This window comes from uncultured Thiodictyon sp. (assembly GCA_903837595.1).
Lineage (GTDB): Bacteria > Pseudomonadota > Gammaproteobacteria > Chromatiales > Chromatiaceae > Thiodictyon.
Genome location: CAILVI010000533.1, coordinates 1 through 56,820 on the forward strand (window position 1 = coordinate 1; position 56,820 = coordinate 56,820).

Annotated in this window: 56 protein-coding genes (1 of these 56 only partly in view); 22 read left to right on the plus strand and 34 right to left on the minus strand. The window is 64.6% G+C overall.

The annotated features are described in order from the left end of the window. Positions 1–105 precede the first annotated feature (105 nt). Positions 106–1,488 carry a diguanylate cyclase gene (locus QZY44_RS32260; protein WP_295457301.1) on the plus strand — a complete coding sequence of 461 codons (1,383 nt, stop codon included), beginning with the start codon at positions 106–108 and terminating at the stop codon, positions 1,486–1,488. A gap of 52 nt (positions 1,489–1,540) precedes the next feature. On the opposite strand, the gene bioD is transcribed toward QZY44_RS32260, so the two are convergent. From bioD to bioB, 5 genes are read right to left on the minus strand one after another with little or no spacing between them, the layout of a single operon-like run. Continuing rightward, positions 1,541–2,209: a dethiobiotin synthase gene (bioD, locus tag QZY44_RS32265; RefSeq protein WP_295457304.1), complete on the minus strand. Its 669-nt coding sequence runs from the start codon at positions 2,207–2,209 to the stop codon at positions 1,541–1,543. Next, positions 2,206–3,084, minus strand: a complete 879-nt coding sequence (gene bioC, locus QZY44_RS32270; protein WP_295457307.1) for a malonyl-ACP O-methyltransferase BioC — start codon at positions 3,082–3,084, stop codon at positions 2,206–2,208. The genes bioD and bioC overlap by 4 nt, the downstream gene beginning before the upstream one ends. Further along, a complete protein-coding gene (gene bioH / locus QZY44_RS32275) occupies positions 3,081–4,001 on the minus strand; it encodes a pimeloyl-ACP methyl ester esterase BioH (RefSeq protein ID WP_295457310.1) in 921 nt (306 codons plus the stop codon). Before bioH ends, bioC begins: the two co-directional genes overlap by 4 nt. Beyond that, the gene (locus tag QZY44_RS32280) at positions 3,998–5,263 is read right to left on the minus strand and encodes an 8-amino-7-oxononanoate synthase (RefSeq protein ID WP_295457313.1); all 1,266 of its coding nucleotides are present in this window, start codon (positions 5,261–5,263) and stop codon (positions 3,998–4,000) included. The genes bioH and QZY44_RS32280 overlap by 4 nt, the downstream gene beginning before the upstream one ends. After that, positions 5,263–6,291, minus strand: coding sequence for a biotin synthase BioB (gene bioB, locus QZY44_RS32285; protein WP_295457316.1), 1,029 nt, complete (start codon positions 6,289–6,291; stop codon positions 5,263–5,265). The genes QZY44_RS32280 and bioB overlap by 1 nt, the downstream gene beginning before the upstream one ends. 194 nt (positions 6,292–6,485) lie before the next feature. Between bioB and QZY44_RS32290 the strand changes: the two genes are divergently transcribed. Further along, on the plus strand, positions 6,486–6,965 hold the full coding sequence (locus QZY44_RS32290) for an SRPBCC family protein (RefSeq protein WP_295457319.1): 480 nt from the start codon (positions 6,486–6,488) through the stop codon (positions 6,963–6,965). Positions 6,966–7,034: 69 nt separating this feature from the next. Here the strand turns inward: QZY44_RS32290 and QZY44_RS32295 are convergent, their stop codons facing one another. Together QZY44_RS32295 and QZY44_RS32300 are read right to left on the minus strand one after the other, a co-directional pair. Next, the gene (locus QZY44_RS32295) at positions 7,035–7,472 is read right to left on the minus strand and encodes a hypothetical protein (protein WP_295457323.1); all 438 of its coding nucleotides are present in this window, start codon (positions 7,470–7,472) and stop codon (positions 7,035–7,037) included. A gap of 39 nt (positions 7,473–7,511) precedes the next feature. Beyond that, positions 7,512–9,326, minus strand: coding sequence for a GGDEF domain-containing phosphodiesterase (locus tag QZY44_RS32300; protein ID WP_295457325.1), 1,815 nt, complete (start codon positions 9,324–9,326; stop codon positions 7,512–7,514). A 511-nt stretch (positions 9,327–9,837) separates the two neighbouring features. On the opposite strand from QZY44_RS32300, the gene QZY44_RS32305 reads away from it, so the two are divergent. The 4 genes from QZY44_RS32305 (at position 9,838) to QZY44_RS32320 (ending at position 14,787) form a co-directional block, all read left to right on the plus strand. Continuing rightward, complete coding sequence (locus QZY44_RS32305; RefSeq protein WP_295457328.1) at positions 9,838–11,424, plus strand: glucan biosynthesis protein G; 1,587 nt, start codon at positions 9,838–9,840, stop codon at positions 11,422–11,424. Beyond that, positions 11,409–11,951 carry a hypothetical protein gene (locus QZY44_RS32310; RefSeq protein ID WP_295457332.1) on the plus strand — a complete coding sequence of 181 codons (543 nt, stop codon included), beginning with the start codon at positions 11,409–11,411 and terminating at the stop codon, positions 11,949–11,951. Before QZY44_RS32305 ends, QZY44_RS32310 begins: the two co-directional genes overlap by 16 nt. Then, the gene (mdoH, locus tag QZY44_RS32315) at positions 11,948–14,053 is read left to right on the plus strand and encodes a glucans biosynthesis glucosyltransferase MdoH (RefSeq protein WP_295457335.1); all 2,106 of its coding nucleotides are present in this window, start codon (positions 11,948–11,950) and stop codon (positions 14,051–14,053) included. The genes QZY44_RS32310 and mdoH overlap by 4 nt, the downstream gene beginning before the upstream one ends. Before the next feature lie 119 nt (positions 14,054–14,172). Then, positions 14,173–14,787: a DUF4337 domain-containing protein gene (locus tag QZY44_RS32320; protein ID WP_295457338.1), complete on the plus strand. Its 615-nt coding sequence runs from the start codon at positions 14,173–14,175 to the stop codon at positions 14,785–14,787. Between the two features lie 319 nt (positions 14,788–15,106). Here QZY44_RS32320 and QZY44_RS32325 read toward each other — a convergent pair whose 3' ends face one another. From QZY44_RS32325 to QZY44_RS32370, 10 genes are all read right to left on the minus strand, one after another. Beyond that, a complete protein-coding gene (locus tag QZY44_RS32325) occupies positions 15,107–15,313 on the minus strand; it encodes a hypothetical protein (protein ID WP_295457341.1) in 207 nt (68 codons plus the stop codon). After that, complete coding sequence (locus tag QZY44_RS32330) at positions 15,294–15,674, minus strand: type II toxin-antitoxin system VapC family toxin (protein WP_295457343.1); 381 nt, start codon at positions 15,672–15,674, stop codon at positions 15,294–15,296. The genes QZY44_RS32325 and QZY44_RS32330 overlap by 20 nt, the downstream gene beginning before the upstream one ends. A 402-nt stretch (positions 15,675–16,076) precedes the next feature. Further along, positions 16,077–17,891 (minus strand): V-type ATP synthase subunit A, encoded by a 1,815-nt coding sequence (locus QZY44_RS32335; protein ID WP_295457346.1) that lies wholly within the window; start codon positions 17,889–17,891, stop codon positions 16,077–16,079. A gap of 5 nt (positions 17,892–17,896) precedes the next feature. Next, positions 17,897–18,538, minus strand: coding sequence for a V-type ATP synthase subunit E family protein (locus tag QZY44_RS32340; RefSeq protein WP_295457349.1), 642 nt, complete (start codon positions 18,536–18,538; stop codon positions 17,897–17,899). Then, positions 18,538–18,912 (minus strand): V-type ATP synthase subunit F, encoded by a 375-nt coding sequence (locus QZY44_RS32345; protein ID WP_295457353.1) that lies wholly within the window; start codon positions 18,910–18,912, stop codon positions 18,538–18,540. Before QZY44_RS32345 ends, QZY44_RS32340 begins: the two co-directional genes overlap by 1 nt. Positions 18,913–18,925: 13 nt before the next feature. After that, a complete protein-coding gene (locus tag QZY44_RS32350; protein WP_295457356.1) occupies positions 18,926–19,378 on the minus strand; it encodes an ATP synthase subunit C in 453 nt (150 codons plus the stop codon). A gap of 33 nt (positions 19,379–19,411) precedes the next feature. Further along, positions 19,412–21,310 carry a V-type ATPase 116kDa subunit family protein gene (locus QZY44_RS32355; RefSeq protein WP_295457359.1) on the minus strand — a complete coding sequence of 633 codons (1,899 nt, stop codon included), beginning with the start codon at positions 21,308–21,310 and terminating at the stop codon, positions 19,412–19,414. Between the two features lie 123 nt (positions 21,311–21,433). Beyond that, the gene (locus QZY44_RS32360) at positions 21,434–22,633 is read right to left on the minus strand and encodes an iron-containing alcohol dehydrogenase (protein WP_295457362.1); all 1,200 of its coding nucleotides are present in this window, start codon (positions 22,631–22,633) and stop codon (positions 21,434–21,436) included. 1 nt (position 22,634) lies between these two features. Then, entirely contained in the window at positions 22,635–22,931 is a 297-nt protein-coding gene (locus QZY44_RS32365) for an antibiotic biosynthesis monooxygenase (protein WP_295457365.1), read from the minus strand. A gap of 4 nt (positions 22,932–22,935) precedes the next feature. Beyond that, positions 22,936–24,003, minus strand: coding sequence for a class I SAM-dependent methyltransferase (locus QZY44_RS32370; protein WP_295457368.1), 1,068 nt, complete (start codon positions 24,001–24,003; stop codon positions 22,936–22,938). 230 nt (positions 24,004–24,233) lie between these two features. On the opposite strand from QZY44_RS32370, the gene QZY44_RS32375 reads away from it, so the two are divergent. The 3 genes from QZY44_RS32375 to QZY44_RS32385 all read left to right on the plus strand — a co-directional run bounded on the left by QZY44_RS32375 (position 24,234) and on the right by QZY44_RS32385 (position 26,694). Further along, positions 24,234–24,422 carry a hypothetical protein gene (locus tag QZY44_RS32375; RefSeq protein WP_295457371.1) on the plus strand — a complete coding sequence of 63 codons (189 nt, stop codon included), beginning with the start codon at positions 24,234–24,236 and terminating at the stop codon, positions 24,420–24,422. A 181-nt stretch (positions 24,423–24,603) separates the two neighbouring features. Beyond that, positions 24,604–25,467, plus strand: a complete 864-nt coding sequence (locus QZY44_RS32380) for a PPK2 family polyphosphate kinase (RefSeq protein ID WP_295457374.1) — start codon at positions 24,604–24,606, stop codon at positions 25,465–25,467. Positions 25,468–25,470: 3 nt separating this feature from the next. Beyond that, entirely contained in the window at positions 25,471–26,694 is a 1,224-nt protein-coding gene (locus QZY44_RS32385; RefSeq protein WP_295457379.1) for an SLC13 family permease, read from the plus strand. 150 nt (positions 26,695–26,844) lie between these two features. Here the strand turns inward: QZY44_RS32385 and QZY44_RS32390 are convergent, their stop codons facing one another. Then, positions 26,845–27,441, minus strand: coding sequence for an HdeD family acid-resistance protein (locus QZY44_RS32390; RefSeq protein WP_295457384.1), 597 nt, complete (start codon positions 27,439–27,441; stop codon positions 26,845–26,847). A gap of 427 nt (positions 27,442–27,868) precedes the next feature. Between QZY44_RS32390 and QZY44_RS32395 the strand changes: the two genes are divergently transcribed. The 7 genes from QZY44_RS32395 (at position 27,869) to QZY44_RS32425 (ending at position 35,816) form a co-directional block, all read left to right on the plus strand. Then, entirely contained in the window at positions 27,869–30,160 is a 2,292-nt protein-coding gene (locus QZY44_RS32395; protein WP_295457387.1) for a Mur ligase family protein, read from the plus strand. 165 nt (positions 30,161–30,325) lie between these two features. Next, positions 30,326–32,470, plus strand: coding sequence for a cyanophycin synthetase (gene cphA, locus QZY44_RS32400; protein WP_295457390.1), 2,145 nt, complete (start codon positions 30,326–30,328; stop codon positions 32,468–32,470). 12 nt (positions 32,471–32,482) lie between these two features. Then, complete coding sequence (locus tag QZY44_RS32405; protein WP_365305749.1) at positions 32,483–33,370, plus strand: cation diffusion facilitator family transporter; 888 nt, start codon at positions 32,483–32,485, stop codon at positions 33,368–33,370. A gap of 183 nt (positions 33,371–33,553) precedes the next feature. Continuing rightward, positions 33,554–33,811 carry a hypothetical protein gene (locus QZY44_RS32410; RefSeq protein WP_295457393.1) on the plus strand — a complete coding sequence of 86 codons (258 nt, stop codon included), beginning with the start codon at positions 33,554–33,556 and terminating at the stop codon, positions 33,809–33,811. Then, entirely contained in the window at positions 33,777–34,031 is a 255-nt protein-coding gene (locus tag QZY44_RS32415) for a hypothetical protein (protein WP_295457396.1), read from the plus strand. Before QZY44_RS32410 ends, QZY44_RS32415 begins: the two co-directional genes overlap by 35 nt. A 208-nt stretch (positions 34,032–34,239) precedes the next feature. Beyond that, entirely contained in the window at positions 34,240–34,974 is a 735-nt protein-coding gene (locus tag QZY44_RS32420; RefSeq protein WP_295457400.1) for a hypothetical protein, read from the plus strand. Continuing rightward, on the plus strand, positions 34,902–35,816 hold the full coding sequence (locus QZY44_RS32425; protein ID WP_295457488.1) for a tetratricopeptide repeat protein: 915 nt from the start codon (positions 34,902–34,904) through the stop codon (positions 35,814–35,816). The genes QZY44_RS32420 and QZY44_RS32425 overlap by 73 nt, the downstream gene beginning before the upstream one ends. A gap of 7 nt (positions 35,817–35,823) precedes the next feature. Here the strand turns inward: QZY44_RS32425 and QZY44_RS32430 are convergent, their stop codons facing one another. From QZY44_RS32430 to acnB, 15 genes are all read right to left on the minus strand, one after another. Continuing rightward, positions 35,824–36,489, minus strand: a complete 666-nt coding sequence (locus QZY44_RS32430) for an ABC transporter ATP-binding protein (RefSeq protein WP_295457403.1) — start codon at positions 36,487–36,489, stop codon at positions 35,824–35,826. After that, positions 36,486–37,646: an ABC transporter permease gene (locus QZY44_RS32435; protein ID WP_295457407.1), complete on the minus strand. Its 1,161-nt coding sequence runs from the start codon at positions 37,644–37,646 to the stop codon at positions 36,486–36,488. Before QZY44_RS32435 ends, QZY44_RS32430 begins: the two co-directional genes overlap by 4 nt. After that, a complete protein-coding gene (locus tag QZY44_RS32440) occupies positions 37,643–38,662 on the minus strand; it encodes an efflux RND transporter periplasmic adaptor subunit (protein ID WP_295457410.1) in 1,020 nt (339 codons plus the stop codon). Before QZY44_RS32440 ends, QZY44_RS32435 begins: the two co-directional genes overlap by 4 nt. Then, entirely contained in the window at positions 38,659–40,206 is a 1,548-nt protein-coding gene (locus QZY44_RS32445; protein WP_295457413.1) for an ATP-binding protein, read from the minus strand. The genes QZY44_RS32440 and QZY44_RS32445 overlap by 4 nt, the downstream gene beginning before the upstream one ends. 3 nt (positions 40,207–40,209) lie before the next feature. Beyond that, positions 40,210–40,749, minus strand: coding sequence for a hypothetical protein (locus QZY44_RS32450; protein ID WP_295457417.1), 540 nt, complete (start codon positions 40,747–40,749; stop codon positions 40,210–40,212). A 4-nt stretch (positions 40,750–40,753) separates the two neighbouring features. Then, a complete protein-coding gene (locus tag QZY44_RS32455; RefSeq protein ID WP_295457420.1) occupies positions 40,754–41,155 on the minus strand; it encodes a GNAT family N-acetyltransferase in 402 nt (133 codons plus the stop codon). A gap of 36 nt (positions 41,156–41,191) precedes the next feature. Further along, positions 41,192–41,719, minus strand: a complete 528-nt coding sequence (locus QZY44_RS32460) for a YccF domain-containing protein (RefSeq protein ID WP_295457423.1) — start codon at positions 41,717–41,719, stop codon at positions 41,192–41,194. Further along, entirely contained in the window at positions 41,692–42,579 is an 888-nt protein-coding gene (locus QZY44_RS32465; protein ID WP_295457426.1) for a phosphate-starvation-inducible PsiE family protein, read from the minus strand. The genes QZY44_RS32460 and QZY44_RS32465 overlap by 28 nt, the downstream gene beginning before the upstream one ends. A 76-nt stretch (positions 42,580–42,655) precedes the next feature. Then, positions 42,656–43,117 (minus strand): TerB family tellurite resistance protein, encoded by a 462-nt coding sequence (locus tag QZY44_RS32470; RefSeq protein WP_295457428.1) that lies wholly within the window; start codon positions 43,115–43,117, stop codon positions 42,656–42,658. A gap of 91 nt (positions 43,118–43,208) precedes the next feature. Next, positions 43,209–43,493 carry a DUF2442 domain-containing protein gene (locus tag QZY44_RS36055; protein ID WP_365305754.1) on the minus strand — a complete coding sequence of 95 codons (285 nt, stop codon included), beginning with the start codon at positions 43,491–43,493 and terminating at the stop codon, positions 43,209–43,211. A gap of 66 nt (positions 43,494–43,559) precedes the next feature. Further along, positions 43,560–44,153, minus strand: coding sequence for a hypothetical protein (locus QZY44_RS32475; RefSeq protein ID WP_295457430.1), 594 nt, complete (start codon positions 44,151–44,153; stop codon positions 43,560–43,562). Between the two features lie 224 nt (positions 44,154–44,377). Then, positions 44,378–44,821, minus strand: coding sequence for a hypothetical protein (locus QZY44_RS32480; protein WP_295457433.1), 444 nt, complete (start codon positions 44,819–44,821; stop codon positions 44,378–44,380). Positions 44,822–45,095: 274 nt separating this feature from the next. Next, positions 45,096–45,332 (minus strand): YgiT-type zinc finger protein, encoded by a 237-nt coding sequence (locus QZY44_RS32485; RefSeq protein WP_295457436.1) that lies wholly within the window; start codon positions 45,330–45,332, stop codon positions 45,096–45,098. Between the two features lie 194 nt (positions 45,333–45,526). Continuing rightward, entirely contained in the window at positions 45,527–46,534 is a 1,008-nt protein-coding gene (locus QZY44_RS32490) for a toll/interleukin-1 receptor domain-containing protein (RefSeq protein WP_295457439.1), read from the minus strand. Between the two features lie 562 nt (positions 46,535–47,096). Further along, a complete protein-coding gene (acnB, locus tag QZY44_RS32495) occupies positions 47,097–49,685 on the minus strand; it encodes a bifunctional aconitate hydratase 2/2-methylisocitrate dehydratase (RefSeq protein ID WP_295457442.1) in 2,589 nt (862 codons plus the stop codon). 252 nt (positions 49,686–49,937) lie between these two features. Here acnB and QZY44_RS32500 point away from each other — a divergent pair, with 252 nt between their 5' ends. The 6 genes from QZY44_RS32500 to QZY44_RS32525 all read left to right on the plus strand — a co-directional run bounded on the left by QZY44_RS32500 (position 49,938) and on the right by QZY44_RS32525 (position 56,262). Beyond that, on the plus strand, positions 49,938–50,987 hold the full coding sequence (locus QZY44_RS32500) for a DUF4325 domain-containing protein (RefSeq protein WP_295457444.1): 1,050 nt from the start codon (positions 49,938–49,940) through the stop codon (positions 50,985–50,987). 34 nt (positions 50,988–51,021) lie between these two features. After that, a complete protein-coding gene (locus QZY44_RS32505) occupies positions 51,022–52,695 on the plus strand; it encodes a diguanylate cyclase (RefSeq protein WP_295457448.1) in 1,674 nt (557 codons plus the stop codon). Positions 52,696–52,700: 5 nt separating this feature from the next. After that, positions 52,701–53,090 carry a hypothetical protein gene (locus QZY44_RS32510; protein ID WP_295457451.1) on the plus strand — a complete coding sequence of 130 codons (390 nt, stop codon included), beginning with the start codon at positions 52,701–52,703 and terminating at the stop codon, positions 53,088–53,090. A gap of 102 nt (positions 53,091–53,192) precedes the next feature. Continuing rightward, on the plus strand, positions 53,193–54,158 hold the full coding sequence (locus tag QZY44_RS32515; protein WP_295457454.1) for a lipid A biosynthesis acyltransferase: 966 nt from the start codon (positions 53,193–53,195) through the stop codon (positions 54,156–54,158). An 85-nt stretch (positions 54,159–54,243) separates the two neighbouring features. Further along, positions 54,244–54,990 (plus strand): ABC transporter substrate-binding protein, encoded by a 747-nt coding sequence (locus QZY44_RS32520; protein WP_295457457.1) that lies wholly within the window; start codon positions 54,244–54,246, stop codon positions 54,988–54,990. A gap of 24 nt (positions 54,991–55,014) precedes the next feature. Further along, the gene (locus QZY44_RS32525) at positions 55,015–56,262 is read left to right on the plus strand and encodes a sensor domain-containing diguanylate cyclase (RefSeq protein WP_295457460.1); all 1,248 of its coding nucleotides are present in this window, start codon (positions 55,015–55,017) and stop codon (positions 56,260–56,262) included. Between the two features lie 19 nt (positions 56,263–56,281). Here QZY44_RS32525 and QZY44_RS32530 read toward each other — a convergent pair whose 3' ends face one another. Then, positions 56,282–56,820: the end of a discoidin domain-containing protein gene (locus QZY44_RS32530; protein WP_295457463.1), read on the minus strand. Its footprint extends 1,597 nt past the window's final position; 539 of the gene's 2,136 nt are visible here — the last part of the coding sequence; its start codon lies beyond the right edge, outside the window; it ends in the stop codon at positions 56,282–56,284.

The window sequence follows — 56,820 nt, forward strand, 5'->3', positions numbered from 1 at the left end:
AATACGAGTCGCTCTCACTTGGCAGACGCGTTTGGTATTAATTGCAGATACGCGCGTCGTCCGGGACGGCTCGACCAAGGATTTCCCGGCCGTCACGAATAGACGGTGCTGGAAAATGCGAGTTTCCTGTCAGGCACTAACTCGCTTGACATCATCTGGACCATGGGGCTCGGCGGCAACTTGACCTACCTCAGCCCTTCGGTGGAGCGGTTCCTGGGTTACCCGCCGGAGGAGTTCATGCGGTTGTCCTTCGAGGAAATGTTTACCCCGGCCTCCTATCCCATTGTCGCGGAGGGACTCACCCGTGCGCAGGCCAGCGTGCAAGCCGGACTCCCAATCGATTTCACCGCCGTGGAGCTCGAACACCGACGCAAGGATGGCTCCCTCATCTGGATCGAAATGACCGCGACCGGCATGTACGACCAGCAGGGCACCTTCCTGGAGATTCTCGGCATTACGCGTGACATCAGTGCACGCAAGCAAAATGAACACGAGTTGGAGCAGGCCCGTGTCGCTACCGCCGCGGCAAACCAGGCGTTGCAGGCCGCCAATGAGGAACTCCAGACGCTCGCGTCGACGGATGCCCTCACCGGGGTGTGGAACCGCCGCCATTTCGAGCAAGCGGCGAACGCCGCGATTGCCCAGGCACGGCGTTACGGGGAGCCGCTATCGTTGATCTTGTTTGACATCGACCACTTCAAGGCGATCAATGATCGGTACGGCCACCAGACGGGGGACTTGGTCCTGATCGAGGTCACCCGGCGGGTTGGTCGGAGCCTGAGGGCCGCGGATGTCCTGGCGCGCTGGGGTGGTGAGGAGTTTATGGTGCTGATGCCGCACTGCGGCGAGCGGGAGGCCGCCGAGCTGGCGGAAAAGCTGCGCGGCTTGCTCGCCAGTGCCGCCTTTCCGGGAGCTGGCAGGGTAACCTCCAGCTTCGGGGTGGCCGAATGGGCATGCGCAGAGACAGTGGATGCCTGGACCAAACGGGTGGACGATGCCCTTTACCAAGCGAAGGAAGGGGGACGTAACCGCGTGGTGGCTGGTGCGGCCAAGGAGCCCGCTCAGTCCACCGTCAGCCTGAATCTGATCTGGCGGGAAATCTACGCCTGTGGTGAGCCAGCGATTGATGACGAGCATCGTGAACTGTTCCAACTGGCCAATAGGCTCCTGCGAGTCGCCATCGCAGAACCTTCCCCAGAATCCCTGAGCGGAGCCTGGGGCATACTGCTGGCCCACACGGTGGAGCACTTCGCCCATGAAGAGGAGATCCTGCGGAACCGGGGCTACCCGGAACTGGAGCGCCATACCGGGTTACACCGAAACCTGGTTGCGCGCGCCCTGGAGCTCCGGGGGCAGGTCGAGCAAGGGGGCTGCGACTTCGGTTTGCTGGTGGACTTCCTGGTCCGGGAAGTGGTCGCTCGGCATCTGCTGGAGGAGGACCGCGCCTTTTTTCCCCTGTTCGCTGGCAAGCACGACGGGGCTGATTGATCTGTCCTGGAGTGGCCGCCCGCCGCGGTGTCATGGGCCCCTGCGCGCGCTGCTAAACGAACGGATTCAGCAATCCAGTCAGCCTCTCCGGCGTGGGATGCTCAAGCCACGGTATGACGCCCAGGCAGGGCGCCTCGATCAGTTCGCCCAGGGTCGCGAGGTTCTCCTCTCCCGCCTGCATCCGCGGGTCGACGCCGTTACCGACCCAGCCGGCGAGGGTGCAGCCGCGGGCGCGGATGGACTCGGCGGTGAGCAGTGCGTGATTGATGCACCCGAGCTTGAGACCGACCACCAGGATGACCGGGAGGTCGAGTATGCCCGGGAGGTCGCTGACTGAGAGCCGCGGGCTCAGGGGCACGCGCCAGCCCCCGACACCCTCCACCACCACCCGGTCGCACTCGGCGGCCAGGGCGCGGTAGGCGCGGGCGATGGGCCCGGCCGCGATCTCGATGCCCGCCTGGCGCGCGGCGATGTGCGGGGCGATGGGCGGCGCGAAGGCGTAGGGATTGATCAACTCATAGGGCGCCGCGTGGCTGCCCTTGGCCAGGAGGCGCAGTGCGTCGGCATTGCATAGGCCGCTGGGGCTCAAGTCGCACCCGGAGGCGACCGGCTTCATGCCCAGCACCCGCTCACCGCGCGCCTGCCAGGCGGCCATCAGTCCCAGGCTGACCAGGGTCTTGCCGCAGTCCGTATCGGTGCCGGTGATGAAAACACCGCTCATGCCGTGACTCCCGGTCGCCTGACATGACCGATGGCGCTGATCGGCACCCCGATTCCCCCGGCTACCGGCTTCTGTGCCGGCGCCCAGGCGTGTCCATAGACCACCTCATAACTGGCGGGCAGGCGCCCGTCTGCCTGGCGTTCCAGTTCATAGGCAGCCGCAACGGCCGCGAGCCGGCGTCGGCCGGTGAGTCCGCGGGGGCGCTGCCCGGTCGCGTTGTGGGCGCCGATGCCCTTGAGGTCGGCCATCAGCTCCGCGAGTTGTGTATAGGTGACGGTCAGACGCTCCATGTCCATGACCGGATCGGCGAAGCGCGCCCGCACCAGTGCATCCCCCACGTCGTGCATGTCCGGGAAGGGGCTGACGTGGCTGTAGCCGTCCACCGTGGACCAGGCCAGGCGCAGCTCCTTGAGGGTGTCCGGGCCGAAGGTAGTGAACATCAGTAGTCCGCCGGGTCGCAGGACCCGCAGGCACTCAGTGAAGGCCAGGCCCAGGTCGTTGCACCATTGGAAGGTGGCGTTGGAGACGATCAGATCCACGGCGCCGTCGGCCAGCGGCAGTTGCTCGGCCTGCGCGCACAGGCACAGTGGGCGGCGCCACCAGCGGCCGCGGCGGCGTGCCTGCAGCAGCATGGGGTGGGCAAAGTCGAGCGCAATCACCCGTGCCTTGCGGTAACGCCGTTGGAGTGCATCGACCGCGTAACCGGTGCCGGCGCCCAGGTCCAGGATGCGCTGGGGTTCCAGGCGCACATAGTCCAGTCGCTCCAAGAGCCGGTCAGCGATCTCGCGTTGCAGCAGGGCCGCCGCGTCATAGCCCGGGGCGGCGCGCTCGAAGGCGCGGCGGGCGCGCTGCTTGTCGATCAATGGCTGGTTCATGCCACCGGAGCGGGGCCACCCCGTCCTGAATCCGCCGGCGGCATGTCGATTCTACCGATCACCCAAGAACGGGCTGCTTCGTGTTCATTCGTGTCCGGCGCGGGCGGCTGATCCAGCCCGGCCAGGAATGAGCGGACGGCGGCCGCGGTCTCCTGCGGGTGGGACACGAAGGGTGCGTGGGCGGCGCCGGCGATGACCTGGGTCTGCGCCCGCGCCATCAGGCACTCGACCCGTTCGCCGACGGCCGGTGGGACCAGGGTGTCGTGGCTGCCAAAGAGCCAGAGTGCGGGGCAGCGGATGTCCGGCAGGGGGCCGCGCAGGTCCTCATCGCGCAGCAGCTCCAGCCCCAGGGTCAGCGCTGCGGGGTTGGGTTCGGGCCGCAGGGCGAGTTCCCGGCGCAGGGTGCGCAGCACCTCCCGGGCACGATCGTCGCCACGGACCTGGAGCGCCAGGAAGCGGGCCAGCGTCCCGGCCGGGTCCGCCAACAGACCGTCGTGAAACTCATCCAGGGTCGCCTCGGGCATGGCCGGGGTCCAGTCCTCGGCGCGAACGAAACGCGGGGTGGCGGTCATCAGGATCAGCCCGCGCACCCGTTTGGGCGCGCGCAGGGCCGCGGCCAGCGCGACCAAGCCACCCAGGGACCAGCCGAGCCAAACCGCCCGTGGCGGCGCGGCGGCCAGGCAGGCATCCGCCCAGCGCCACAGGGCGCCCGGACCTGGACCCAGGGTGGGCGGGAAGGGGCTTTCGCCATGACCGGGCAGCTCGATGCGGTGCTGGGTGAACCCCGGCGCCAGGTCCGCGGGCAGTCCGTCCCAGACGGCGGAGTTCATGCCCCAGCCGTGGAGCAGGACCAGGTCAGCGCCGCTGTCCTCATCGAGACCGAGCAGGTCGGCCAGGGTATTGTGGGGTTCGTTCATTGGTCTTGGACTCGGGGTAGGGTGGCCAGGGCGGAGAGCAGCAGCTCCACGTCCGCTTGCGTGTGGGCGGCGCTCAGGGTAATGCGCAGCCGGGCGGTTCCCGCTGGGACTGTGGGCGGGCGGATGGCGGTGACCAGGATGCCGGCTGACTCCAATGTGCGGCTCCAGGCGAGTGCATGCTCGCTGCTGCCGGCCGTCAGCGGTTGGATGGGGGTCGGTGAGTCCGCGAGCGGCAGGCCGAGTTGCGCGGCACCGGCACGAAAGCGCCCGATGAGGGTCTTGAGGTGTTCCCGCCGCCACTCCTCCCGGCGCGCCAGTGCGAGGCTCACCCGGGTGGCCTCGGCCAGGGCCGGCGGGGTGGCGGTGGTGTAGATATAGGGGCGGGCGCGCTGGATGAGGGTCTCGATTAGTGCATCAGAGCCCGCGACGAAGGCGCCGAAGGTGCCGAATGCCTTGCCCAGGGTGCCCATCAGGATCAGCCCGTCGGCCGGCGCCCCCAGTAAACCAAAGTGGTCCAGGCTGCCGCGGCCCTCCCGGCCCAGGACACCCAGGCCATGGGCGTCGTCCACCAGGAGCCAGGCGCCGGTCTGCCGCGCGATCAGTGCCAGGGCGGGTAGGGGGGCCAGGTCGCCGTCCATGCTGAAGACACCGTCGGTGGCGATCAGGCACGGGGCATTGGGGTGGGGTGCCCCGTCATTCTGCGCTGCATCGCGGGTCGGTGGGTTACCGTCCATGGCCTGGGTCCCGGCGTCCCGGCCGGGATGACGACGGTCGGCATCCAGCAGATGGGCAAGCTCGGCGGCATCGGCGTGGGGATAGCGGCGCAGGGTGGCGCGCGAGAGTACGGCGGCGTCGAGCAGCGAGGCATGGTTCAGGCGGTCTTCAAACACCGTGTCGCCGCGCCCGGCGAGCGCCGAGATGACCCCCAGGTTGGCCATATAGCCGGTGGAGAACAGGAGCGCGCGCGGCTGCCCGGTAAACTCCGCCAGTTCTTCCTCCAGCGCCTGGTGGGCGGCACTGTGGCCGTTCACCAGATGGGCGGAGCCGCTGCCCACACCCCAGCGGGCCGCCCCCTGTTGCAGGGCGGTGATCACCTGTGGGTGGTTGGCGAGGCCCAGATAGTCATTGCTGCCGAAGTTGAGCATGGGCCGGCCGTCGGTGCGGCCCTGGGGCTGCTGCGGGCCGTCCTGGACACGGCGGCGCCGATACAGACCGGCGGCGCGGCGGCGCTCCAGTTCCGCGCTCAGGTCGTTCGGAGTCATCAAGGTGCCGGTTGATCGCCCGCGGTCTGGGTCCGATGGCAGGCCCCCGGGGCCTCACGTTCCGGCTCGAACGCCTCGAAGGCGAGCCCCAGGCGGTCGAACAGTGCCCGGTCGCGCTCTGCCCCGGCGTTGGGGGTGGTGAGCAGTTGCTCGCCGTAGAAGACCGAATTGGCCCCCGCGAAATAGCACAGTGCCTGGAGTTCGTCGCTCATCTGTTCGCGCCCGGCGGAGAGTCGGACATAGGAGTGCGGCATCAGACAACGGGCCGTGGCCACGGTGCGGACGAACTCCAGCGGGTCCAGTGACGCCGTGCCGAAGAGCGGTGTGCCCTCCACCTGCACCAGCAGGTTGATGGGGACTGACTCGGGGTGGGCCGGCAGGTTGGCGAGTTGGCACAGCAGTGAGGCGCGGTCACGGCGCGACTCGCCCATCCCCAGGATGCCCCCGCTGCAGGTCTTGAGCCCGGCCGCGCGCACATGCTCCAGGGTCGCCAGCCGATCCTGATAGGTGCGGGTGCTGATGACCTGGCCGTAGAACTCGGGTGAGGTGTCGAGATTGTGGTTGTAATAGTCGAGCCCGGCCGCCTTGAGCCGCAGGGCCTGGGCCGCGGTCAGCATCCCCAGGGTCACGCAGGTCTCCAGCCCCAGAGCGTGGACCGCCGCGACCATCGCGATCACCTGCTCCAGGTTCTTGTCGGTCGGGTTGCGCCAGGCCGCGCCCATGCAGAAGCGGGTGGCGCCCTGGGCCTTGGCGGCGGTGGCGGCGTCGACGACGGTCGCCAGCGGCAGCAGCGGTTCCGGTGCCAGTTCCGTCTCATGTCGTGCGCTTTGGGAGCAGTAGCCGCAATCCTCCGGGCAGGCCCCGGTCTTGATGCTCAAGAGGGTGCTGACCTGAACCCGGTTGGCTGCGAAGTGTGCGCGGTGGGTCGTCTGCGCCTGGAGCAGCAGGTCGTTGAACGGCAGGTCCAGCAGGGCCACGACGGCGTCGATCGTCCAGTCGTGGCGGGGCAGGGCAGGGGTCTCGGGCATGGGTCGGTCCTGGTGCGGGAGTCACCGGGCTTGGCTCCCGACGTCACCCATGGCGGGGCGGTCGCCCCCGTGTGAATAGCCGCGCATGCTAGCGCCCTGCGGGCCATTGTCAACCGCCGGGCATGGCCCAAGTTGACGGCCGGACTTTCGTCGGGGCCCCGGGGCTGGTAGTCTCGGGGCTGAATCCATCTGATTTGAGCCCCTGCACAGTGATCAGCGCCCATGCCAGCATCCTGATCGAGCGACCCGTCGAGCCGGTGTTCGCCTTCGTCGTCCTGGATTTCTTTGCCAACTACCGGCGTTGGTCGCCGGAGATCGAACACCTGGAGGTACTCGACCCCGGACCCATCCGACTGGGCAGCGCGGCGCGCCAGGTGCGCGTGGATCATGGCCGGCGTACGGACACTACCTTTCACGTCATCGCCCTGGAGCCGCTGCAGCACCTGGCGTTCGAGGAGCTCGGCAAGCAGCGGTATCGCATCCGCTACGCGTTCGAGCCGGTTGGCGGGACCGCTGACCGGGCGCTGCAGGCCGCGCCGCATACCCTGCTGAACTTTGCCTGCGAGTTGAAGCCCCTGGGGCTGCTGCTGCGCCCCTTCGAGCCGCTGATCCGCGCTGCCATACAGGAGGGCGCCGAGCAGGCAGTGCGGCGCATCAAGGGGTTGGTGGAGTAGCATCGCCAGTCAGGTCGCCCATTGGGCGGGGTGGCGGCGGTCATCGCGGATCATGGCGTTGCCCGCCCGCTACTGGCCCCTGAGCGTCTCCCGTGCCCGGTCGACGAACGCACGCCCCTGTTTCTGCATCGCCCGCTTCACCACCTGCGCCAGTTCCGCGCCGGTGAGGGTACGCCCGTTGAGGACCATCTTCGACGGGGAGGTGGAATATGCCTCGATCGGGTTGGCCAGCGTCAGCGCCGTATCCTCGACCGCGTCGTATTTGTAATAGCAGGCCGCCTGCTGGTCGCCGCTGGCGCCCGCAAAGTGCACCGTGACCACCGCGCCCTCGCGGCCCTGGGTCTGGGTCTGGCTGCCCTGCCAGGACGGCTCCATGCCGAGCTCCACTGTGACCATGTCTTTGCACAGGGTGAGGCGCACGTCTTCGCGGGGGTTGGAGCAACCAAAGGCAGCAACTGCGGCGATCAGCATGGCGGAGACTCGGGAGAGACGGGGTAGTTCAAGCATGGTGGTGACCTTTCAGATGATTGCCGCGGTGCGTTGCGCTCACTGCTCTAGCCCTGCCCAGTGGGCCAGGAGCTCCCCCAGCGGTGCGGCGTCCATGGGCGGACACAGCAGATAACCCTGGGCGAACCGACAGCCGACCGCCTCCAGGACCTGGGACTGGACCTCGCGCTCCACCCCCATGGCCAGCACCTCCAGCCCCAGGTCTCGACCCAAACCAATGAGGGCGCGGATGATCGCCTCCTCACGGGGGCCGCGGCCGATCTCGCGGATAAAGGAGCCATGGACCTTGAGGCGATCGATGGGGAGGCGATTGATCCGGCCCAGCGCGCTGGAACCGGTGCCGAAATCGTCCACCGTCAGGCGCACGCCCAGCGCGCGCAGGTCGCTCAGGGCCGTGATCACGCGCGGGTTGTGACCCATGATGACCGACTCGGTGACCTCGAGATCCAGGTCCCCGGGGGCCAACCCGGTCTCCTCCAGGACGTGGCGTACCGTCGGCAACAGGGTGGCCCGCTCCAGCTGCTGCCCGGAGACATTGACGGCGATCCGCGGGATGCGCAGCCCGCCCGCGTGCCAGGCGGCCAACTGGCGGCACGCCGTGCACAGGATCCAGTCGCCCAGGTCGCTGATCAGCCCGAGTCGTTCGGCGACCGCGATGACGCGCGCGGGTGCGATGACGCCCAGCTCCGGATGGGTCCAGCGCACCAGGGCCTCGACCCCGCAGACGCCGCCGTCGGTGAGATCGATCTGGGGCTGATAGTGCACCGCCAGTTCGCCGCGGGCCAGGGCACCGCGTAACGCGGTCTCCAACAGGTGCTGTTCCTGGGTGGCCGCGGTCATCTCCGGGGCGTGGAATTGGTAGTGACCGCGCCCTCGCTGTTTGGCCCGGTACATGGCCAGATCGGCGCTCTGTAGCAGGGTTTCCGCGTCGGTCCCGTCGGCGGGGTAGAGGGCAATGCCGATACTGGCCGAGAGATGGATCACGTTGCCGTCGATGGCGAGCGGTGTGGTCAGCTCTTGCAGGCAGGACTGCGCCGCGGTTGCCGCTCCCGCGGCGTCCGTCTCGCCATCCAGGAGGACCAGGAACTCGTCCCCGCCGTGTCTGGCCAGGGTATCGGCGGCGCGCAGGCGCTCGGCCAGGCGCGCGCCCGCCGCCGTCAGCACGCGGTCACCCAGGGCATGGCCCAGGGTATCGTTGACCTCCTTGAACCCGTCCAGGTCGATGAACAGCAGGGCGAGGCGTCCGCCCTCGCGGTGCGTGCGGCGGATGGCATGGGCGAGGCGGTCTTCCAGCAGGACGCGGTTGGGCAGTCCAGTCAGAACGTCGTGGTGAGCGAGGAAGTCCAGGCGCTGCTGTGCCTGCCTGCGGTCGGTGATGTCCTGGAGCGTGCCATAGAGGGTGGCCGGTCGGCCCGCCGTGTCGCATTCCACATGGCCCAGGGCCTGGACCTGGCAGGTCGTCCCGTCGGGGCGCAGGATGCGCAGTTCGTGCGCGTAGGGGGTCGCGTCGGTCAGGGCGCGGGCGATATCCGCCGCGTAAACCGGCCGATCGTCGGGGTGGATCAGGTCGGGATCGGCCTCCGGCGCCGGGGGCGCCTGGCTGGGGTCCAGTCCGAGGATGGCATAGACCTGGGGCGACCAATGGAGTCTGCCGCTGCCGATCTCCAAGCGCCAGTCACCGAGGCGCGCGAGGCGCTGTGCCTCGAGCAGTCGGGCATTGGCCTGGAGCAGGGCCTGGTCGGCCTCCGAAAACGTTGGCGCGGCGGCCGCGCCATCTCGCAATCTGTCCGCGTCGGCGGTAGGGGGCGGGCGATCCTGATGATCCGGGGGCATAGAGGGGGCTTGCGGTGACATGTTGATGATCAGCGGGTGCCGGCCTGAAGCTGACTCGCACCGGCCAACTCCCGGTCGGCAGGGGTTAGGGAAAGTCCTGAACATCCTCTGTATGATGGGTCCGTCGTGCGATCCCTTCCCGGGGGCGCCACACCCACGTGTGGCGTGACGCCCGCCGCAGTCGCGGCGTGACAGATAACGGTCGTTTTTGCGGGGGGACGGATCCCCCCCAGTGACCAGATAGCCTTCCAGCTTAACCCGAGTGTCGGCCCACAACCAGAGTTTTCAGCCGGTGGACGCAGCAAAGAGCGCGGTCTTGCGGCGGCAATTTTGTAAATCGCCTCTTAAAGAACCGTGCGCGAACCCTAGGCACTGCCCTACAATCCGCTTTTCGGCAGGGCGCTTTGGTGGCGCGTGAAGGTTCGCCGTGTCCGGTGTAGGCCCGCCCAGCCCGCGGCGGCCCGTGCGCGCCCCGACCCTTAACCACCCTAATTCCCTTTGCGCAATCCTGAATAGCAGGTGATTCTCTACCATGATCCCGAGACGTTTCGGACTCCTCCCCCTCTGCGCGGCCATCTCGCTGACCGTTGCCGCGCTCGCGCCCGACGCCTGGAAAGTGGCCGAGGCCGGACCCTCTGCCCGCGGCGCGGAGCAGGGTGTGCCCGGTCACTTCACCTTTGCCTCCGTGGTGCGCCGCGCCGGCGAACTGGCGGCCTCGCCCTATCAGCCGGATCAGGCCGCGCTGCCGGCGTTTTTTGCCGGTCTGGACTATGACCAGTACCGCGATATCCGTTTTCGCCGCGATCAGGCCATCTGGCGGGCTGACTCACTGCCGTTCAATGTCGAGCTCTTCCCGCGCGGGTTCCTGCACAAGGACCGGGTCATGATCAACCTGATCGAGGGCGGGAAGGCCGTGCCAGTGCCCTTTAAGAGCAGCCTCTATAACTATGGCAAGAACGATGTCCCGGCAGACCTGGCGGATACTCCGGAGGACCTGGGATTCGCCGGGCTGCGGTTGCTCTACCCGCTCAATCGCGACGATGTCTTCGATGAGTTGGCGGTCTTTCTGGGCGCGAGTTATTTTCGCGCGGTGCCCCAGGGTCTGAACTATGGGATCAGCGCGCGCGGCTTGGCCATCGATACTGGCCTGAAAAGCAAGGAGGAGTTCCCGATCTTCCGGGAGTTCTGGCTGGAGAAGCCGGACCGGGATGCCACCTCCATCACCATCTACGCCTTGTTGGACAGTCCCAGCGTGGCCGGCGCCTATCGGTTTCTGATCACCCCGGGGCTGGAGACGGTCATTGATGTGAAGGCGCAACTGTTCTTCCGGGAGCGGGTCAAGAAGCTCGGCCTGGCCCCCCTGACCAGCATGTTCTTTCATGCCGAGGACACGGATCGCTTTATGGACGATTTCCGTCCGGAGGTCCATGACTCCGACGGGTTGCTCATCGAGACCGGCACCGGCGAGCGCATCTGGCGTCCCTTGGTCAATCCGAAGGGATTGCGCATCAGTGACTTCCATGCCGACAGCCCGCGCGCCTTCGGGGTGCTGCAACGCGACCGCGACTTCACCAGCTATCAGGACTTGGAGGCCCAGTACCAGAAGCGGCCGAGTGCGCTGGTGGAGCCGCTCGGCGACTGGGGCAAGGGCGTGGTTGAGGTGGTGGAGATCCCGAGCGACTCTGAGCGTTATGACAACATCGCCGCCTTCTGGGTGCCGGAGCGTGCACCGGCGGTCGGCAAGCCGTTCGAGTATAACTATCGCCTGCGCCTGGCGGCCGATCCGGAGGCGAAATTGACCGGCGGGCGGACCCTGTCGACGCGTATCGGCGGCGCCGGCACGGCCGCGCTGGACTCCAGCAAGCGCAAGTTTGTGGTCGATTTTGGGGGTCCGAACCTGGCCGGTCTGCCCACCGATACGCCGGTGGAGGCCGCGGTCACCGCATCCTCCGGGACCTTGTCCAAGGCCGTCGTTCAGCCCAATCCGGAGACCAAGGGTTGGCGCCTCTTTTTTGAACTGACCCCCGAGGGGACTGGCCCGGTGGACCTGCGCGCCTATTTGCGCAACGGTAACGATGTGTTGAGTGAGACCTGGAGCTTCCAATGGATTCGCGAGTGATGGGGGCGGCGTCCGCGACCGGCGGCGAGCTGTGGGAGGGCGTGGCCGGGCGGGTGACCGACTATCTGCGCGCCCTCGGGGTCGAGGACCCGCTGCACCTGGAGCGGTTGGCCGCGCGCATTCGCCAGCGCCTGGAGACGCGCGCCGCCACCACGACGCTGGAAGACCCGGTGGAGGCCGCCATTGAGGAGACCTATGCCCTGCTTGATGCCTGGCTGTGCGCGGAGTTGGGGATCGAGGGGGATCGCGACGCCCTGTTCACGGCCCGCGCGGCCGTCTTGAGCGGTGCGGTGCCGCATTGGGCGGCGCGTTTTGCCGGGGTCTCCGGGGAGTCGCGCGCCGCGGCGATCCAGGCCGCCGGCGTCCGGGCGATTCCCGACTACGCACCCTTGCCCATGGTGCCGAACACGATCGATCTGTTCTGGCGCCGCGTGGGTCATGCCATCGCTGCGGCCCTGCGGCACCTGCTCGGCTTGTTGCCGGCCGATGCCCCGCCCGCCCATCCGCACCGGGGACACCCGCAATGAGCAGTGAAGCCCTGACGGGAGTGCGCGGGCATCAGTTACGCCGCATCCTCTTTTTCTCGCTCGTGCTGCTCACCACGCTCGGTGCGCTGAGCCTGTTGAGCGTGGCCTTCCAGGATGGGGGGACCCAGCCGCTCGAGCTCGTCATGCTCATCCTGTATGCGATCCTGACCCTCTGGATCAGTGCCTCCTTCTGGACCGCCACCATCGGGTTCGCCATCCTCCTGACCGGGCGTGACCGCTATGCCATCGCCACCGCGGATACGCGCGGCGCGGCCAAGGACGCACCCAGCGGTCCGTTCAAGACCGCGCTTGTGATGCCGGTCTACAACGAGGACCCGGTGCGGGTCTTCGCCGGGCTGCGGGCCGTCTGGCAGTCACTGGTGGAAACCGGCCAGCACGAGGGTTTTGAGGTCTTCGTGGTGAGCGACACCCGTGATCCGGACATCTGGGTGCAGGAAGAACTGCTGTGGCGCCGTTGGGCGCTGGAACTCGGTGCGCCGGCACGGATTTTCTACCGCAACCGGGTGGAGAACACCAGCCGCAAGAGTGGCAATATCGAGGATTTCTGCCGCCACTGGGGCGGGCGCTACCGCTACATGATCGTGCTTGATGCCGACAGCATCATGTCCGGGGAAACGCTGGTGGAGATGGTCGCGCGAATGGAGCGCAACCCTGGCGTGGCCCTGATCCAGGTGCCCCCGGTACCGGTGAACCGCGCCTCGTTCTTCGCGCGGATGATCCAATTCGCCGGCAGCCTCTACGGGCGGATGTTCACGGCGGGGCTGTCTTATTGGCAACTCGGTACCAGCAATTTCTGGGGCCATAATGCCATCATCCGGATCAAGCCCTTCACGGCGCATTGCGGACTACCCAAACTGCCGGGCCGTGAGCCATTTGGCGGCGACATCCTGAGTCATGACTTCGTGGAGGCGGCCCTGTTGCGCCGTGCCGGTTGGGGCGTCTGGCTGGCCTATGACTTGGGTGGCAGCTATGAAGAGATCCCGCCCACCCTGATCGACTATGCCAAGCGTGACCGCCGTTGGTGTCAGGGCAACCTCCAGCACTCGCGCCTGGTCTTGGCGCGGGGGTTCAAGCCCATCAATCGGCTTCATTTTGCCATGGGCGTGATGTCCTATATGGCGTCCCCCCTATGGCTGATCTTTCTGGTGGTCACCGGTATTGCCGCCTATTTCCAGAGTCTGGCGCACCCCGTCTATTTCTTCGGCGACAACTTTCTGCCGGTCTGGCCCGAGACCTTTACGGTGGAGATGACCACCGTCTTGTGGGTCACGCTCGCCATGCTCTTCCTGCCCAAGCTCCTGGCCCTGGTCCTGCTGGCCGCCAAGCGCAACCTGCGTCCGCAATTCGGCGGCCTGTTGCGTGCGTCCTTCAGTGTCCTGCTGGAGAGCCTGTTCTCGGTGCTGCTGGCCCCGGTGCTGATGCTGTTCCAAAGCAAATTCGTGGCCGCCATCCTGTTGCGCCAGAACGTCGGTTGGCCGGCCCAGCAACGCGGTGACCACCAGACCGGATTCGCGGAGGCGTTCGGCACCCATCTCACACACACCCTGATCGCCGTGGTGGTCGGGTTTCTCAGCTATCGCTACGTGCCGGCGTTCTTCTGGTGGTTCACGCCCGTGCTCGCGGGTCTGGCACTTGCGATCCCGGTGTCGATGCTCACCAGTCGGGTATGGCTCGGTCAGTTCGCCCGCCGCGCTGGCATCTTCCTGACCCCGGAGGAGACGACGCAGCCACGGGTGCTGCAATTGCTGGAGGAGAACCTGGCGGCCGCCGAAGCGCCGGTCTGCCATTCGGCCACCGGGGGCGATCTGTGGTATCAGGCGGTGGTCGATCCCTGTGCCTATTCCTTGCACACCTCGCTCTTGCCGGATGAGATGCCCAACCGTCGCCGCCGTCACTACCTGGAGGGCCTGATCTTTCAGCTCCAGGACGACGGTGTGCATACGCTTAAGGCGTCCGAAAAGCGTGCACTGGTGTCCCATCGCGATGGGCTCTATGATCTGCACACGCTGCTTTGGGCGGGGCTGCGCTCGCCCGGTAGCGGTCGGACGCCGCCGGCTCCAGTGCCGAGTGAGGGGGGCTGAAGTGGGGGCGGCGGCCGGCCTCGGCGATCATAGTTGGCGCCGGGTGCCCTATTGTATGCGGCGGCCCAGACCCCATCTTGAGGGGCCATCTCTCACTCACTTAGCGACAGGCGAACGCAATGGAAGTTCTGGAAACCCACGAAAAGATTCACGAGGCCGGTCATGGTCACGGCCATCATGCGGAACATGGCGGTCCGACCGCCAGCACCAAACACATTGCCGTGCTCATCAGCTTGCTGGCGGCCTTGCTGGCCATCACCGAAACGGCCGGCAAGAGTGCCCAGAATAGCTCGGTGATCGCCAACATCGAAGCGGCCAATCTGTGGAGCTTCTTTCAGGCCAAGTCGATTCGGATGACCGTCATGCAGGCGCAGGCCGATGGGCTGGCACTCAGTCCGTTCCCGGCCGGCTCGGAGCAGGCCCAAGCGGTCGATAAGCAAATCCAGAAATGGAAGGCCACCGCGGCCCGTTATGACTCGGAGCCCGAGACCGGTGAAGGTCGCAAGGAACTGTCGCAAAAGGCTAAAATCGCGGAGCAAAAACGCGATAAGGCGCTGGCTGCCTACCATATGTTTGAGTATGGTGCCGCTGCGCTGCAATTGGCCATCGTTTTATCATCCGCGGCAGTCGTGACCGGGGCCATGCTCCTGGCCTGGATGTCCGGCGGCCTGGGTCTCATCGGCGCCGGCTTCGGTTTGCTGGGGTGGTTTGGTCCGACCTTGCTGCATCTATAGCAGGTGCCCGCTGACTGCCGAATGGTACCGGTGCGTGGTAGAGCGTAACTGCGTTTTACCCTAAATCCGGCAATTGCTCACACAGAGACACAAAGGAAAACAGATCATTGGATGCGTTGGGCCGATCGCCGCGCGGGTGATCTCGTCGATCAATAGATCGCGCTGAAAATCTTTGTGATCTTTGTGTCTCCGTGTGAACTGCTCCTTTTAGCTTTACCGCATGCGTAGGTCACCCTTCAGGGCGACCTGCATCGGCTCGCGAGCCGCGTGCCGATCGTGTGATGATGAGGTGCACATGGCGAGTCGGCGAGTCGGCGGGTTAGCGGCCCGAGCGGACTCCCCCATCGCCCTTGTACGGAGGTTCGTTGCGACGCCAGATCCGTTCCCCGGACGCCTCCTGACGGTGTCGTGCATCGTCCGTTAACCGTCGCAGGTCCCCGTCAAAGGATTCGACGATTTTCTCGCGAATGCGGTGCAGGTCAGAAATGATCGTGTCCGCCGACGATTCATTCAATGTCTTCTTCATCGTCCAGCATCTCCTCCGGAGTACAAACGGTTGGCAGCGGGTAGCCCAAGTCTTGGAGTACATCGCGGACTCGGGGCAAGAGCCGGGCATTGGCAATGTGCGAGCAGTTCCAGGTCAGGAAGTAGTCAAGGCCATGAAACGCAGAGGCGCAAATGTGCAGGGCATCCAGTCGGGCGTTCGGTGGCAGCACCGCGCTGGAAAGCAATCGACTCGCGAGTTCGGGTATTTCGGCGGGAAGGTCTAAGAGTGGGATGCCATGCAGGTTAGCCAGCCGAGCGGCGGCGAGTTCTGCATTGCCTTGGGCGGCCTCATCGAGGACATACTGTGAAGTGATGAGTTGATAGTTGCCGCGGTTCGACACTGCCTCGCTTGTTCTTGAGTGTCCCTGAGCCCTTCTTGGCGTTTATGCGCGTCGGTGTTCCAGGTTATGGAAGCTTTCGGGCTTGGCGCAACGCTGTATGTGTGGGCGACCAAGTGCAAGAGTGTGGCGGTGAGTGCCATGGACATCGGGCGCCTACGACTTATCAGGACGAGGGCCAGGAAACGCCGGGTGCCTGGATTCCTGGGTGCCGGGCTGAATCTTATCAGGTTCTTGTCATCGCCGGTGGGTGCGGCGCATCTTCCGCGGAAGCCGCCCTGACGGCCTGGCTTCCGGTGTTCGGCGGTCGGTCCGGGTATCTTTGCGTGCCCGTGATCGTAATCCCGGCCATCGGTGCATGGGGCGCGGAGCGCCTGACACAGGTCTGGCACTGCTGGAACGGTGTCACCCGGGAGGGATGCCGTCTGCCCTGTCCCCCTGCTTGGCATACTCCCCGCGAATTTCCGCCATGGCGGCACTGACCTCCGTCCGAAAGGCCTGAATCTGATCCATCTGATCGCTGCTGTACATGGACTTGAGCCGCCGCATCTTGGCCAGGAGCGGCAGGTTCTGGAGTTCGGCGACCGGCACGCCCAATTCGATCAGTGCCGCACCGTCGCGGTAGATGGTGATGACCAGATTCAACAGGGCGAATTGCTTCTGCGGTGAGCAGAAGGTATCGATGTCATCCAGTGCACTCTGCTGCAATACGCCCTCCTTCACCAGTGAGGCGCCCTCCAGTTCCCAGCGTTGGGCGTCGGACAGTGCTTCCGGGCCGACCAGGTTGACGATCCGCGAGAGTTCCGCGTCCCGGGCCAGCAGCGCGAGTGCGGCGGTGCGGCGCCGCTCCCAGTTGGGGTCGACCTCCTGGTGCCACCACTGGGCGGCGGTGTGGACATGGGCGGAGAAGCTGGTGACCCAGTCGATACTCGGGTAATGACGGGCGTCGGCCAGTTCCTTGGACAGTGCCCAGAAGGTCTCGACGATGTCCTTGGTGTGGCTGGTGACCGGTTCTGAGAAGTCACCGCCCGGGGGGGAGACAGCGCCGATCAGGGTGACCGAGCCGGAGCCGGCGCCAAAGGTCTCGACCCGCCCGGCACGCTCGTAGACCGCCGCCAGGCGCGAGGCCAGATAGGCCGGGTAGCCTTCCTCCACCGGCATCTGACCGAGCCGGCCCGAGACCTCGCGCAGGGCCTCGGCCCAGCGGCTGGTGGAGTCGGCCAGCATCACGACGTCATAGCCCATGTCCCGGTAATACTCGGCCATCGTCATGCCGACATAGATGGAGGCCTCGCGCGCCACCACCGGCATGTTGGAGGTGTTGGCCACCAGCAGGGTGCGCTCCATGAGCTTGCGTCCGGAGTAGGGGTCGGTGAGCTGCGGGAAGCTCTCCAGCACGTCCACGAGCTCATTGCCGCGCTCCCCGCAGCCCACATAGATGACGATATCGGCATTGGACCAGCGCGCAATCTGCTGCTGGACCACGGTCTTGCCCGCGCCGAAGGGACCGGGGACGGCGCCCTTGCCGCCCTTGAGTTGCGGGAAGAACGAGTCGATGACCCGCTGCCCGGTGATCAGCGGCGAGACGCCGTCGTCGCGCTTGAGATAGGGGCGTGGTTTGCGCACCGGCCAGCGTTGGAACATGCTGAGTTTGAGACTCTGGCCCTTGGGCGCACGCACCCGGGCGATGGACGACTCGATGTCATAGTCACCCTGAGGCACCAGGTCCTCCAGTTCGCCCGTGATGCCCGGTGGGACCAGGATGCGGTGCAGCACCGAGAGCGTCTCCTGCACCGTGCCGAGCACCACCCCGGCACCCACCGTGGCCCCGGGTTCGAGGTTCTCATTTGGCACGAAGGTCCAGCGGCGGGAGCGGTCGAGGGCCGGCACGCTGATGCCGCGGCGGATATAGTCTCCGGATTGAAGTGCGAGCTTCTCCAGCGGGCGCTGCACCCCGTCGAAGATGCCGCCCATGAGCCCGGGGCCAAGCTCCACGGAGAGTGGAAACCCCAGGCCCACACAGCCCTCGCCGGGGCGTACCCCGTCGGTGGATTCATAGGTCTGGACCACCGCGCGTGCGCCGGTGAGCGAGATCACCTCACCGAACAGGCCCAGTGCGCCGATCTTGACCTGCTCGCCGTTGCGGGCGCCGGGCAACTCGATGGTGACGATGGGTCCGTTGATGTCGCGGATGACGCCGATTCTGCTGGGTGCTGTCATTTAGGTCATCCGCCGAACAGGCTGGCGGTGTCGAGTCCGCCGGGCAGCAGGTGTTCCAGGATCACCTGTTGGATGCGTGCGCGCAGACGCTCCAGGCGGCCCTCGAAGGTCTGGTCGACGCGGATGCGTCCGTCCGTGCTCACCAGCAGACAGCCGCCAAGGGTCTCGATGGGGGACTCGGCCAGCGTCGCGGTCTGTCCCTTGGGCAGACTTTCGAGCACGCTGTCCCAGCGGGCGAACAGACGTTGGTGGTCGCGGGTGTTGGTGGCGACCTCAAGTGTGTCGCGCTCGATCTGACCGGCGGCCTGCGCAATGATGGCCAGGAGCCAGTGGATGTAGACCGGCTCGTCCTGCATGAAGGTCCGCATTCGCTCGGTGAGGCGCTGTTCTACGTCCTGCACCAGGTTCCAGCGCAAGAGGTCGAGCTGGCTCTGCATCTTCAGTTCACTGGCCTGGACGCGCTGGCGGAAGTTGCGCTCGGCCTGGGTGCGGGCGCTGGCCTCTTCGCGCGCCTCGCGCAGGCGCAGCCGTTCCGCGGCCTCCCGCAGGATGCCGTCGCGCCCGCGGTTGGCGCGTTCGCGCAATTCATCGGCCAAGCGTTCCGCCCGGCTCAGGATGGCCGCTTCGAGTTCCTGTACCTGGTTCATCATGTTGCACCTGCGCCATGGTCGGACGCACCGGGTGGCAGCGTGCCGGCGCCGAACAGTGCAGTGAGACGGTCCGCCACCTCGCTGGCCAGGACCGTGGGGGAGTTCAGCGGCGGGACCGAGACCACCACGATGCGCCCGCCCTCGCGGCGCACCTGCCGTAGGTTGGGGCAGTCCGCGCGCATGATCCGGTCGTCTACGATCACGAAGGCCTTCTCGCGGTTGCGCGAGAGGTCCCGGAACACCAGGTCCGCCGCCTCGGGGGTCGGGTCGGGGATGCTCTCGAAGCCGATCAGCCGGAAGCCGTCCGCCAGGCTTGCATCGCCTAAGAACAGCATCCGGGTCGGGTGGGCCGCTTCGTGTTCAGTGGTCATGGCGGGGTCGGCGTCAGATCTTGTTGAGCAAGAGGATCGAGATGACCAGTCCGTAGATGGCGATCCCCTCGGCCAGGCCCAGATAGATCAGTGTGCGGCCCAGCGTCTCCGGTTTCTCTGTAATGGCGGCGAGCGACGCCGCACCGATGGGGCCGACGGCGATGCCGGCCCCGATGGTGGAGAGTCCCGTGGGGATGCCGGCGCCGATGATGGCGAGCCCCCGGCCGGTGGAGATCTCCGCCAGGCCCCCGGCCGCCGCTACCGTTTCGGGCGCGGCCAGCGCGTCACTGATGCCGAGCAGCAACAGCCCGAGTTGGGCGATCACAAAGGCGACGAGTTGGGTCCCCAGGGCGGGCCGGTACCAGGGGCGCAGCCGCTTGCTCAAGCCCGGGCGCAGCTCCACCAGGATGCCGCAGAGGATCAGGCCGAGAATGGCGATGGACATGAGTGCGACGAGCAGGTACATCGGGTATTCCTCGTTTCAGTCTGGATTCAAAGTTCAAGGCGCCACGGGTCCCCGCCGCAGTCTCAGGGGGGTAAATTCATGCCCTTCCCCGGCGAAATAGCGTGAAAACCCTTCGTAATACTGTAGCCGCATCACCTGGATCATCACGATACCGCCCTCCAGCACCAGTACGAACACATTTCCCAGGATGACAGTGATCAGATGACCGAAGTCACCCATCATCCCGGCCAGCGTGAAGACCGCGATGGACAGGGCCACATGATTGATACTGAAGGCGGCCACACGCAGGAATGAGAGTGTATTGGAGACATAGCCGATGACGGTCTCCAGGGTCTCGATGAAAACCACCAGGATCTTTTCACCCAGGGGGGCCGCCAGGTGCTGCCAGGAGAACCAGGCGAGTGCCGCGAGCGCTCCGACCACCAGTAGCAGCGGCGCGGTGCCGAACGCCGTGCCGCGTGCCAGGTTCAGTCCGCCCCACACCAGCGCCAGATAGAACAGCAGATTCACCATGCCATGATGCCCGAAGACCGCTCCCCACCGGTTGCCGATGGCAAGTCGGTTGTAGATGGCGAGCAGACAGGCGATGGTGAGAAAGATCACGCCATAGCCCAGGGCGAGTTCGAGCATCAGGATCGGGTCATGTATGGGGCTCATCCACAGGGCCGGCAGGGCGTGGTCATAGCCGAAAACACTGCCGTAAACGAGGCCGAAGGCGACCGACGAGAGTCCCGCCAGAAGCCCGAACCGCCACAGATCCCCCAGTCGGGTGCGAAAGGCCCAGGCGAGCCCGGCGATCACGGCCCCCTGGCCGACATCCCCGAACATGGCCCCGAACATGGCCAGATAGGTGACGGCGAACCAGGGCGTGGGGTCCACCTCGCCGTATTCAGGGATGCCGTATTGCTTGACCAAGAGGGCGAAGGGTGTGAGCAGCCAATTCTTGACCGGCACGGTCGGCACCAGCGCGCGCTCCGCGGGCAGCGGGTCGCGTGCCTGAAGCTCAAAGGGCCGGGTGAGGGTGCCGGTCAGTCGCTCGCTCAGTGCGGGTAGCGCGTGTGCCGGTACCCAGCCAGCCAGGTGTGCCAGGTGGCCGGAACTGCGGATCGACGGGTCTAGGGTGACCAGGGGCTCCGCCAGCAGCAGGGTGCGACGCGCCTCCAGTAGCCGTCCGCGCAACGGATCGAACCACTGGGTGAGACGCTCGTGCAGGGACTCACGGTCGGTGCGCACCTGGGCCTGTCTGGTCTCCAGGGTTTGACTGAGTTGCTCGGGCTGCTCGTCTAGTTCGGCCGGGATGGCCAGTGGCTGGAAGCCGGCGGCGGCTAGCACCGCGGTCAGTTGCGTTTCCCGCTCGCCGGTCGGGCCGACGATGACCACATGCGACTGCTCCCCACGCTGCATATAGACATGGAGCAGGTGGGCGGCCAGACCCACCGCACCCTCGAGCCGGAGCAGGTTCTCGCGCGGGACGATGCCGACATAGAAGTCGAGGAACCGGGTCTTGTTGCGCAGCATTTTCAGATCGATGTCGAGATGCTGGAAGTTGACCAGGGCGGCTGCCTGCTCGCGGATCAGGCGCTCCTGGTCGTCCAGGCGTCGCAGTTGTTCCTCGTAGCTGGACGCCTCTTGCCAGGCCTCACCCAGCCAGCCGTTGAGGTCGGTGAGCTCCTGGTGCGGCACGACCCTTACTTGCGCGAGCGCCGGGTACTCCTCAAGTGGGATCAGTTTGGCGATCTTGTCCAGGCGTGCATGGGCCTGATGATAGGTCTCGCAATAATCGCGGGCCGGCAGGCCGACGAGCGCCGCCGCCGCCGGGGTCCGCGGGTCGGGGTGAAAGTTCTCGGTCTGTGCCAGGGCCAGCGACGCCTGGGGCAGGTCCTCGGTTAGGACCAGCAGGCGTACATGCTTCATGAGGCGTGGCCGCAGCATCGGCTTTACTCTCGGGTGCCCAGGAAATACAGGAGTGGCTAATATACGCGGATCTTGGCAGCCGGTCGCCAGTCATCGCACCCCCAGATGGCTGGGCGTCGATTGCTGTCCAGTGGGGTCGATTCACACCGGTCCCACAAACCGCAGGCGCAGAATCCGGTCGATTTCGGCATCGCTCAACTCCACCGGGTTAGTCTGCATGCTGGAGCCGCGCGCGTTCGCCACGATCCGGGCAAAATCCGCCTCCGCGACGCCCAGGTTAGAGAGGTATGGCAAGTTCATGTGTATGGTCCATGCCTGCAAGGTGTGCAGCAACGCGTCGCGGGCGGCCTGGGCGCCAGCGTGCGGATCGCCACCGAGCAGGCGGCCGACGCTGGCGTATTTCGCGAGTGTCGGATGGTCCGGTGTACGCGCCTGCATGGCCTCGATATTGACCCGGGTGGCCGCTGCCACCAGGGTGCCGCATACCACCCCGTGCGCGATGGGGAAGAACGACCCCAGAGGCTGGGCCAGTCCATGCACCGAGCCGAGCCCCGTTTGGGCGAGACAGATGCCGGAGAGCAGGGCGGCCAGGGCCATTTTTTCACGCCCGGTGGCGGCGCCGTCCCCGCCGTCATACCAGGATGACAGGCCATCTCGTACCGCTTTGAGCCCGGTCAGCGCCAGGGCGTCGGTGAGCGGATTGGCGCGGGACGAGCAATAGGCCTCCAGCAACTGGGTGCAGGCGTCCATCCCGTTGGCGGCAATCTGGCCCGGCGGGCAACTCGCGAGCAGGTCCGGATCGATGATGGCGTATTGCGCCATCAGCGCCTCGTCGCGGAATGACTTCTTGAAGCCGTCGGCGCCGTGACGGGTGAGCACGGCGTTTTTCGTCGCTTCCGAACCCGTGCCTGCCGTGGTCGGGACGGCAATGTAGGGTGCGGCGGGGCCGCTAAAAGGAAGCTCCGGACCGACGCCTTCCAGGTAGTCCATCACAGTATTGCCGGATCTCAGCAGGCCTGCGATGGCCTTGGCCGCGTCCAGCACGCTACCGCCGCCGATGCCGATCACCAGGTCGTATTCATGTCGGCGGTGATCCTGAACGATGGTGTCGATGTCGTCCGGCGAGGGTTCGCCCGCGATGCGCACGGTCGTGTGCGTGAATTGGGCCTCATCAAGTGCCTGGCGCAATGCTTCCCACTGTGGGCTGGCCGTGAATGAGCGGCTGCCGGTCACGATCAGCAACTGCTTTCCGTAGCGCGCGGCGATACCGGGCAGTTGGCCGATCCGGCCGGCACCGAACTCGATGCGCGGCAGCCGGGCGATTGAGAAGGGTGGAATCATTTCAGTCTCTGGGGAACAGCCCGGTCATGGGTACGCCCTGGCGCGGCTGCGCCATCATGTCGGCGACGGTATCGCGCCACGCGGCATAATGTTCCGTCTGTTTGTGCGCGGCGGCCGCCTGTGCCGTGGCGTAAGCCTCATAGATGATAAAATGGCTGGGATCAGTCGGGTCCTGAAGTACATCGAAGCGCCGGTTGCCCGGCTCCTGCACCGACGCCTCATGATTGGCGCGGCTGGCGGCGATGAAGGCATCGATTTGGTCGGCTCTAACATGGACATGGACGAGCGTGACGTGCATGGGGTTATCCGGGAAAAAGACCGTAAAGCAGACGGATGGGCGCGAGTATCCGACCCTTTGGCGCCGGAGTCAAGCGGATCACAATCAGTTCATCCCGACTCGGGAGCGTTGCCGGATAGGTCAGTCGCGGGTAGTGTGAGTCCAGAAACTCGCTAATGAATGCGTCGAGTTCGTCCGTGGCGCAAGGGGACTCTGACAAGGGGTTGATCAGACACATCCGCAACAGTGCAATCAGCGCTGCACGGCTCGGGACCCGGTCGAGCGGGGTGTCGATGGAAGCGATGACGACCGCGGTTCCTTGGCCTGCCAGGTCCCGGTAAAATCGCGAGGTGTGGCAAAACGCATGTAAATCCTGATTCGTCGCAACCTCCGCCTGGCGGCCCGTGGCCACTTGGAACGCGATACCAATCAGCGCCATCGGGGCGGATGGCTGATTGAGTACAATGACCAGTTGGCCGCCCGGTTTCAGCAGGGTCAACGCCATCCGGACCTTGTCGCGAATATCATCGAGCCCGTCAAAATGATAAAGCATATGGGACATCGTGATCAGATCAAATCCCTGTGGATAATCGCGATGCAGGCGCTCCAGTGCGCTGGCTCCCCACGGGCATGGATACACATGAGGAAACGCTTGTTGCAATACCTCGACGCACCGCCGGTTGGGTTCCAGCAAGACCAGCGTATCGGCATAGGGTTGCATCAGGCTTGGCAAATGGCCCTGCCCGGCACCGATATCCAAGACCGCAAAGCCACGGCGGCGGGTCGTGGGCAGTATCCCCTTCGCCTGCATCTGCCGGACGGTCTCGCTATTCTGGCGGGAATAGTGATGAAACAGGGTGAGTGCCTGCTCGAAAACTTCGTAATCTAACAACATAGGAAATCTCATTCCTCCGTGCGGTCCGACCGTCCCGGACGTCCCGAGCCGCGAACAGTGGCGTCTGAGGCTAATACATGACCCACAACCCGTCAAGTCGCCAGGAAGAAAAAGGACCTTGTTGGAATCCCTGGATGCAACGAGATAGACCCGCATCCTATCAGGTGTCGGCGTGGCCGCGACGATGATCAAGGTCACACGCTCGCGCCCCGCAGCACGACCCGTCTCGACCAGCGAGGTCGAGACCTGCCGGGCGGGACGGGGCGGTCATCCATGCCTGGTGCGGCTAGGTCGCGATCTTGGTCGTTGACGGCGCTGCTGCCGGTGATCGCCAACAAGCGGCCACGGATGCCTGCGAATCCGCTACACTTTGCTGGACATGACGAGCCAAACGCCCACGATTTTGGGGTAATCAGAGGATCAGATCCATGGGCGAATGTGAACAGATCGAGATCGCGCGCTATCACCGGGAGATTGTCGAGGATCTGCGGCACATGCTGAAGAAATATGTACGCATCATGGAGCGGGACGTGCCCGAGGTCGATGAACAGGCGGCACGCGCGCTGGTGATGCAGGCCCTCAAGGACTCATTAGTCGAGGTCGAGACGCACCCGTAATAGCGGTGGTCATACGCGGCAGGTCCAGCAAGGCGGGCACGCGCATCCCCCGCCCTCGCGTGACACCGCCGGCGGCGGTGTCACGCCTGTGTCAGGCGCTGTGCGCCCCGGGCGCGATGATCAAGGCCCGCGACCGGACACCGTTAGGGTTGCGCCAACCGATTGAAGGGAGACCGCTGACGTGAATTATGCCAAACGACTGATCGTTGAGCCCGGCGCTAAGGTGCGGCTCAAGCAATTCGATCCCGCCTATCACGGCAAGGGGGCGGCGGAGCAGGACCCGGAGCAGGCATTGCAGTCCGTTAAGGTCAGGATCGGCGAACTCCAGCGCAAGATGTATGGCGACAACCAGCACTCACTCCTGATCGTGCTCCAGGGCCTGGACGCCGCGGGCAAGGATGGGGTGTGCTGGCACGTCATCGGCGGCATGGACCCCCAGGGCTGCAAGGTGCAGGGATTCAAGGCGCCGACGGCCGCGGAGGCGGCACACGATTTCCTCTGGCGCATTCACCCGCACGCCCCGGCCAAGGGTGAGGTGGCGGTGTTCAACCGCTCGCACTATGAGGACGTGCTGGTCAGCCGCGTCCATAAGCTGGTCCCGCGCAAGGTCTGGCAGCGGCGCTACGACCTGATCAATGAATGGGAGCACCTGCTCCACGCCGAAAACGGCACGACCATCCTGAAGTTCTGCTTGGTGATCTCCAAGGAGGAGCAACTCAAGCGCTTCGCCCAGCGGCTGGACGATCCCCATCGGCAGTGGAAGATCAGCGACTCCGACTACCGGGAGCGCGAATGCTTCGACGATTACCTGGAAGCCTTCGACGACGCCCTGGAGCGCACCTCCACCTCCCACGCCCCCTGGTTCATCATTCCGTGCGACCACAAATGGTTCCGGAATCTGGCCGTCGCCAACATTGTGGCCGATGCCATGCAGGGGCTGGACCTGCAATATCCCAAACCCGCGTTGGACCTGGAGGAGATCCGGCGTGCCTATCATGCGGCGGAGGAAGCCGACAAGGGCAGCGGCAAGCGCAAGCGGGGTTGACCCATGTCGATCGTCCTGCTCGTCTTCTTCGTCGTCTACCTGGGGATGATGTTGGGCCATCTGCCCTGGCTCAAGGTGGACCGCGCGTCGATCGCCCTGGGCGGTGCCATCGCGCTCCTGGCCACCGCCGAGCTGACCCAGACCCAGGCGCTCGCGAGCATCGACTTCAGCACCATCGGTATGCTATTCGGGCTCATGCTGATCTCCATCCAGTTCCAGATGTCCGGGCTTTATGGGGTGCTGTCGAGCGCGGTGGGTCGGGTCCAGGCCTCACCCGTTATCCTATTGGCCCTGCTCACCGGCCTGGTCGGCATCCTATCCGCCTTTCTCACCAACGATGTGGTGGCCGTGGCCATGACCCCGGTGGTGCTCTCAATCAGCCTGCGCCGCGGCCTGAATCCGGTGCCCTTTCTGTTGGCTATTGCCTTCGCCGCCAATGCCGGATCGGTGGCGACCATCATCGGCAGTCCCCAGAACATGCTGATCGGCGAGACCCTCCAGCTCTCTTTTGCAGGCTTCATGGGCTACGCGGCCGTGCCGGCCGCCCTGTCGCTGATCGTCGTGTGGCTGGCCCTGGGCTTCTATTACCGTGGACGCTGGTGGCTCGCCCGGCCGGGCAGTGCCGCCGTCGGCGAGGAGTCAGTTGAGCTCACGCTGGATCGCCTGGAGACTGTCAAGGGGCTATTGGTCCTGGGGCTGATCCTCTATGCCTTCATTTTCACGCAGTGGAGTCGCGGCCTGGTCGCGGCGAGCGCCGGCGCCTTCATGCTCTTTAATGCCCGCTTCTTGTCCCGGGATATGCTGGACCGCGTGGACTGGGGTCTGTTGATCCTCTTCGTCGGGCTTTTCATCGTCAACGGCGCCATCCAGGATACCGGGATGCCGCAGCACTTGGTGGGAGACCTCAAAGCGGCTGGGTTCGATCTCCAGGACAGTGGGGTACTGTACGTGGTCAGCGCCGTTCTGAGCGACCTGACCTCGAACGTGCCGACCGTGATGCTGCTCCTGCCCTATGCCGCGGATCATCAGGCTGGGCCCTTAATGGCCTTGGCCAGCGGGCTCTCCAGCAATCTGATCATCATCGGCAGTCTGGCCAACATCATCGTGGTCGACGCGGCCAATCGGGCCGGGCTCAGTATCTCATTCGGAGAGTTTGCCAAGGTCGGGGTGCCCGTGGCCTTGATCAGCTTGCTGATCGCCTGGGGCTGGGTGAGGTATGTGATGTAGGTCCGTAGCCAATTGTTGGAGAGGTTGATTCCTTGATCAGTCTGTTGGCCAATCCGCGGCGACTTCGTCGCGGCCAGGGGGCCGCTCCTACCGCGCAGGAGCGGGCCCTGGCCGCGATGGCTCCGGCCGACTTGGCATGCCGGCGCAGCCTTATGCGGAAATCCGACCCTCGCGCCCCGCCCGGCGGACGGCCAGCGCGATGATGAGATAGGACCAGCCGTTGAAGACGAGCTCGATGGCGACGAACAGACCGATGACCCACAGGCCCGATATCGGCCATTGGGCCAGGATCATGGCGCCCAAGGCGATGGACACCAGGCCAGAGAGGAGCGGCCACAACCAGCCGGCCGTCGAACGCAGTTGGAACGCCATGATGCTACGCAGCAGTCCCACCGCGATCAGGAGCCCGGCCAGCACCAGGGTTAGGATGGCGGAGGCGCGCACCGGGTCGATCATGATGTCGACACCGGCCACCACGTACAGCAGTGCAATGAGGACATGCCAGAACACGGACTTCCAACCGGTACAGGTGAAGGCATGGATGAGCTGGAAGATACCGGCCGCAAGAATCAATACGCCGAAGAACAGGACGCTCACCAGGGTTAAGGCGAAGGTCATATAGAACCCGAGCGTGCCCAACGCGATCGAGCTCAGACCCAAGACCAGCAGCCAGCCCCAGTTCTTTTGTAAGTCAGGCGAAAAGGTGCCCTGGGTGGTCGCGAGCCGCGTCTCGTGGTTTGCAGACATGGTGCATTCCTCAGCTAGGTTGAATCGTTGATGTAGTGTGAATTATCCTTTTTTTTCAGAAGGAAGCTAGCTTTTTTCGTGCCTTCAGCGTCATTGCTGCCATCGGCGCAGGTGGCGCGGGACGCCAGACGCCAGGATGCGGGTTGAGTCGGTGCCTGGCCGCTGAGGGTGCCGCCAACTTTGTAGATCTCGACTTTGTGCGGCGCCCGGCATACTATGCCCGGCCGACCTCCCAACCCCCGACCTTCGTCCGTCGCCGTTGTGGACCATGGAGGGTCGACCATGGGGAGCGCCGCGGGCGTCCGGCCCGTGTCACAACCCTTATAGGTGCCTCTTGGGCGTTGAGACGACGATCGACCCGCGGGTCGGTCGCCGGCCCGTCGCCCGGACAAGAATGCCCGTTCGCCATTGATTTCGGATCACACCCGTGGATATCCGCAGAGTGCGTGCGTTGCTCGGCCCCAACCCTTGGGCCGATTTTCCCGTGGTCGAGGTCTGGTTCGATCTCTCCGACCATCCACCCGGCGAATGGCTGATGTCAGCTGGCCGGCTGCGGGCGCGTTTGGCCGCCTGCCTGCCGGGTATGGAACTGCCGCGCCGACCCCCGGCGGACCCGGACCACGCCTGGCATGGGCGGCGGCACGCGCGCTGGCTCGCCCAAGTGCTGCTTGGGATCATGCTGGAGCTGTCCGCGCGGATCGCCGGGCGGCCGACGTTCAGCCGGGTGCGCCGGACCTCCGAGCCGGGTGTGTACCGGCTCGCCTTCCGACTGGTCGAGGGCGTCCCGCCGGGCGCCTGCGCCGAGACCGCCCTGGCGATCGTGCGCGCCCTGCTGGCCGAGACTGACTGCGCATTGCCGGCTTATCTCGACGGCTTGCGCGCAGCGGCCCGGGAGGCCGGGCCGACGCCGACCTGCGCCGCGCTGCTGGCGGCGGCACGCGCCCGTGATATCCCGGTCCGGCGACTCCCCGGCGAGGTGCTGCTGCTCGGCTACGGCGCCCAGCAGCGACGCCTGTTGGGTACTGGTGTTGCCCTTGCTGCACCGGTTGCTGAGCGGGCGGCGGCGGAGCGCGAACTGCTCAGCGACCTGTTGGCCTGCGTGGGCCTCAACTGTGCGCCGCAGCCGGTGACCGGCGCCCACTATCGGATCCTGGTCGCCGGGCGACGGGTCCTGGCGGCACTCTGGTGGCAGCCGGGCCCCGGCGGCAACGGTGCCGGCCCGGTGGTGACAGACGTGAGCGGCCTGATCTGCGGGGCGGTGCGCGCCCGCGCGCTGGATGCCGCCCAGGTCTTGGGGCTGGAGGCCGCGGAGGTGCGCGTGGTGACGGCGGACATCGCCCGCTCACTGGAGTCGCAGGGGGGACTGATCAGCGAGGTCATCGCGGCCCCGCCGCTCGACCTTTATCTGACGACGGCGGGCGCTGGCCCCATCGCCGACGCCTTCCTCGACACCCTCTACCGGCCCGGGGAGACCGGTCGTATCCCGATCGCGGCCGTCTCTGGGACCAACGGCAAGACCACGGTGACGCGCTTGATTGCCCACGGGCTCGCAGTCTCCGGGCGCTTTGTCGGCATGACCTGCACCGACGGCATCTATCTGGCCGACCGGCGGATCGACCGGGACGATTGCGCCGGGCCCCAGAGCGCGCGGATGGTGCTGCTCAATCCGCAGGTGGAGGACGCCGTGCTGGAGACCGCTCGCGGTGGCATCCTGCGCGAGGGCCTGGGCTTCGATGCCTGTGACGTGGCGGTCGTCACCAATATCGGCGAGGGTGATCACCTGGGGCTGGGGTGGGTCGACACCGTGGCGGGTTTGGCCGAGGTCAAACAGGCGGTGGTGCGCGGGGTCGCCCCCCGGGGCACCGCTGTGCTCAATGCCGCAGACCCACTGGTGGCCGGGATGGCCCGTTACTGCAAGGGCAAGGTGCTGTTTTTCGGTCGCGACGGCAACCATCCGGTGATCCTGCGGCAGCGCCGCGAGGGCGGGCGGGTGGCCTTCGTGCGGGGGCAGGACCTGATCCTGGCCGAGGGTGAGACCGAGTCGGTCCTGCTGTCGCTGAAGCAGATTCCCCTGACCGGCGGTGGACGGATCGGTTTTCAGGTCGAGAACTGCCTGGCCGGCGCCGGTGCGCTATGGGCACTGGGCCTTCCGCTGGCGACCCTGGGCGCCGCGTTGGAGACCTTCGGCGCCGACCTGGACAAGAGCCCGGGGCGGTTCAACGTGCTTTCCATCAACGGCGCCACCGTGGTCTTCGACTATGGCCACAATCCGTCGGCCCTGCTGGCGATGATCGAGGCCCTGGCGGCCTTCCCACACGGGCGGCGCTTGGCGGTCTATTCGGCGGCGGGGGATCGGCGCGACGCCGACCTGATCCGCCAAGGTGAGATCCTGGGCCACGCCTTCGATCGCGTGATCCTCTACGAGGACCACTATACCCGCGGGCGCCAGCCGGGTGAGATCATGTCACTGTTCGCGCAGGGGCTGACCCGCGGCGACCGGGTCCAGGAGGTCCAGACGATCCAAGGCTGGCAGCACGCGGTGGAGGCGGCCCTGTGGCTGGCCCAGGTGGGCGACCTGATCCTGATCCAGGCCGACGTGATCGACGAGACCGTCGACTATGTCCGTGCCCGCTTGGCGGAGAGTGAGGCATACCAGGGGCTGCCGCTGGACCTCCCGGTGATCGCGGTGCTCCCCGAGCCGGCGGCGCCGCTGGCTTAAGGGGGGATGGTCCGCGCAGCGGACCCTACGCGGCGGCTTCCCGTGCGTAGGGTCCGCTGCGCGGACCAAACGGCCTTTTTTTCTTAGGCGGTGCTTGCGACCCGGCGGGGAGCGGGCGCCCATCTTCATGCCCAGCCGAGCTGTGCGCCGGCGCAGGGGGTCAAATTGCTTCATATCCGCCGCCTGCGGGTCCTGCGTGGACCCAATATCTGGGCGCATTTTCCGGTGATCGAGCTGTTATTGGACCTGGGGGAGATCAAAGACCGCTCCTCCGAGGAGATCCCCGGCTTCAATGACCGGCTCAAGTCCTGGTTGCCGTCACTGGTCGAGCACGAGTGCAGCCCGGGTGTGCGCGGTGGCTTCTTCCAGCGGCTGGACCGCGGCACCTACCTGGCCCATATCCTGGAGCACGTCACCTTGGAGCTCCAGACGCTGGCCGGCACCCCGGTGGGGTATGGGCGTGCCCGGGAGACCGAGGAGGACGGGGTTTACCGGGTCGCCATCGAATACGAGGAGGAGGCCCTGGGCTGTGCCGCGGTGGAGACGGCCCGTTCGCTCCTGCTCGCCGCCATCCATGACCGGCCGTGCGAGGTGGCGGCCGAGTTGACACGCCTGCGCGACCTGTGCCACGAGGTGCGCCTGGGTCCCAGCACCCATGCCATCGCGGTGGCGGGCAAGGCGCGGGGTATCCCGGTGCGGCGTTTGGGTAGCGAAAACCTGTTGCAACTGGGGTGGGGCCGGCGGCAGCGGCGGGTCTGGACCGCCGAGACCGACCGTACCAGCGCCATCGCCGAGTCGATCGCCCAGGACAAGGACTTGACGCGCATGCTGCTGGCCGCCGCGGGGGTGCCGGTGCCGGTGGGGCGGCCGGTCACGAGCGCGGAGGAGGCCTGGCGGTTTGCCCAGGAATTGGGCGCGCCGGTGGTCGTCAAGCCACGCTACGGCAACCATGGTCGTGGTGTGACCACCCATCTGGATACGCCGGGGCAGGTCGAGCAGGCCTTTGCCGCCGCCTGCAAGGAGGGGCCGGACGTCCTGTGTGAGCGCTTCATCACGGGGTCCGACTATCGCCTGCTGGTGGTCGGCGAGCGGTTGGTGGCGGCCGCCCGGCGTGAGCCGGCCCAGGTCATTGGGGATGGCCAGTCCTGCGTCCGCCAGCTGGTGGCCGAGGTCAACCGGGACCCGCGCCGCAGCGCCGGCCATTCTACGGTGCTGAGCCTGATCGAACTGGACCAGACCGCACTGGCGATCCTCACCGATCAAGGGCTGACGACCGAGTCGGTGCCAGCGGTTGGCCAGCGGGTGCCGTTGCGCCACAACGCCAATCTCAGCACCGGCGGGACCGCCGCCGACGTGACCGACCTGGTACACCCGGACGTTGCCGCGCGCGCCGTGGAGGCGGCCCAGGTGGTCGGTCTCGACATCGCCGGGGTCGACGTCCTGGCGCAGGATATCGGTCGGCCCTTGGAGGAGCAGGGCGGCGCCATCGTGGAGGTCAACGCCGGGCCGGGGTTGCGAATGCACCTGGAGCCCTCGGCCGGTTCGCCGCGCCCGGTCGGTGAGGCGATCGTCGACTTGTTGTTCCCCGCCGGCGAAGACGGGCGCATCCCGGTGGTGGCGGTGACCGGGGTCGGCGGCGCGACGGGCGTGGCCCGGCTCATCGCCCGGTTGATGCGTGCCCGCGGCGACCTGGTGGGCCTGGCCGACGCCGACGGTTTGCACACCGGCGAGCGCGCGCTAAGCTCCCATGACAGTACCGGTCCCGAGGGCGCCCGGGCGCTGCTGCTGCACCCGCGGATGGCGGCCGTGGTGCTGGAGGTGGCGGGGGAGGGCATCCGTAGCGAAGGGCTGGGTTTCGACCGCTGCCTGGTCGGCGTGGTGACCCAGGTGGGGGTCGTGGCCGAGCCGGTTGCACCGGGCGGTGAGTCGGTGGATGAACTGGTGCGGGTCAAGCGTTGTGTGGTCGAGGCGGTGACGCCTGACGGGGCTGCCGTGCTCAATGCCGAAGACCCGCTGGTGGCGGAGATGGCGCCGCGTTGCCGGGGTGCCGTCGTCTGGTTTGCGCGCGACCCCGGGCACCCGATCGTCACGGCCGCGCTGGCCGAGGGCGGGCGGGCGGTGGTGGAGCACGATGGTTGCATCTGCCTGGCCACCGGCGAGACGCGGGAGGCGCTGCTGCCACTCTCGCGAGTGGCAATGACCGCCGGGGACCCGTCCGCTGTCCATGGGCAGGTGCAGGGTCATCTGGCCGCCGTCGCAGCGGCCTGGGCGCTGGGGTTGCCCCCACGACCTGATCTGTACCGTGCTTGAGGCCTGCCCGCTATGACGATGACCAATGACAAGGCCCGCCTGTTGCGGCTCGCCACCTATGCCTCGGTGGCGACCGCCACCCTGTTGATCCTGGTCAAGCTGGGTGCCTGGCTGGTGACCGGGTCGGTCAGCGTGTTGGCGAGCCTGGTGGACTCGCTGATGGACGTGGGGGCCTCGCTCGTGAACCTGCTGGCGGTGCGCTGGTCACTCCAGCCCGCGGATGAAGACCATCGGTTTGGGCACGGCAAGGCCGAGTCCCTGGCCGGGTTGGCGCAGGCCGCCTTCATTGCCGGCTCCGCGGTGTTTCTGGCCCTGGAGGCGGTGGATCGCCTGATCCATCCGCAGCCGTTGGCCCAACTCGGGGTCGGGGTCGGGGTCATGCTCTTCGCCATCGGCGCGACCCTGATCCTGCTGGCCTTCCAGCGGCGCGTCATCCGCGAGACCGACTCCACCGCGATCCGCGCCGATGCGCTGCACTATGCCACCGACCTGGCCACCAACTCGGCGACCCTCATCGCGCTGGCGGGTGCCTTTTTCGGTTTTCCGGGGTTGGACCCGATCTTTGCGCTGGGCATCGCCGTCTTTATCCTCTACAGCGCCGTGCAGATCGCCCGCGAGGCGGTGGACCTGCTGATGGATCGCGAATTGAGTCCCGAGGATCGGGAGAAGATCCAGACGGTGGCGGCCGCGGTGGCGGGGGTGCTGGGGGTCCATGGGGTGCGCACGCGCCGCTCCGGGCACACCCCGGTGATGCAAATGCACCTGGAACTGGACGACAACCTGCCCCTCCTTGAAGCCCACGCCATCTGCGATCGGGTGGAGGCCGCCCTGCGCTCCGAGTTCCCTGGGGCGGACATCACCATCCACCAGGACCCGCGCAGCCTGGGGCCTGAGGGTTAGCCGTTTCAATCCTCCTGGTGACATCGCTGCGCGGTGTCACGCCTGTATCAGGCGCGCGGCGCTTTGAATCTCGCTTGCTTGAGTTGCGCCATGTACCTCAGTAATCTGGACACTTGGACTTACCGAGGAGGATGCCGTGCGGAAACTTGACCTGCACCAAGGACGAGCTCGGGCGCCGGCGCCGTGAGCTCGGACCCAAATGCCGACGACGCACCGCCGCCGGAGCGGCCTATCCCGACCCTGTCCCATCAGGACGAACTGCTGCGTGACTGTCTCATTGATGACCTGGTCGCCCAGAGTACTCGCCTGGACGAACTGGCACGGCAGTTGATCACAGTGGAACTGGCAGTGCCCGGGCTGTATGTGACCGTGTTGCGGTTGGTGGCCGGCGAGAAGGCAAGGATCGTTGCCGACCACCAGACCCGAATTCCAATGCTGTAAGTGCGAGCGCTGCTTCGGCCAGGTGATCGACCTGGAAGGCGAGCCCGTGATCATCGTCGAGTGCCCCTATTGCGGCGCCCAGTGCAAGATGGACCTGGCGCCTTACCGGCAGCGGGTCGTTGTCGTGCACCGTGGTGCCGGCTCCGAAAGCGGCGCCGAGCGCTGGGAGCTTCCGGGCATTGTGCCGACCTATCCCCAGGACGACTCGACGCAGCGCTGACCCATGCCGACTCAGGTTGCCAGGGATGCGTTCGTCATCCGCCCGCCGGCGAATCTGCGACAAACCCATCCGGAGCTGAAGCCCCTCGCCTCCGACCTGGCCCTGAGTTACGTCCACCGTGAGCTGGTCGACGATGAGCGCCTGCGCCGGATCGGCGAGTCACTGTGGCGGGCCGCCGGCGACCCCGACGCGTTGGACCGGTCGCTCAATGACGCACTGCACGCCGCCGGTCTGGCCGTGCTGCCCATCGTCATCGAGACGGCCGACCCGCTTCGTGGAGCAGTTGGCCGCCGCTGGCGCCGAACTTCAGACCGACATGGCACTGGACCTGGTCATCGCCCACCGCACGGACGCCGAGCGCGCCCTGCTACGCCGGCTGTCGGCCTACCGCACCCCGGTCCCGATCGAGGGCATCGTCAAGCTCGGGCTTGACCTGCCCGAGCCGCGTCGGCTCTTGGACGGACTGCTGGCGGTCTCGCTCATCGAGCAGCGGGAGGCGCCGGACTTGCTGGCCCGGGAATACCAGTGCCCGGCGACGGTCGCCGATTGGCTTGCGCGGCAGCCCGGCGGCGGGTTGGAGGCGAACTGGCTTGGGGTGGCGGCGGACTTTCAGCTTTATCTGTTCCGCACTGCCCGGCAGACCTTCGATCAGGCGGTCGCGGTCCATGAGGCGCTGCGGGCCGCCGGCCGTCGGGATGAGGCGGACCGGTGGGTGCTTGATCGGGTCGTCGGGCCGATGAACCGGGCCGGGCTCTATGCGGCATGCTCAAGGATTGGCTGCCGTCGGTCTGCGAGTCGGTCGAGCCCAAGACCCGGGCCAAGGCGCTGGGTCAGACTGGCAATCAATATCTCGATCTCGGCGACTACCAGATCGCGTTCGGCTATCTGCAAGACGCGTTCGCCATCCGGCAGGAGATCGGTGATTGCGCGGGCGAGGGCGTGACGCTCAACAGCCTCTCGCAGATCCATCTGGTCCGCGGCGAGCTGAACCGGGCGCTCGACCTTCTCCAATGCGCGCTTGCCATCCAGCAGGAGATCGGCGACCGCGCGGGCGAGGCCACAACGCTCAACAGTATCTCGCAGATCCATGATTTCCGGGGCGACCTTGAGCAGGCGCTTGAGTACCTCAAACGGTCGCTTCCGATCCGCACTGGTGAGGGTGTTACGCTCTGCAACATCGCGACTATCCATCAGGACCGGGGTGACTCGGACCAGGCATTCGACTTGCTAAGACGCTCACTCGCCATCTATCAAGAGATCGGCTACGCCGCCGGTCAGTGTATGACCCGGACCAACATCGGCCTCGTGCAATGGGAAAAGGGCGAACCGCAGGAGGCGCTCAAGACCTGGACCTTGGCCTACCGGCAGGCCCGGTCCCACGGTCTGGCCGAAGCACTGCAAGCGCTTGAAAGGCTGGCGCCCCAGATCGGCTTGTCGGACGGACTCGCCGGCTGGGAGTCCGTGGCGCGCCGTACTCCTATGTCACGCCCTTTCAGGGCTGAGCGGGTGATGCGGGCTGTCCCAGGGCGTTGCCCTGGGCTGGTATGTCACGCCCCTTCGGGGCTTTACGCATCCCTCAAACTTTCTGGTGACACCGCTTTGCGGTGTCACCCATGTGTCAGGCGCTCCGCGCCGGGAGTTCCCGCCCCGGTGCCGGAGCCCCTGGCGCCACGGCGCTGCCAAACGCTCGGGGCGCGAAGCGCCCAACACACGCGTGACACCGCTCGAGCGGCGTCACGAGAGGCTGCGGTGTCACGAGAGGCGACCGAGGGGCGTCGGCGCTGAGCCGTGCTCAGAGGCCGATCCGCCCATCCTCAATGCGCACCACGCGGTCCGCCAGTTCGCCGACCCGCGGGTCATGGGTCACGACCACCACCGCCCGACCCTGTTCGTGGGCCAAGTCGGCCAGCAGCTTGACCACGGTGCGGCCGGTGACTGAGTCCAGGGCGGCCGTAGGTTCGTCGGCCAGCAGGATGGGCGGGTCGCCGGCCAGTGCGCGGGCGATGGCGACGCGCTGCTTTTCACCGCCGGACAGTTGGCGGGGGTAGTTGCGTAGCCGCCCGCGCAGGCCGACGCGATCCAGGAGTTCGGCCGCCTCGCCCAGGTCCCGGCCCTTGAGTTCCAGCGCAACCTGGATGTTCTCCGCCGCGGTGAGCGCCGGAAACAGGTTGTAGCTCTGGAAGATGAACCCCATTCGCCGCAGGCGCAGCTGCGCCAGTTCATGGTTGGACAACCCGGCGAGCGGCTGCCCTTCCACCCACACCGCGCCCGCGGTGGGATGCAGCAGGCAGCCCAAGAGCATCAGCAGCGTGGTCTTGCCGCTGCCCGACGGCCCCATCAGCGCCAGGATCTCCCCGGCGCTGGCCTGGAAGTCCACGGCGTCAAGGGCGCGCACGGCGGTGTCGCCGGTGCCGTAGACCATGGACAGACCGCGGGTCTCCAAGGCCGGCGCGCTCATCGCTGAAAGACCATCGCCGGGTCGATGCTCATGGCCTTGCGAATGGAGGCAACCGAGGCCAGGATGCACATCACGAGCGTGATGACATAGAGCACGACGGTCCACCGCGGCGGGACCAGGATGGCGGCGGCGCTGAACTCGCTGCCCTTGGCGATCATGAGTGAGACGGCGATGCCGGGCAGCCCACCCAGCGTGGCGCTGATCACCGCCTGACTGAGGATCACCTTGTAGATGAAGGCGCGCGGTGCGCCCATGGCGCGCAGGGTACCGAATTCCGGCAGGTGATCGACGGTGGTGGCATAGAGCACTTGGGCGACGATCACCACGCCCACGAGTAGCCCGAGCACGGCCGACATCAGTACCGAGGCCCCGGCTCCGGTGGTGAACATCCAGTAGTCGCGGGTGCGGGCGGCAAAGTCCGCGCTCAGATAGACGTCGGTCCGCGGCAGGATGCGGGCCAGTGCATCGCGCACTTGCGTCGGGTCCGCGTCGGGGCGCAGCCGCCCGATGACATAATTGGTCTTGTCATCGGCGAACCCGCTCAGGTGTTGGGCGCTGCGGTAGGAGGCGAAGACCCAGGGGGACGTCGTGAAGGAGCGGATGCCCTGGGTGACCCCGACCAGCAGGGCGCGCCGATTGTTGATCTCAACCTGGGTGCCGACCCTGCCGACGCCGAGTTTGTCCATGTAGACCCGGTCGGTCATTACCGCATCCGGGCGCCGCAAGTCCTCGAGCCGGCCCTCGACGATATGCCAGGGGCCGGCGAGACCAGTGTTGAGGTCCGAGCCGAGTAAGATGATGCTCTCGTTGCCCCCGTCGGGCTTCTTCCACAACATGAACTGGACCAGCAGTGCCTCGGCCTGGGCGACCCCCGGAACGGAGCGCGCGAGGTAGAGCTCGCGCTCGCTGATGGGCAGGGTGACCTCGAAGTTCTGGGAACCCTTGCCGACAATCCAGAAGTCCGCCCTCGTGTGGTTGATGATGGTGGTGGTGCTGTCTGAGAAGCCCAGGAAGAGCCCCATCTGCATGGCGATCAATACCACCGCGAAGATGATCCCCACCAGGGTGACGACAAAGCGCGAGCGGTCATGGGCGAGGTTGCGCCAGGCGAGCAGCCCGGCCATCCCGGCGCCCCAATGCGAGCGGCCGCCCGTCATGGTGAGGGGATCGCGATCGTGGTGTTCACCCGCAAACCAACCGGGATATCGACGCCCGGCGCCAAGTCGATCAGGACCTCCAAAACGCGGTTGTCCTTGCGTTCGGCCGGATCGTCCGAGGTGATCTGTTTGCGTCCCATCAGGTTGCCGATGCGTCCCACTTTCCCTGGAATGCGGCGCTCCCCATAGGCGTCGGCCTGGATAGTGGCGTCCTGGCCGAGGCGCAGCAGCGCGATATCGGCCTCGTCCACCTCGGCGCGGACCCGCAGGTGCGCGATGTCGCCCACGGCCATGATTGGGGTGTCGCCCATCTCGGTGACCTGCTCACCGGCGCGCCGGAAGCGGCGCAGGACCACCCCGTCGATGGGGCTGCGGATGAATGACTTTTCATAGATTGCCCGCGCCAAGGCGAGTTGCGCCTGTGCCTGCGCCAGTTCGGCCTCTGCCTTGGCCTGCTCGTCCGCTCGCGCCGGGCTGTCCACCACGGCCAGGTGGGCGCGCAGCCGCGCGAGTTGGGCGTGGGCCACCTCCAGCGCGCTGCGGGCGTTGTCCAGGTCCTGGCCGCTGCCCAGGTGTTTCTCGGCCAGCCCCTGTTGACGGGCGAGTTCGCGCTCGGTGCGGGCCAGGACCGCTTGGGCCTCGGTGACCGCGGCGGCCGTCTCCTCCCGTTCCGACGGACGCGCCCCGTTGATCACCCGGTCCAGGGAGGCCCGCGCGATCCCCACCGCGGCCTCCGCCGCCTGGACCCGTGCCAAGTGATCTGCGTTCTCCAGGGTCGCGACGACCTGGCCCTTCTTGACCGGTTGACCTTCATCCAACATCACGTCCGCGAGCCGGCCGGTCATGGCCGCAGCGATGCGGATTTCCTCCGAGATGGGCTCCACACGCCCGAGGGCGGCAATCTGGGTGCGCGGCGCCGGGCTGGGCAACTCACTTGGGGGCACGGTCGGGGTCGCCGCGTGGGTTGGGACGGTGCCGAGCAGCACAGTAAGCACGAGCAGGTGAAGCGTCCTCACTGAGTTTCCACCTCGAGTCCCACCAAGGCGCGTTGCTCCCGACTGAATTCGATCCCGATCAGATGCATCGGCTGACCCGCCGCTCGGTATTTGTCGGCATAACCCCGGTCCTTGATCTGCTGCAAGGCCCTCCCCGCGGGTTCTAATTCCACCACTTTGAACTCAAATAGCCAGATCCGGTCATTGAACTTGAGCGTGAGATCGATGCGGCCCAGACTGGTCGCATCCTCCGCCGTCAGGTCGAGCCCCAGGGCGGCCAAATGGCTGTAGAAGACGCTGGCGTAGTAGCCCTCGTAGTGGGCGATCGGATTGCCGGTGTACCACTGATACGGAATGCCCGCGAAGAGGCTGTCGAGATGGGCGCGCAGCGCTGCGAAGTCACCCGCCACCAGTACGTCATAGAGTCGGCTGGCCAGCTCACTGGCGCGCCCCGGCTGCCCGATCAGGGACTTGGCCAGGCTGTCATTCAGCGCCATCTCCACCTCCAGGTTGGGATAACCCAGGGTATATTCGAGCCGCGCACCGATCCGCCGGGAGCCGGTGAAGGTGAGATAACCGGTCTGCCACAGCAGGGCCTCAGTGCCCAGGTGGTCCACATCGAAGGCCGACAGCAGCGCCTCGTCGGCGCGCAGCCGGGCGAGTGTCGGGGTGAAAAAGCCGCGCTCGGTGAGCAGGTCTACCAGGAAGGTCGGGGTGCCGGTCTCGAACCACCAGGTGCGGAATTCGCGCTCCTGAAAGAGCAGCAGCAGGTCGAATGGATTGTAGACCGCCTCACCGGTCCAGTTGTAGCCATTGTACCAGCGGCGGATCATGTCCCGGTCCAGTCCGGCGAGCTCGGGTGCGAATACCGTGTCCACATCCTGCTCAGTATAGCCGCACAGGGCGGAATAGTCCGCGGATACCGTAATATCACGCAGGTTGTTGAGCCCGGAAAAGATGCTGACCTTGCTGAATTTGCTCACCCCGGTCAGAAAGACGAAGCGGATGTGCGCGTCCTGGTCCTTGATGACCGAATAGAGGTTGCGTAGTCCATCGCGCATGGCGCGGGCGGCGTCGGGGTCGGTGAGGTTGTCGAGGATCGGCTTATCGTATTCGTCCACCAGCACCACTACCCGTTGGCCGGTAGCGGCATGGGCCAGCTCGATCAGATCGCCGAAACAGCCGGCGATATCATCGGTGTCGCGGCAGGTGATGCCGAGCGCGCGCTGATTGCGGTGAAGCAGGTCGATGATGCGTCGCGTGAGCTCGCCCCGTTCATGTAAAACCCCGCCGCCGAAGCTCAGGCGAATCACTGGGTAGCGGATGGTCCAGTCCCATTCGGGGTGAATTACCAGTCCCAGAAACAGTGATTCGTTGCCGGCGAAGAGTTCCCCAAGGGTGTCGAGCAGCAGCGACTTGCCAAAGCGGCGCGGGCGCGACAGGAAATAGTGGCTACCCTCGTCGATCAATTGCCGGATGAAGCCGGTCTTGTCCACGTAGTAGTGGTCGTCCCCGCGGATCTTGGCGAAGGTCTGAATCCCGATAGGCAGTTTGCGGCGGTGCATGGTCTACCACCTCATGAACGGAGGCGCACTGAACGGATGCGCGGAAAACCACTCTCTCGCGCCTTTCATCAGAAATTTGTGAAAGCCATGGTTGGGTAGCGCCGCCTTCACCTGCCTGATGTACGCGCGTGGGATGCCGCAGGTGAATACGCCAAGGGAAAAATCCACCAAGTCGCCTTTCCGGAACAGCTCGACTAACGGGTAGCGATGGTCTTTAACTGAGCGGACCTTATGGTGCAGTTCAATCATCAGGCCAATTTCCTCGGACCAAGATTGCAGCCCGTGACTGGAAAGATATTGGTTTGCCTGGGCGATCGAGGGTGGGATGTAATCGACCGTATGGTCCGACCAAAGCCCAATGTCATGGAAACAGGCCGCAATCGCCAGTTTCGTCTGCTCTTCTTCGGTGCAAGGGCGTAGCGCCAGGCAAAAGTTGAACATCCGGTAAACGTGTCCGCGGTAACCCGCATAGTCCTCGCCAATCCGGTCCTGCCATGCCAACAGGATTGGCTCAATCAGGTCGTGCGTCGTCAAAATATTCATGATGTTAACTATCCTTGAGCATCCAGCCGCGCGGGTTGGGTTCAAAACCGAGCTTGGGGTAATAGTCCTGTGCCTTCGGTGCGGCCAAGAGCACGATCATGCACTCACCCCCCAGTCGTTGTCTGGTTTCCTGGATGAGTTGTTTGCCGATACCCCGTTGCTGATAGTCGCGATCGACAGCGAGGTCCGCGAGGTAAGCAACATAGGTAAAGTCAGTGAGCGTGCGTGCGATACCCACCAGGCGCTCGCCATCCCAGGCCGTCATCGTGAGACTGGCGTTCTTGATCATGCCCGCAAAAATGTCTGGCCGGTCAAGGGGCCGTCGCTCCCCGAGCGTCGAGCGCCGATAGAGTTCGATGGCGGCCTCAACCGTGAGCTTGGCGTCATCCAGGTATGTGATATTCATGCACGGACCCTCTTGTCTTTCCCCTCGTCCTCTTGATTACCTCAGCAGTCTGCGGTCAAGCTCTGCGCCCGCGGCCCGGTCACGTGCCATCGCGGCGAGTTCATGGCTCACCGGTTGCTTGCCCAGCGGAGCGAAGGACACCTGCGCCAGTTTGAAATGCGCGAGCCCGAAGGGGATGCCGATGATGGTGATGCACAGCGAGATTCCCAAGAGCGCATGGGCAATGGCCAGCCACAGCCCTGCCAAAATGATCCACAGGAAATTGGCGATCCCGGTGCCGATGATGCGCGGCTCACCGACGAGCCGGCCGTCGATGAGCTCTCTGCCGAACGGAAATGCCGCGAATCCGGCGATCCTGAATGCCGCCAGGGCAAAGGGTATGCCGATGATAGTGACGGCCATGACCAATCCGAACAAGACCCAAAAGAGCCAGGCGACGATGCCTCCACCCAACACAAACCACAACAGGTTGCCAATGAAAGCCATCAGTACGTTTCCCCTTTCAGTCAGTTGATAACCGCGGGCTTGCCGTTCGCTCAGCGCCGCTGCTGGTCCGCGCCCCACGCCATCTTTGCATCCATCAGCCAATAGACAATCCCCAGCGCCAGGACCACCGCCGCGGTGGCCAGGACATACATGGGCTCGATCTTATGGAAGTCGAAGACAATGACCTTCCGCGCGATGGCCATCAGTGCGGTGGCGATCACGAGTTTGACATGCACCACGTCATCACGCAGATAGAGGGTGATGTTCATGAAGATCTCGATGGCTATCAGTACCGCCAGAAAGGCACCGAAGGCAACGACAATATCACGCGTCTGGAAGTCCTCGAACGAGGGCCGGAAGACCTGGGTGTAGAGGACCATCGCCACGTCGACGACACCCCATAGGATGGTGACGACCATCAATACCGCCAACACCCGTACCGCACCCCGAATGATGCGATGCAGGACATTGATCATCCGGTCTTCCTCGTCGACCCCGAGCTCACTCTGACCGATGCTCTTGAGCCGTTCCTTGCGGAAGTGATGCATCAGGCTTTGCACGATGGTGTTGTGCGCAAGTAGGCGTTCCGGAGTGAAATCCTTCTCGGTGAAATCCCGTAAGCCCTCGATGTCCTGGAGTTCCCGGTCGGAGAGGCGCTTGAAACCCATGCTCCAGTCCGAGTATTGACGCCGCTCGATGGGATGCCGGTGCAGGATATGGAAATCGGTGTGGCGCGGGTCGTGACGGATCCGGTCGAGCAGGCCGTCGATGACCTTTTCCTCGCCCTCCAACACCTGCAAGAAGGTCCCGTTACCGTAGAGCAGCATGCCGGTGACGCCGATGCCGGCGTTACTCTCCCGGCAAACCTCCAACAAGCCCAACAGCTCTTTGGTCGAAAAGGGCTCGATGGCCGAACTGATGTACAAAACTTGAATCATAATAGCTCTGTGAAGGTGCGGCGAAAATGGTCCGACCTCGAATCAGGCATGCCGTTCCCGGACTTCGATATGCCGTTTAGCCCAGTATGCCGTCGCTGACGCGATGCTTGGCCGCAATGAAGGTCTGGTGCGGCACATGAAGCAGGTTCGCCACCTTGCGCACCAGATACTCCTCGTGCTTACACAGCACCAGATTGGTGTAGGCGACCCGCCACAATTGTTCGACCAAGGCCGCCCGTTGTGCTTGGTCGAAATGGGCGTTGATGAGCGAGGTGAACTGGTGGTAATCGGTCGCCTGCTCCCGTTCTTCGTCGGCGCAGGCGATCAGCTCGTGCGCCTGTTCGGGCGAGAGCCCGAAGGATTCGCGTACGGTATCGAAGATCGCCACTTGTTCCTCAGGCGTGATGGCCGCGTCCATGTGCGCCATCTCCAGGAGTAGCGCAGCGGCGGCGCAGCGTGCGGCCTGGGCCGGGTCCCTGGTCGCGGCAGAGTCCGCGACCAGGTATTGATCGAAAAAGGTGCGGATACGGTTTAGCATAGGACCTCTGATGCGTCGATTCTTACGCGGCTCGCCTTTCGGAATGGAAGGCCAGCATGCTTTCAATACTCAAATGATAGTCTATATCGGGCTACTCGATGCCGGTGCCATGACAGATGAAGGTTAAGTTCTTAAGTTCACGCAGGGCCGCCGGCGCGAGATCAGCATACCATTCCATCGGGGTTGAGATCATTCTGCCATCCTCCAACTCGACGTGCAGGAAGCGATCATCGAAATGGACAGCCTTACCTTTGATCGAACCATTCGCCTCGAATGTATCCCTTTTCGCTCTGGCTCCCACGCTACAGCGTGGGAGCAAGGCGCGACGCTCCAGCCTCGCGTGGCGCCACGGGCCGCTGGAGCGGCCCGACGGCATTCCCACGCTGGAGCGTGGGAACGAGAGAAAGAGAAAAGCGTTCTGACCCCTTCTTCCCTTTTCTCGTTATGGGTCTTCGTTGCGGTCTAGCAACGGCACCATTAGTTGACGATAGCGTTCGGTCGGTAAAGAAGCATCGACCTTCCTGAGGCCAACCTGCTTTATCCACCTGACCAGCTTCTGTGTACTAATTTTGCCCGTCTCAGCGGCCGCCTCCTCCGCAATGTCCTTGAGAGTATTCACCGCGGGATCGCTTTCGCCTGCGTTATAGCCAACATCAGAAATAAACAGCAGGCGAGCCATAATTAATGACCATTGAGCTATATCCTGTTGCCTGTGCGAACTAGATGTTGTTGAATACCGGATGTCACTTGCTGCTATCTGTGGTACCTCAGCGAGACGCCTCTTTATCCACCACAGGATATTCAGTCCGCTTGTCCATGTCCCGCCACGCTGGATACATCGATGCGTGTAAGACCTGCCCAAATTAAGTAATGCGAATTCGAGACGCATGCTTGGGCATCGTTTTAATGCTGACAGCGTTGAGATTTTTGTATCGTCAACTCCGTAATCAACAACAGCTTCTCCGGCAGTATCGGTCCTAAGTATTCTTTGATCCTCTGAAATAAATGCTGCATTAGCGATTTCGCCAGTTGCCATTTCAAGAACTGCGTTTGTACTTGGGTATTCGCGAAGGTGTGAAACTTGAAATTGTTCACTGGTTGGTAAAGGAAGATCCTTACGGAAATGCCTGCCGCATGTAGTAGCACTGGAATCTCTAAGAACCACTCTGTGTTCAACGCAGTACCCGAAGGCCAAGCCTATAGATCCATTCTGTAGGCCGTTGAACCAGCAGTTTTCACATGATGCTAAGCGATGCATTTTCATGTGGTTATGCCAAAAATAGTCTTTGTTGCCTGGTCGACTGCCGGCTGGTCCGGGAGATCAGCAAAATCTGCTAGATGTTCCTGGTGTTCTTCGACGTACTGGTTGGCTCGCATAACTTCAAAAGCGCTGGACCATTCCGCCTTTCCATTGCCCTTCCCCTTCAGGAGAGCGAGCAATTCCTTCCTGCTCCGATGGCTGACACCATTTGGTTTCCAGGTCGAAACCGACGTTTGATATACTTTCCCGTTCTTTCCGGAAAAGATTGCCGCGATGTCATTTGACTCTGTACACGACAAATAGGGGGTTTCTCGGCCATGCCCCTCAAGGTAAAGAATATGGCGAACGAGCGAGGGATTTGCGCCATGCGTGGGTGGTGCCACTCCATTTACGCGATCTCCACGATAAAGAGGATCTTTACTAAGCTTCCATTTCTTTGCCACTGCTAACCCTCCAATAAGGCCAAATCACATCTGCCGGCCTTGGTTATCATCCCGGCTACCGCGCTAGCCGCGAGGTCGTTGGTCCGCGTAGCGGGCCCTATGAGCTGCCTGGTCCGCAACGATTTTTCGCTCGCTTCGGCGCATTGCAACCGATTGTTTATGCGATGCTTGCGGCTTAAGTCAGTGCCATTCGAGCCTGGCCCTTTTGCGCTATTTGGTCCAAGGTCACTGATTCGGCGCTCATTTTAGAGAATCCTCTGTATCCCGAATGGCACTAGGCGGCCTCTTGGTCAAAACGAACGACTTCGACGTCGAGCAGTTTCTCAACAAGGTGTTGCCGTGACAGAAGTTCATCGATTGCGTCAAGCGTCTTGGCATGAAAATATCTTTCGCCACAGTCGGTGCATACTTCTGCTTGCACGTTCTCTACGATGTACAGCTTGCCGTTTAACCAATGCTGGCGCTTTACGGCTTTCAGCTTGGTCAGCCCATGACAACGCTCGCACTGCATGGCATTTACCTCATAAGGCATAAACGGTTATGATGATGAGACGCGCTCTGGCTCCCACGCTCCAGCGTGGGAGCAAGGCCCGACGCTCCAGCGTCGCGTGGCGCCACGGGCCGCTGGAGCGTGGGAACGAGAAAAAAAGAAATTGAGCTTGGCCGCTTTTCCCCGTAAATTCACCCTACCGGTGAAATTCCATCCTAAGAAATGAACTTATGGAGTAGATCGAAACATCTTTGTGCTATGTCAGCAGGTGTACCATTGGTGTTGGCAAGCGCCAGGAATGGAGGCTTTTGAAGGGTGTTTCCGAATGTGCTTGCGAAACGGGCTCGAATAATGCTGTGAACATCTTTGGCTGCTCCGGAAGTGGCTGCCATTGGTAGTACTACCTTGTTTTCAAGCAAAGCCAGGACGCCTGCGTACTGAGTATTCTTGCTGCCTCCACAGAGAACGACGATATCTGAATCCGTGATCAATTCGGGAATCCCTTCTTCTCGTTTCGCGTAGGCTGATTCAAGTTGAGTGCCGAAATTATGATGCGCTGAACGCCCTCGGCCGTAGTAGCATGTGAGAAAATCGTGTGGGTTTTTGGATTGCTGTGAAATGGATTCAGTTACGCCACGAGCAAAATGTTCGTCTACCCCAAGTGCCGTGCCGGACATTGCGAGGTACCGATGTGCGCCGATCAGTTTTCCGAACTCGTAAGCAGCGTCAAATGCAATTGCATTGTATTGTGGATCGCGACCGCCAGTAACCATTATTGTAGGATTGGGTGTCTTAAGCTTTGGTGCAGTCGAACTCCCGGTCAGAGTTGCTGTCAGTTGTCCAAGGGCGTGGCGGTATTCGGCGACATTTCCGTGCTTGCGGAAATCGACATATAGTTTGTCGGCAAGGAGCGGCGGAGCCGAATCCCATACGTCGTCAATGAGAAGCGGAATTACGGACGCCGACTTCTTGTTCACTGCGGCTGTGACAGATGTGTTTGTTTCCCAAGTGGCCCACTCGGATGCGAGAAAACTATTCGATATGGCCAACATAACGAATTCGTTGTTAGCTAATCCGTCATTTATCCGGCCGACAATCGACTGTCCGGGTCTGATTTGCTCTTCATCGAGCCAAACTTGAATGCAATTCTCTCGTAGGTCGGCAGTCAATCGTCTGGCGAACGGTTTGTCGACGCTCGAATGGCTTAGGAAAGCGCTCGTCATTGTGTGCCCTTCAATTGTTATAGGTAGACACCGATGTCGGCTGCCCGATGTGTAGCCAGCGAGCAAACGCCTAGCCCGGCGCAGTTGCTACCGAACTTAGAACATTTCCAACGACCCGTCAAGCTACAACGAAAAACGCAGTTCTCTTGGGACTCGTTTCGTGAAATCGGCTGGCAAATTAGGTTTGCAGCTCCGGCGATTCGCGGCTGGCCGAGGCGCCCGCCAGCGGTCTATGCGCACTGGGCAGAGTTGGGCGGTGATACTCCGAAGGCGTTGGGCAGGGCGAGCGTCCAAGTCGGCATTGGGGCCGGGATGTAGGGTACGTTGAGGAACGAACCGCACCGTGGGCGGCTTGGTCATAGATCCGAGGGTCGAAGGTAAGGAGCGGGAAATCTGCTGGACCAAGTGTGTTCGGCGCACAGCGCCAGGATACAGGCGTGACACCGCGCAGCGGTGTCACGAGAAGAATCTCGCAGCGGTGTCACGAGAAGGTGTTTCACAAAAGCAAAACGGCCGGCCGGGGGAGCGCCCAGCGGGCGCTCCCCCGGCGGGCCGTTTTGCTTTACGCCACGCCCTTCGCCGTCTCCGCATACTCCTCGATCTGATCAAAGTTCAGATACCGATACACGCTCGCCTTGTCCGAATCGATGATGCCCATCTCGGCCTGATACTCGGCGAGCGTCGGAATCCGCCCCAGCTTGGACGCAATCGCCGCCAGTTCGGCGGAGGCGAGATACACGTTGGTGTTCTTGCCCAGACGGTTGGGGAAGTTGCGGGTGCTGGTGGAGACCACGGTGGCGCCTTCGCGCACCTGCGCCTGGTTGCCCATGCACAGGCTGCAGCCGGGCATCTCGGTGCGCGCACCGGCCACGCCGAAGGTGAAGTAGTGGCCTTCCTTCACCAACTGGGTTTGGTCCATCTTGGTCGGCGGCGTCACCCACAGCTTGGTGGGCAGGTCGCGCTTGCCATCGAGCAGCTTGGCGGCGGCGCGGAAGTGGCCGATGTTGGTCATGCAGGAGCCGATGAAGACCTCGTCGATCTTGGTTCCGGCAACGGCGGACAGGGGCCTGGCGTCATCCGGGTCGTTCGGGCAGCAGAGGATGGGCTCCTTCAACTCATTGAGATCGATCTCGATGACGGCCGCGTACTCGGCGTCCTTGTCGGCGACGAGCAGGCTGGGGTTGGCCAGCCAGGCCTCCACCGCCTTGATGCGGCGCTCCAGGGTGCGCTTGTCCTGGTAGCCGTCGGCGATCATGTTCTTCATCAGCACGATGTTGCTGGTGAGGTACTCCTTGATTGGCTCAGGGTTCAGCTTGATGGTGCAGCCGGCGGCCGAGCGCTCCGCGCTGGCGTCGGAGAGCTCAAAGGCCTGTTCGACCTTCAGATCCGGCAGGCCCTCGATCTCCAGGATGCGCCCGGAGAAGGCGTTGACCTTGCCGGCCTTGGCGACCGTCAAGAGCCCCGCCTTGATGGCATACATCGGGATGGCGTGGACCAGGTCACGCAGCGTGACGCCCGGCTGCATCTTGCCCTTGAAGCGGACCAGGACGGACTCGGGCATGTCCAGCGGCATGACGCCGGTGGCCGCACCGAAGGCGACCAGGCCGGAGCCGGCCGGGAAGCTGATGCCGATCGGGAAGCGGGTGTGGCTGTCGCCGCCGGTGCCGACGGTGTCGGGCAGCAGCAGGCGGTTGAGCCAGGAGTGGATGACGCCGTCGCCGGGGCGCAGGGCCACGCCGCCGCGGTTGCTCATGAAGGCCGGCAACTCGCGGTGGGTCTTCACGTCGACCGGCTTGGGGTAGGCAGCGGTGTGGCAGAAGGACTGCATCACCAGATCGGCGCTGAAGCCCAGGCAGGCCAGGTCCTTCAGCTCGTCGCGGGTCATCGGGCCGGTCGTGTCCTGGCTGCCGACGGTGGTCATCTTGGGTTCGCAGTAGGTGCCGGGGCGCACGCCCTTGCCCTCGGGCAGGCCGCAGGCGCGCCCGACCATCTTCTGCGCCAGGGTGAAGCCCTTGCCGGTGTCCGCCGGGATGGCGGGCAGACGGAAGGTGGTGGCGGCGGGCAGCCCCAGGAACTCGCGCGCCCGGGCGGTCAGGCCGCGGCCGATGATCAGGTTGATGCGCCCGCCGGCCCGCACCTCGTCCAGGATCACGTCGCTCTTGAGTGCAAACTCGGCGACGGTGACGCCGTTCTTCACGACCTGGCCGTCGTAGGGGAGGATTTGGACGACATCGCCCATCTCCAACGCGGACACGTCCAGCTCGATCGGCAGTGAGCCCGAGTCCTCCTGGGTGTTGAAGAAGATCGGTGCGATCTTGCCGCCCAGGGTCACGCCGCCGAAGCGCTTGTTCGGGACAAAGGGGATGTCCTGGCCGGTCGCCCAGACTACGCTGTTGGTCGCGCTCTTACGGCTGGAGCCGGTGCCGACCACGTCGCCGACATAGGCGACCAGGTTGCCCAGGGCCTTCAGGTCTTCGATGAACTTGATGGGGCCGCGCTTGCCGTCTTCCTCCGGCTTGAAGGCCGCGTCGGCACGGGTGTTCTTCAGCATCGCCAGATAGTGCAGCGGGATGTCCGGGCGGCTCCAGGCGTCCGGTGCGGGCGACAGGTCATCGGTGTTGGTTTCGCCGGGCACCTTGAAGACGGTGACGGTGATCGACTTCGGCACTTCCGGACGGCTGGTGAACCACTCGGCATCGGCCCAGCTCTGGATGACTTCCTTGGCCTTGGCGTTGCCGGCCTTGGCCTTGTCCGCCACGTCGTTGAAGAAGTCGAACATCAGGAGCGTCTTCTTCAGACCCTCGGCGGCGACGGCGGCCACCTCGGCGTCGTCCAGCAGCTCGATCAGCGGGTGTACGTTGTAGCCGCCCACCATGGTGCCCAGGAGCTCGGTGGCCTTGGTCTTGTCGATCAGGTCGACCTTCACGTCGCCGTGCGCCACCGCGGCCAGAAAGCTGGCCTTGACCTTGGCCGCGTCGTCCACGCCCGGGGGCACCCGGTGGGTCAGGAGATCCATCAGGAAGGCGCCATCGCTGCCCGAAGGGTCCTTGATCAGTTCGATCAGATCGGCGGTCTGCGAGGCGCTCAGCGGCAGCGGCGGGATGCCGAGCGCGGTGCGCTCGGCCGCGTGTTGGAGATAGGCTTGCAACATCTCGGGGGCTCCTGTGGAACAATGTGCGGAAGGGCGGTGGGTGCTGAGGACCGCGTTGGCAGGTCTGCAGGCCAATCGGCCATTTTATGCCTTATGGAAGATCGACGCCCAATTCTCAACCTTTCGGAATCAGCAGGCAGTTTAGGGCCAGTGTTGGGGTCTGCGCCAAGGCCCTGGAGATATCTAGTCGTTACAAACGGGGTCTGATAAGTTTACAATCGAACCTTCTAAGTGACGTGAAGGAGGGTTTCGGTGGACATCGCCAAGACGAAAAAAAAATCCCAGGCCATTCGCCGCCACCTGATCGACGCCGTGCGGTCCGGGCGGGCGGATATCGTCGCTGAAGCGTGCGAGCAGTTCGGAATCACCCGCCAAGCCGTCCACCGACACTTCACCCACCTGACCCGGGAGGGCTTCCTGGAGGCTCTTGGCACGACTCGCGGTCGCACCTATCGGCTCGGTCCTAAACGGCAACAATCCGGTGTCTACGCCCTGGGGGCCATCGCGGAGGACCGCGTGTACGCCAGCGACTTCGCCTATATCGTTGACGGGTTGGCGAAGAACGTCCAGGGCATCTGGCATTACGGTTTTACTGAGATGCTGAACAATGCCATCGACCATTCTAGTGGGAACCAAGTTGCGATCACGGCACTTCGTGACGACGAATGGCTGATGCTGGATATTCGGGATGATGGTGAGGGCATCTTCAGGCGCATCGCCCGCTTGATGGACCTCGGCGACCCGCGGGAAGCGATCCTGGAGTTGAGTAAAGGCAAGCTCACGACTGATCCCGCGAACCACACGGGTGAGGGGATCTTTTTTACGTCCAGGGCCTTCGATTTCTTCCAGATCGCCTCCGGCGACTTGGCGTTTAGTCACGACGATAAGTACGAAAAAGATCTTCTTGTTCATCTCAAAGATGAGGCCGGTGGAACCACGGTGAACATGCTCCTTTCGCCAACGACTGAACGCACCCTAGACTCGGTATTCAACGAATACACCGATGCCGAAACACTCGACTTCTCAAAGACCATCGTCCCCGTCCGTTTAGCGCTCTACGAGGGGGTTCAACTCGTCTCTCGCTCTCAGGCGAAGCGCATCATGAATCGCATTGAGCGTTTCACAAGCGTTATACTGGATTTCGAGGGGGTTGACACGGTCGGACGCTCATTCGTGGATGAGATATTCCGCGTGTTCGCACGTAACCACCCTGCGATCACCATCACCCCATTCAACATGAGTCCTGAAGTACAACAGGAAGTGGCGCGCGTCGCCGGCCCGGGGGCCGGGGTGCCGATGTGAATCCGCTACCCGCCATCGCAACGGCTAAACGAACTTGACCATACTCAACCGGCCCACCCAATCGGTGAATGATGCGGCCACCGCGACGGTTACCGCGGATGAAGCGCTGCCGTCCCGCTCGCCTGGCATTACCAGCCGCGTGATGGCCTTGGGCATGGCCGTTATTCTGCTCAACTCGCTCGCTCTGTTTTTAATACTCAGCAATTATCTGCGTAAAGACCTCACCACGCTGACTGCCACCCAACTGGTGACAATCGCCAATTATGTTGCCAGGGGCGTCGACCAGGACATCGTGGATCGCCGGGATATGCTGGAGCATGTGGCCAAACAATTCCAGTTGCCGCTGCTTCACGAGCCGGCACGGTTGCAGGCCTGGCTGGGCGAACGCCACGAGGTCAATCCATTGTTCTCCAGAGGCTTGCTGGTCGTTGATCGGGCCGGGGTCGTGCTGGCGGACTACCCGTCGGTGCCGGAGCGCGTCGGTATGTCGTTCGCCGATCGCGACTATTTCCAACAGGCCATACAAGGCGGCTTCGCCATCGGCCGACCCGTCTTCGGGCGCGCCTCCAGAGTCGCGGTCCTGCCGATGGGCACACCGTTGCGCGACGGCGCCGGCGCCGTCCAGGCCATTTTGGTTGGGGTGTCCGCGCTGCAATCCGCGAATTTTATCAAAGATTTTTATAGCACCCGCGTCGGTGCCAGCGGTGGGCTGGTGCTGGTATCCCCGCGTGATCGCTTGTTCATCGGCTCCTCGACTGATCTGGCCATCACGCTCCAGCCGACGCCGCCCGCCGGCGTGCATCAGCAGCACGATCGGGCGATGCAGGGGTTTCGTGGCGTGGGTATCGATATCAACTCGCTGGGTGTCGAAGAATTGGCCGCCATCGCCTCGGTGCCCAGCAGCGGCTGGTTTGTCGTGGCCCGCATAATGACCAGCGAGTTGTTTGCACCGATCGCCCGTTTGCGCAATTTCATCTTGATCGCCACCGCCATCCTGGTCCCCATTTTCCTGCTTATCATGGGCCTTGGTCTGCGCTACCAATTGCGCCCGCTGCGCCACGCCGCCCAACATGCCGAACGTATGACGCGGGGCGAAATTCCACTCGCACCGCTGCCCTTGATACGCCGGGATGAAGTCGGTCATCTGACGGCGGCATTCAATGGTGTATTGGCCCGGCTGTTGGCCAGCCGGGCGGAGTTGGAGCACAGTGCAAACCACGATGGACTGACGGGTTTGCCAAACCGCCAGCTCCTGGCAGACCGGATGCAGCAAGCGCTGGGGCGCGCACGACGCGGCGAACAGCAAGTCGCGCTCCTGTTTCTCGATTTGGACGGATTCAAGACCATCAACGACCGCTGGGGGCACATTGCTGGGGACGCGGCCCTCTGTGAGGTGGCCGCTCGCTTGGGCTCCGTGCTGCGTTGCGAAGACACCTTGGCGCGGGTGGGCGGGGATGAGTTTGTCATCCTGTTGACCGACCTGGGAGAGCGCGCCGACAGCTTGGTGGAGGCGGTGGCCAAGAAATGCCTCGGCGTTTTTGAGTCCCCGTTTTTCATCTCTGGGCAATGGTGCCGGTTGGGAACCTCGATCGGTATTGCAATCGGTCGTGGCGAATGTGCGGTGGAGGAATTGTTGTGTGTCGCCGACGCGGCGATGTATCGCGCCAAGGAGGCGGGGCGAGGGTGCTTTTTCTGGGCCGGAGAATAGCGTAAGTGGCAGATAATTGGATGCACTCGGGCTGCGTCCTCGCGGCTGCGCTGCTGCTGGGTGCCACGGTCGCCGCCGGCGCCTCCGCGGGTGCCCCTGCTGTCATCGCCTTCGACCTGAACCGTCTGGATGCCGCTGGGCTCCAAGGGCCGCCGGACGGGCGGCGCGCCCTCGACTACGAGTTCTGCATCCCACGGGGTCAGGGGCCGCGGGAGCAGGTAGCGGCGATCGACCCCAGCGCCCGCTTTCAACCGGGCAGTCGCGGGCGGATCGGCTGCGGGTCCGACCAGGTTCTGGTGCTGGGCAACACCCATCAGCCCGATCATCGGCAGATCCTGCAGCGTCTCGCCGGTCTGCCCTATGTGGTGCGGATTGCGGAGGCGCTCTTCGAGTGAGTGTCCGTAGTGTGGACGAAGACGCGCGGAACACGGACGAGAATCGCGGGTAAAATGGGCGCGTAAACTGCGCGTCTTCGCGCGACAACGGCACTTTCCAGGATGACCACTCCCGAGTCCACCCCCCGCCCGGCTTCCACCCCCCCTCAGCCGCTCCTCTGGCACCCCCGGTACTGGCCGAGTTGGTTCGTCGTGGGCATCGCCTATGCCTTGGGTCGGCTCCCGTTTCCGTTGCTGTGGGCCTTGGGCCAGGGGCTTGGGCGGCTCGGTTACCGCCTGGCGCCGGACCGGTGTGAGGTCGCCCGCCGCAACCTGAGCGCCTGTCTACCCGACACCCCACCGGCCCAGCGCGAGCGCATCCTGCGCGCCCACTTCGGCTGGCTGGGGGTCGCCTCGCTGACTCAGAGCGTGGTCTGGGGGGCCTCGCGGGCGCGCCTCAAGCGTCTGGTGCGCATCCGTAATCGTGAATTCATCGACAGCTGCATCGCCGCCGGCCGGCCGGTGATCGTCCTGGTGCCGCACTTTGTCGGGCTGGAATTGGGCGGCGCGGCCTTCACCGGGCTCGTCCACGCCGGGGTCTATATGTACCAGAAGATCCGCGACCCGGTGGTGGATCGGCAGGTGATGCGGGCGCGCCGCCAGTATGGGAGCGTCTCCATCGAGCGCAGCGACGACCTGCGCGGTCTGATCCGCGAGGTGCGTCGGGGCACGCCCTTCTTTTACCTGCCCGATCAGGACGGCGGGCGCCGTGGTATCTTCGTCCCCTTCTGCGGTGTGCCGGCCTCCACCGTCCCGATGCTCGGGCGCTTCGCCGCCATGGCCGGGGCCGTGGTGATCCCGACCTTCGCCCGCTATCTGCCCTGGGGTCGCGGTCTGGAGCTCACCTTCGCCCCGCCGCTGGAGCCCTTTCCCACCGGGGACCAGGCGGCCGATGCGGCCCTGATGAACCGGGTGATCGAGACGCGCATCCGCATCATGCCGGAGCAATATTTTTGGGTGCATCGCCGCTTCAAGACCCGTCCCCCGGGCGAGCCGCCCTTCTACCCGCCAAAACGGCGCCGTCGGTAAGGTGGGCTCCGGCGCCGTCGATCGGCCTGGATGGTCGGGGCACCGGGGCCTCGAAGGGATTGGCTGCTCGGCTACGTCTCCGAAAATGCGTCTGACTATTTTGCTGTTGTCGCTGTGTTGCGCGGTGAGCGCCTGGGGTGCCCAGGCGTTGCAGCCGGTGCGGCTGCAGCTCAAGTGGACCCATCAGTTTCAATTCGCCGGATACTATGCCGCGCAAGCGCAGGGTTTTTATCGCGAGGCGGGCCTCGCGGTCAGCTTTCTGGAGGCGCGCCCCGGGCAGGACCCGGTGGCGGCGGTGCTCAATGGCCAGGCCGAGTTTGGCGTCGGTACCTCCGACCTGCTGCTGTACCGCGCCCGCGGCCTGCCGGTCGTCGTCTTGGGCGTGATCTTTCAGCACTCGCCGCTGGCGTTGCTGGCACTGGATGCCTCGGGCATCCGCAATATCCACCAGGTGGTCGGCCGACGCCTGATGATCGAGGACAATTCGGCCGAGTTGTTTGCCTATCTGGAGCGCGAAGGTATCCCCCGCGGCAGTCTTAACCTCGTGGCCCACAGCTTCGGGACCGCTGAGTTGTCCGCCGGGACGGTCGACGCCCAGTCGGTCTATATCACCGACGAGCCCTTCGTGTTCGCGCAGGCCGGGGTCAACTATTCGCTCTTCACCCCGCGCTCCGGCGGGATCGACTTCTACGGCGACAACCTGTTCACCACGCAGTCCTATTTGCGCGCCAACCCGGGGCTGGTGGCGGCCTTCCGCGAGGCGAGTCTGCGTGGGTGGGTCTATGCCATGGCGCATCCGCAGGAGGTCGCCGACCTGATCATTACGCGCTAGTCCCAGCGCAAGACCCGCGAGCAGTTGCTCTACGAATACGACCAGATGCGCCCGCTGCTGCGCAATGAGCTGATCGCCGTCGGCTATATGTATTCCGGACGCTGGCGTCATATCGCGGACGTCTATGCCGAGCAGGGAATGCTGCCGGCCGATTTTCCACTCACCGACTTCCTTTATGACCCCGAACGCCTGCACATCCCCCCCTGGGTCTATTGGTGGGGCGGCGGGTTTCTACTCTTGATGCTGGTGACCGGGGCGGTCGCGGTCTATATCCTGCGGATCAACCGTCGGCTATCGCTCGAAATGGACCGCCGCCGCCAGACCGAGTGGTCATTCAAGGCGAGTCAGCAGCACTATCAACTCATCTATGAGACCGCCCCCCTGGCACTCATCCTGTTTGATCGTGATCATCGTATCATCGACTGGAATCGTGCCGCGGAACGCATTTTCGGCTGGCCGCGGATCGAAATGCTGGGGGTGGGGCTGGAGCGCTTTGTGCCGATGACCGACCTGGACTATGTCGTCAAGGTGATGGAACAGGCGTGGGCGGGTGGTATCGTGGCCGGTGTCAACCGGAACCTGACCCGCGACGGCCGCACCATTCTGTGTCGCTGGAGCAACGTCGCCCAGCGTGATGGTCATGGCGATCCCATCGCCGTGTTGTCACTGGCGGAGGACATTACCGAGGTCGAGCGGACACGCGAGGACCTGGAGGCGGCGAACCAGGCCCTGCGCACCCAGATCAGGCAGATCGAGAGTCTGCAGGAGGACCTGCGCGAGCAGGCCAGGCGTGACCCGCTGACCGGTCTCTATAACCGTCGCTATCTCGAGCTGGTCCTGGAGCGTGAATTGGCGCAGGGGCGCGACCAACCCTTGAGCCTGATCATGATCGATATCGACCGGTTCAAAGAGGTCAACGACACCCTGGGACACCAGGCTGGTGATCAGGTCTTGACGGCCTTGGCGCAGATCCTGACCGCCACAACTCGGGCCAACGACATTGCTTGCCGCTTTGGCGGGGAGGAGTTCACGGTCGTCCTGCCCGGTGCGGATTTGCAGTCCGGTTGTGCGCACGCCGAATCCTGGCGCAAGGCCTTCGCCGAATTACTCATTCAGACCGACGCGGGGGAGGTGCGCAGTACTCTCTCGGCGGGGGTCGCCGCGTGGCCTGTTCATGCCGCTGAGCGCGGGGGGCTGCTCGGGGCGGCCGATCGGGCGCTCTATGTCGCCAAGGAGGCGGGGCGCAACCGGACGGTGGTCGCCGGTGGCTGAGCGCCGATCGGCCAGCGGCCTAATGTGCAAGAGCGCCCAGCCGCACGACGGTCAATGAATAGGCCGGGATGGTGACCGGCAGCGCGGGTGCGGTGCGGGCCACCGGTCCCTGATTGACGACCGGGCCGCCCTGCTCGCCCGCCGGATGCCATTGATATTGGCCGCGAGAGAATTGAGTCAGGGCCACTGCCCCGGGTGCCGGGGTGGGGCCCTTTGGTGCCAGGAAATCGACTGCCAGGTCATAGGCGTTCGTTGGGTCCTTGTTGAGGACCAGGAGGCTCCAGGTGTCGTCGGGTAGTCGCAGGGCAAAGGCGCTGACGCGCGGCAGGCCAAAGACCGTGCCGCCAGCGATGGCGACCGGCAGGAGTTGGTGGGGCGCGTCGGGCGGGCCGACCCAGTCCTGATTGATCAGTCGCGCTCCATGATAGGTCGCGGTGGTGGAGCGGATGCTCATTTGCTCGTCTGCCAAGAACAAAGCATTGTTCCCCCATGAGTTACAATTGAGCTCATCCATGATCTCCGCGGGCTCCAGCCCGTACAGATAGACCCGCGCGGCGC

Bases quoted from the DNA above. Each gene is read 5' to 3' on its own strand.
- bioC (WP_295457307.1), bottom strand. From the start codon at position 3,084: ATGAACCAGCCATTGATCGACAAGCAGCGCGCCCGCCGCGCCTTCGAG.
- QZY44_RS32430 (WP_295457403.1), bottom strand. From the start codon at position 36,489: ATGAGCGCGCCGGCCTTGGAGACCCGCGGTCTGTCCATGGTCTACGGC.
- QZY44_RS32470 (WP_295457428.1), bottom strand. From the start codon at position 43,117: ATGCTAAACCGTATCCGCACCTTTTTCGATCAATACCTGGTCGCGGAC.
- QZY44_RS32365 (WP_295457365.1), bottom strand. From the start codon at position 22,931: ATGCACGTCACGCTCGTCCATGTCCATGTTAGAGCCGACCAAATCGAT.
- bioH (WP_295457310.1), bottom strand. From the start codon at position 4,001: ATGAACGAACCCCACAATACCCTGGCCGACCTGCTCGGTCTCGATGAG.
- QZY44_RS32305 (WP_295457328.1), top strand. From the start codon at position 9,838: ATGATCCCGAGACGTTTCGGACTCCTCCCCCTCTGCGCGGCCATCTCG.
- QZY44_RS32280 (WP_295457313.1), bottom strand. From the start codon at position 5,263: ATGACTCCGAACGACCTGAGCGCGGAACTGGAGCGCCGCCGCGCCGCC.
- QZY44_RS32385 (WP_295457379.1), top strand. From the start codon at position 25,471: ATGTCGATCGTCCTGCTCGTCTTCTTCGTCGTCTACCTGGGGATGATG.
- QZY44_RS32445 (WP_295457413.1), bottom strand. From the start codon at position 40,206: ATGCACCGCCGCAAACTGCCTATCGGGATTCAGACCTTCGCCAAGATC.
- QZY44_RS32420 (WP_295457400.1), top strand. From the start codon at position 34,240: ATGACGCACTGCACGCCGCCGGTCTGGCCGTGCTGCCCATCGTCATCG.
- QZY44_RS32515 (WP_295457454.1), top strand. From the start codon at position 53,193: ATGACCACTCCCGAGTCCACCCCCCGCCCGGCTTCCACCCCCCCTCAG.
- QZY44_RS32355 (WP_295457359.1), bottom strand. From the start codon at position 21,310: ATGCTGCGGCCACGCCTCATGAAGCATGTACGCCTGCTGGTCCTAACC.
- QZY44_RS32485 (WP_295457436.1), bottom strand. From the start codon at position 45,332: ATGCAGTGCGAGCGTTGTCATGGGCTGACCAAGCTGAAAGCCGTAAAG.
- QZY44_RS32310 (WP_295457332.1), top strand. From the start codon at position 11,409: ATGGATTCGCGAGTGATGGGGGCGGCGTCCGCGACCGGCGGCGAGCTG.
- QZY44_RS32465 (WP_295457426.1), bottom strand. From the start codon at position 42,579: ATGATTCAAGTTTTGTACATCAGTTCGGCCATCGAGCCCTTTTCGACC.
- QZY44_RS32325 (WP_295457341.1), bottom strand. From the start codon at position 15,313: ATGAAGAAGACATTGAATGAATCGTCGGCGGACACGATCATTTCTGAC.
- QZY44_RS32475 (WP_295457430.1), bottom strand. From the start codon at position 44,153: ATGGCAACTGGCGAAATCGCTAATGCAGCATTTATTTCAGAGGATCAA.
- bioD (WP_295457304.1), bottom strand. From the start codon at position 2,209: ATGAGCGGTGTTTTCATCACCGGCACCGATACGGACTGCGGCAAGACC.
- mdoH (WP_295457335.1), top strand. From the start codon at position 11,948: ATGAGCAGTGAAGCCCTGACGGGAGTGCGCGGGCATCAGTTACGCCGC.
- QZY44_RS32490 (WP_295457439.1), bottom strand. From the start codon at position 46,534: ATGACGAGCGCTTTCCTAAGCCATTCGAGCGTCGACAAACCGTTCGCC.
- QZY44_RS32345 (WP_295457353.1), bottom strand. From the start codon at position 18,912: ATGACCACTGAACACGAAGCGGCCCACCCGACCCGGATGCTGTTCTTA.
- QZY44_RS32335 (WP_295457346.1), bottom strand. From the start codon at position 17,891: ATGACAGCACCCAGCAGAATCGGCGTCATCCGCGACATCAACGGACCC.
- QZY44_RS32435 (WP_295457407.1), bottom strand. From the start codon at position 37,646: ATGACGGGCGGCCGCTCGCATTGGGGCGCCGGGATGGCCGGGCTGCTC.
- QZY44_RS36055 (WP_365305754.1), bottom strand. From the start codon at position 43,493: ATGCCGTCGGGCCGCTCCAGCGGCCCGTGGCGCCACGCGAGGCTGGAG.
- QZY44_RS32360 (WP_295457362.1), bottom strand. From the start codon at position 22,633: ATGATTCCACCCTTCTCAATCGCCCGGCTGCCGCGCATCGAGTTCGGT.
- QZY44_RS32455 (WP_295457420.1), bottom strand. From the start codon at position 41,155: ATGAATATCACATACCTGGATGACGCCAAGCTCACGGTTGAGGCCGCC.
- QZY44_RS32300 (WP_295457325.1), bottom strand. From the start codon at position 9,326: ATGTCACCGCAAGCCCCCTCTATGCCCCCGGATCATCAGGATCGCCCG.
- QZY44_RS32350 (WP_295457356.1), bottom strand. From the start codon at position 19,378: ATGTACCTGCTCGTCGCACTCATGTCCATCGCCATTCTCGGCCTGATC.
- QZY44_RS32405 (WP_365305749.1), top strand. From the start codon at position 32,483: ATGACGATGACCAATGACAAGGCCCGCCTGTTGCGGCTCGCCACCTAT.
- QZY44_RS32450 (WP_295457417.1), bottom strand. From the start codon at position 40,749: ATGAATATTTTGACGACGCACGACCTGATTGAGCCAATCCTGTTGGCA.
- QZY44_RS32320 (WP_295457338.1), top strand. From the start codon at position 14,173: ATGGAAGTTCTGGAAACCCACGAAAAGATTCACGAGGCCGGTCATGGT.
- QZY44_RS32340 (WP_295457349.1), bottom strand. From the start codon at position 18,538: ATGAACCAGGTACAGGAACTCGAAGCGGCCATCCTGAGCCGGGCGGAA.
- bioB (WP_295457316.1), bottom strand. From the start codon at position 6,291: ATGCCCGAGACCCCTGCCCTGCCCCGCCACGACTGGACGATCGACGCC.
- QZY44_RS32375 (WP_295457371.1), top strand. From the start codon at position 24,234: ATGGGCGAATGTGAACAGATCGAGATCGCGCGCTATCACCGGGAGATT.
- QZY44_RS32295 (WP_295457323.1), bottom strand. From the start codon at position 7,472: ATGCTTGAACTACCCCGTCTCTCCCGAGTCTCCGCCATGCTGATCGCC.
- QZY44_RS32390 (WP_295457384.1), bottom strand. From the start codon at position 27,441: ATGTCTGCAAACCACGAGACGCGGCTCGCGACCACCCAGGGCACCTTT.
- acnB (WP_295457442.1), bottom strand. From the start codon at position 49,685: ATGTTGCAAGCCTATCTCCAACACGCGGCCGAGCGCACCGCGCTCGGC.
- QZY44_RS32520 (WP_295457457.1), top strand. From the start codon at position 54,244: ATGCGTCTGACTATTTTGCTGTTGTCGCTGTGTTGCGCGGTGAGCGCC.